47 protein-coding genes and 2 pseudogenes (1 of these 49 running past the window's edge) are annotated in these 57,338 nt (G+C 72.6%); 29 read left to right on the forward strand and 20 right to left on the reverse strand.

The window, feature by feature from the left end:
• The 6 genes and pseudogenes from LQ326_RS31075 to LQ326_RS31100 form a co-directional block, all read left to right on the forward strand.
• Positions 1 to 120: pseudogene (locus tag LQ326_RS31075) on the forward strand (alpha-glucosidase C-terminal domain-containing protein); the annotation flags it as partial.
• Positions 121 to 151: 31 nt separating this feature from the next.
• Positions 152 to 1,507 (forward strand): maltokinase N-terminal cap-like domain-containing protein, encoded by a 1,356-nt coding sequence (locus LQ326_RS31080; RefSeq protein ID WP_234542375.1) that lies wholly within the window; start codon positions 152 to 154, stop codon positions 1,505 to 1,507.
• Between the two features lie 4 nt (positions 1,508 to 1,511).
• Entirely contained in the window at positions 1,512 to 3,725 is a 2,214-nt protein-coding gene (gene glgB / locus LQ326_RS31085; protein ID WP_234542376.1) for a 1,4-alpha-glucan branching enzyme, read from the forward strand.
• A 106-nt stretch (positions 3,726 to 3,831) separates the two neighbouring features.
• Positions 3,832 to 4,920: a glutamate--cysteine ligase 2 gene (locus LQ326_RS31090; protein WP_234542467.1), complete on the forward strand. Its 1,089-nt coding sequence runs from the start codon at positions 3,832 to 3,834 to the stop codon at positions 4,918 to 4,920.
• Between the two features lie 128 nt (positions 4,921 to 5,048).
• The gene (locus LQ326_RS31095) at positions 5,049 to 6,950 is read left to right on the forward strand and encodes an AMP-dependent synthetase/ligase (RefSeq protein WP_234542377.1); all 1,902 of its coding nucleotides are present in this window, start codon (positions 5,049 to 5,051) and stop codon (positions 6,948 to 6,950) included.
• A gap of 96 nt (positions 6,951 to 7,046) precedes the next feature.
• A complete protein-coding gene (locus LQ326_RS31100) occupies positions 7,047 to 7,481 on the forward strand; it encodes an ATP-binding protein (protein WP_234542378.1) in 435 nt (144 codons plus the stop codon).
• A gap of 13 nt (positions 7,482 to 7,494) precedes the next feature.
• Here LQ326_RS31100 and LQ326_RS31105 read toward each other — a convergent pair whose 3' ends face one another.
• The gene (locus tag LQ326_RS31105; RefSeq protein WP_234542379.1) at positions 7,495 to 8,304 is read right to left on the reverse strand and encodes a methyltransferase domain-containing protein; all 810 of its coding nucleotides are present in this window, start codon (positions 8,302 to 8,304) and stop codon (positions 7,495 to 7,497) included.
• 250 nt (positions 8,305 to 8,554) lie between these two features.
• Between LQ326_RS31105 and LQ326_RS31110 the strand changes: the two genes are divergently transcribed.
• Both LQ326_RS31110 and LQ326_RS31115 read left to right on the forward strand, forming a co-directional pair.
• Positions 8,555 to 9,940 carry an NAD(P)/FAD-dependent oxidoreductase gene (locus tag LQ326_RS31110; protein ID WP_234542380.1) on the forward strand — a complete coding sequence of 462 codons (1,386 nt, stop codon included), beginning with the start codon at positions 8,555 to 8,557 and terminating at the stop codon, positions 9,938 to 9,940.
• A gap of 16 nt (positions 9,941 to 9,956) precedes the next feature.
• Positions 9,957 to 12,191 (forward strand): FUSC family protein, encoded by a 2,235-nt coding sequence (locus LQ326_RS31115; protein WP_234542381.1) that lies wholly within the window; start codon positions 9,957 to 9,959, stop codon positions 12,189 to 12,191.
• Between the two features lie 17 nt (positions 12,192 to 12,208).
• Here LQ326_RS31115 and LQ326_RS31120 read toward each other — a convergent pair whose 3' ends face one another.
• Complete coding sequence (locus LQ326_RS31120; RefSeq protein ID WP_234542382.1) at positions 12,209 to 13,039, reverse strand: SigB/SigF/SigG family RNA polymerase sigma factor; 831 nt, start codon at positions 13,037 to 13,039, stop codon at positions 12,209 to 12,211.
• 227 nt (positions 13,040 to 13,266) lie between these two features.
• Positions 13,267 to 13,707 (reverse strand): ATP-binding protein, encoded by a 441-nt coding sequence (locus LQ326_RS31125; RefSeq protein ID WP_234542383.1) that lies wholly within the window; start codon positions 13,705 to 13,707, stop codon positions 13,267 to 13,269.
• 397 nt (positions 13,708 to 14,104) lie between these two features.
• On the opposite strand from LQ326_RS31125, the gene LQ326_RS31130 reads away from it, so the two are divergent.
• Entirely contained in the window at positions 14,105 to 14,554 is a 450-nt protein-coding gene (locus LQ326_RS31130) for a cyclic nucleotide-binding domain-containing protein (protein ID WP_181809076.1), read from the forward strand.
• A gap of 4 nt (positions 14,555 to 14,558) precedes the next feature.
• On the opposite strand, the gene LQ326_RS31135 is transcribed toward LQ326_RS31130, so the two are convergent.
• Positions 14,559 to 15,869 carry an MFS transporter gene (locus LQ326_RS31135; RefSeq protein WP_372497003.1) on the reverse strand — a complete coding sequence of 437 codons (1,311 nt, stop codon included), beginning with the start codon at positions 15,867 to 15,869 and terminating at the stop codon, positions 14,559 to 14,561.
• Between the two features lie 128 nt (positions 15,870 to 15,997).
• A complete protein-coding gene (locus LQ326_RS31140; RefSeq protein ID WP_234542384.1) occupies positions 15,998 to 16,615 on the reverse strand; it encodes a LysE/ArgO family amino acid transporter in 618 nt (205 codons plus the stop codon).
• Positions 16,616 to 16,701: 86 nt separating this feature from the next.
• Here LQ326_RS31140 and LQ326_RS31145 point away from each other — a divergent pair, with 86 nt between their 5' ends.
• Entirely contained in the window at positions 16,702 to 17,586 is an 885-nt protein-coding gene (locus tag LQ326_RS31145; protein WP_234542385.1) for a LysR family transcriptional regulator ArgP, read from the forward strand.
• Positions 17,587 to 17,674: 88 nt separating this feature from the next.
• On the opposite strand, the gene LQ326_RS31150 is transcribed toward LQ326_RS31145, so the two are convergent.
• The gene (locus LQ326_RS31150) at positions 17,675 to 18,391 is read right to left on the reverse strand and encodes a TetR/AcrR family transcriptional regulator (protein WP_234542386.1); all 717 of its coding nucleotides are present in this window, start codon (positions 18,389 to 18,391) and stop codon (positions 17,675 to 17,677) included.
• A 123-nt stretch (positions 18,392 to 18,514) separates the two neighbouring features.
• Here LQ326_RS31150 and LQ326_RS31155 point away from each other — a divergent pair, with 123 nt between their 5' ends.
• Together LQ326_RS31155 and LQ326_RS31160 are read left to right on the forward strand one after the other, a co-directional pair.
• Entirely contained in the window at positions 18,515 to 19,729 is a 1,215-nt protein-coding gene (locus LQ326_RS31155; protein ID WP_234542387.1) for a saccharopine dehydrogenase family protein, read from the forward strand.
• A gap of 113 nt (positions 19,730 to 19,842) precedes the next feature.
• Entirely contained in the window at positions 19,843 to 20,097 is a 255-nt protein-coding gene (locus tag LQ326_RS31160; protein ID WP_234542388.1) for a WhiB family transcriptional regulator, read from the forward strand.
• On the opposite strand, the gene LQ326_RS31165 is transcribed toward LQ326_RS31160, so the two are convergent.
• The 4 genes from LQ326_RS31165 to LQ326_RS31180 all read right to left on the reverse strand — a co-directional run bounded on the left by LQ326_RS31165 (position 20,090) and on the right by LQ326_RS31180 (position 24,968).
• A complete protein-coding gene (locus LQ326_RS31165) occupies positions 20,090 to 21,946 on the reverse strand; it encodes a HAMP domain-containing sensor histidine kinase (RefSeq protein WP_234542389.1) in 1,857 nt (618 codons plus the stop codon). The two genes, LQ326_RS31160 and LQ326_RS31165, sit on opposite strands and share 8 nt — an antisense overlap.
• Positions 21,943 to 22,644 carry a response regulator transcription factor gene (locus LQ326_RS31170; protein WP_181808539.1) on the reverse strand — a complete coding sequence of 234 codons (702 nt, stop codon included), beginning with the start codon at positions 22,642 to 22,644 and terminating at the stop codon, positions 21,943 to 21,945. Before LQ326_RS31170 ends, LQ326_RS31165 begins: the two co-directional genes overlap by 4 nt.
• A gap of 31 nt (positions 22,645 to 22,675) precedes the next feature.
• Positions 22,676 to 23,416, reverse strand: coding sequence for a L,D-transpeptidase family protein (locus tag LQ326_RS31175; RefSeq protein WP_234542390.1), 741 nt, complete (start codon positions 23,414 to 23,416; stop codon positions 22,676 to 22,678).
• Between the two features lie 148 nt (positions 23,417 to 23,564).
• Positions 23,565 to 24,968, reverse strand: coding sequence for a M1 family metallopeptidase (locus LQ326_RS31180; RefSeq protein WP_234542391.1), 1,404 nt, complete (start codon positions 24,966 to 24,968; stop codon positions 23,565 to 23,567).
• Between the two features lie 167 nt (positions 24,969 to 25,135).
• Between LQ326_RS31180 and LQ326_RS31185 the strand changes: the two genes are divergently transcribed.
• Complete coding sequence (locus tag LQ326_RS31185; RefSeq protein WP_234542392.1) at positions 25,136 to 25,483, forward strand: DUF488 domain-containing protein; 348 nt, start codon at positions 25,136 to 25,138, stop codon at positions 25,481 to 25,483.
• Here the strand turns inward: LQ326_RS31185 and LQ326_RS31190 are convergent.
• The gene (locus LQ326_RS31190) at positions 25,480 to 27,153 is read right to left on the reverse strand and encodes an FAD-binding dehydrogenase (RefSeq protein WP_234542393.1); all 1,674 of its coding nucleotides are present in this window, start codon (positions 27,151 to 27,153) and stop codon (positions 25,480 to 25,482) included. The two genes, LQ326_RS31185 and LQ326_RS31190, sit on opposite strands and share 4 nt — an antisense overlap.
• A gap of 13 nt (positions 27,154 to 27,166) precedes the next feature.
• Positions 27,167 to 27,796: a TetR/AcrR family transcriptional regulator gene (locus tag LQ326_RS31195; protein ID WP_234542394.1), complete on the reverse strand. Its 630-nt coding sequence runs from the start codon at positions 27,794 to 27,796 to the stop codon at positions 27,167 to 27,169.
• A 134-nt stretch (positions 27,797 to 27,930) separates the two neighbouring features.
• Here LQ326_RS31195 and LQ326_RS31200 point away from each other — a divergent pair, with 134 nt between their 5' ends.
• From LQ326_RS31200 to LQ326_RS31210, 3 genes are all read left to right on the forward strand, one after another.
• The gene (locus LQ326_RS31200; RefSeq protein WP_234542395.1) at positions 27,931 to 28,557 is read left to right on the forward strand and encodes an alpha-ketoglutarate-dependent dioxygenase AlkB; all 627 of its coding nucleotides are present in this window, start codon (positions 27,931 to 27,933) and stop codon (positions 28,555 to 28,557) included.
• 85 nt (positions 28,558 to 28,642) lie between these two features.
• The gene (locus tag LQ326_RS31205; protein WP_234542396.1) at positions 28,643 to 29,392 is read left to right on the forward strand and encodes an MBL fold metallo-hydrolase; all 750 of its coding nucleotides are present in this window, start codon (positions 28,643 to 28,645) and stop codon (positions 29,390 to 29,392) included.
• Positions 29,393 to 29,416: 24 nt separating this feature from the next.
• Entirely contained in the window at positions 29,417 to 30,652 is a 1,236-nt protein-coding gene (locus LQ326_RS31210) for a DUF4032 domain-containing protein (RefSeq protein WP_234542397.1), read from the forward strand.
• A gap of 36 nt (positions 30,653 to 30,688) precedes the next feature.
• Here LQ326_RS31210 and LQ326_RS31215 read toward each other — a convergent pair whose 3' ends face one another.
• Complete coding sequence (locus tag LQ326_RS31215; protein ID WP_234542398.1) at positions 30,689 to 31,558, reverse strand: universal stress protein; 870 nt, start codon at positions 31,556 to 31,558, stop codon at positions 30,689 to 30,691.
• 190 nt (positions 31,559 to 31,748) lie between these two features.
• On the opposite strand from LQ326_RS31215, the gene LQ326_RS31220 reads away from it, so the two are divergent.
• The 4 genes from LQ326_RS31220 to LQ326_RS31235 all read left to right on the forward strand — a co-directional run bounded on the left by LQ326_RS31220 (position 31,749) and on the right by LQ326_RS31235 (position 38,248).
• Positions 31,749 to 33,425, forward strand: a complete 1,677-nt coding sequence (locus LQ326_RS31220; RefSeq protein WP_234542399.1) for an NAD(P)/FAD-dependent oxidoreductase — start codon at positions 31,749 to 31,751, stop codon at positions 33,423 to 33,425.
• The gene (locus tag LQ326_RS31225; protein WP_234542400.1) at positions 33,422 to 34,894 is read left to right on the forward strand and encodes an ATP-binding protein; all 1,473 of its coding nucleotides are present in this window, start codon (positions 33,422 to 33,424) and stop codon (positions 34,892 to 34,894) included. The genes LQ326_RS31220 and LQ326_RS31225 overlap by 4 nt, the downstream gene beginning before the upstream one ends.
• Entirely contained in the window at positions 34,891 to 35,244 is a 354-nt protein-coding gene (locus LQ326_RS31230; protein WP_234542401.1) for a UBP-type zinc finger domain-containing protein, read from the forward strand. Before LQ326_RS31225 ends, LQ326_RS31230 begins: the two co-directional genes overlap by 4 nt.
• 133 nt (positions 35,245 to 35,377) lie before the next feature.
• Positions 35,378 to 38,248 (forward strand): ATP-binding protein, encoded by a 2,871-nt coding sequence (locus tag LQ326_RS31235; protein WP_234542402.1) that lies wholly within the window; start codon positions 35,378 to 35,380, stop codon positions 38,246 to 38,248.
• Positions 38,249 to 38,263: 15 nt separating this feature from the next.
• Here the strand turns inward: LQ326_RS31235 and LQ326_RS31240 are convergent, their stop codons facing one another.
• From LQ326_RS31240 to LQ326_RS31260, 5 genes are all read right to left on the reverse strand, one after another.
• Entirely contained in the window at positions 38,264 to 39,496 is a 1,233-nt protein-coding gene (locus LQ326_RS31240; protein ID WP_234542403.1) for an SGNH/GDSL hydrolase family protein, read from the reverse strand.
• Entirely contained in the window at positions 39,493 to 41,835 is a 2,343-nt protein-coding gene (locus tag LQ326_RS31245) for a glycosyl hydrolase family 95 catalytic domain-containing protein (protein WP_234542404.1), read from the reverse strand. The genes LQ326_RS31240 and LQ326_RS31245 overlap by 4 nt, the downstream gene beginning before the upstream one ends.
• A 108-nt stretch (positions 41,836 to 41,943) precedes the next feature.
• On the reverse strand, positions 41,944 to 43,740 hold the full coding sequence (locus LQ326_RS31250) for an alpha-galactosidase D (protein WP_234542405.1): 1,797 nt from the start codon (positions 43,738 to 43,740) through the stop codon (positions 41,944 to 41,946).
• A gap of 31 nt (positions 43,741 to 43,771) precedes the next feature.
• Positions 43,772 to 44,962 carry an ROK family transcriptional regulator gene (locus tag LQ326_RS31255; protein ID WP_234542406.1) on the reverse strand — a complete coding sequence of 397 codons (1,191 nt, stop codon included), beginning with the start codon at positions 44,960 to 44,962 and terminating at the stop codon, positions 43,772 to 43,774.
• 185 nt (positions 44,963 to 45,147) lie between these two features.
• Positions 45,148 to 46,929, reverse strand: a complete 1,782-nt coding sequence (locus LQ326_RS31260; RefSeq protein ID WP_234542407.1) for a M4 family metallopeptidase — start codon at positions 46,927 to 46,929, stop codon at positions 45,148 to 45,150.
• 308 nt (positions 46,930 to 47,237) lie between these two features.
• On the opposite strand from LQ326_RS31260, the gene LQ326_RS31265 reads away from it, so the two are divergent.
• The 9 genes and pseudogenes from LQ326_RS31265 to LQ326_RS31305 all read left to right on the forward strand — a co-directional run bounded on the left by LQ326_RS31265 (position 47,238) and on the right by LQ326_RS31305 (position 56,690).
• Positions 47,238 to 48,464: a serine hydrolase domain-containing protein gene (locus LQ326_RS31265; RefSeq protein WP_234542408.1), complete on the forward strand. Its 1,227-nt coding sequence runs from the start codon at positions 47,238 to 47,240 to the stop codon at positions 48,462 to 48,464.
• A 102-nt stretch (positions 48,465 to 48,566) separates the two neighbouring features.
• Positions 48,567 to 49,910: a CAP domain-containing protein gene (locus LQ326_RS31270; RefSeq protein WP_234542409.1), complete on the forward strand. Its 1,344-nt coding sequence runs from the start codon at positions 48,567 to 48,569 to the stop codon at positions 49,908 to 49,910.
• Between the two features lie 56 nt (positions 49,911 to 49,966).
• Complete coding sequence (locus tag LQ326_RS31275) at positions 49,967 to 50,644, forward strand: AIM24 family protein (protein ID WP_234542410.1); 678 nt, start codon at positions 49,967 to 49,969, stop codon at positions 50,642 to 50,644.
• Positions 50,645 to 50,778: 134 nt separating this feature from the next.
• Positions 50,779 to 51,738, forward strand: coding sequence for a threonine/serine dehydratase family protein (locus tag LQ326_RS31280; RefSeq protein ID WP_234542469.1), 960 nt, complete (start codon positions 50,779 to 50,781; stop codon positions 51,736 to 51,738).
• A gap of 200 nt (positions 51,739 to 51,938) precedes the next feature.
• Positions 51,939 to 53,573 (forward strand): serine/threonine protein kinase, encoded by a 1,635-nt coding sequence (locus tag LQ326_RS31285; RefSeq protein WP_234542411.1) that lies wholly within the window; start codon positions 51,939 to 51,941, stop codon positions 53,571 to 53,573.
• 37 nt (positions 53,574 to 53,610) lie between these two features.
• A pseudogene (locus tag LQ326_RS31290) lies at positions 53,611 to 54,308 on the forward strand (TIGR03557 family F420-dependent LLM class oxidoreductase).
• A 91-nt stretch (positions 54,309 to 54,399) separates the two neighbouring features.
• Positions 54,400 to 55,467, forward strand: a complete 1,068-nt coding sequence (locus tag LQ326_RS31295; RefSeq protein WP_234542412.1) for a hypothetical protein — start codon at positions 54,400 to 54,402, stop codon at positions 55,465 to 55,467.
• 63 nt (positions 55,468 to 55,530) lie between these two features.
• Positions 55,531 to 55,956, forward strand: a complete 426-nt coding sequence (locus tag LQ326_RS31300; protein ID WP_234542413.1) for an SsgA family sporulation/cell division regulator — start codon at positions 55,531 to 55,533, stop codon at positions 55,954 to 55,956.
• Between the two features lie 68 nt (positions 55,957 to 56,024).
• Positions 56,025 to 56,690: a DUF2238 domain-containing protein gene (locus LQ326_RS31305; RefSeq protein WP_234542414.1), complete on the forward strand. Its 666-nt coding sequence runs from the start codon at positions 56,025 to 56,027 to the stop codon at positions 56,688 to 56,690.
• Positions 56,691 to 56,719: 29 nt separating this feature from the next.
• Here LQ326_RS31305 and LQ326_RS31310 read toward each other — a convergent pair whose 3' ends face one another.
• Complete coding sequence (locus LQ326_RS31310) at positions 56,720 to 57,205, reverse strand: DUF6328 family protein (RefSeq protein ID WP_234542415.1); 486 nt, start codon at positions 57,203 to 57,205, stop codon at positions 56,720 to 56,722.
• A gap of 82 nt (positions 57,206 to 57,287) precedes the next feature.
• On the reverse strand, positions 57,288 to 57,338 hold the 3' portion of the coding sequence (locus tag LQ326_RS31315) for an aldo/keto reductase (RefSeq protein ID WP_234542416.1). Its footprint extends 933 nt past the window's final position; the window shows 51 of its 984 coding nt (coding positions 934–984); its start codon lies off the right edge, out of view — the gene reads right to left on this strand; the stop codon is at positions 57,288 to 57,290.

Consider the following 57,338-nt stretch of genomic DNA (forward strand, 5'->3'; position numbering starts at 1 on the left):
ATCGGCGCGGTGCGCTTCCCCGCCATCGGCGAGCTGCCGTATCTGCTCACCCTCGCGGGGCACGGCTTCTACTGGTTCCGGCTCTCCCGAGTCGACTCCCGCACCGGCCGTAGGCGCTGAGCGTGCGGAGCCGAGGAAAGGACGCGTCACCATGACGAAGACCGTTGACCCGCCCCGGAGCACTACCGCGGGCCTGGACCGGGCGCTGGTCTCACTGGGCGGGCTGCTGCGCGACTGGCTGCCCCGGCAGCGCTGGTTCGCGGGCAAGGACCGGCCCGTCACGGAGCTGTCCGTGCTGTCCGTGACCGAACTCTTCCCCAGCTGCCTGCACCTGCTGGTCCACGCCGACCACTCCCCCGGCGGGGGCGCCGCCCCGTCCGGCGACTGCTACCAGCTGCTGCTCGGCGTCCGCGAACACCGCGCGCCCGCCCTGGAGCGGGCCTGCCTGGGCCGGGCCGTGAAGGGCCCGCTGGCCGGGCTCGCGGTCTACGACGCCCTGCAGGACCCGCACGCCGCCGAACTGCTCCTGGAGCGGCTGCGCATACCCGGCACGGCGGGCCCGCTGCGCTTCGAGACGGCCCCGCGGGCCCGGATACCCGGTGGACTTACCCCGCGGCTGCTGGACGCCGACCAGTCCAACTCCTCCCTGGTGTACGGCGACTCCTACATCCTGAAGGTGTTCCGGCGGATCCAGCCCGGCGTCAACCCGGACCTGGAGGTGCCCGGCGCGCTGGCCGCGCAGGGCTGCCCGCGGGTGCCTGCGCCGGTGGCCTGGTTCCGGACCACCGAGCCGAGCCCGGCGACGCTCGGGGTGCTGCAGCCCTTCCTGCCGAACGCGGCCGACGGCTGGACCCTCGCCCAGCGCGCGCTCGCCGCCGAGGACGACTTCACCACCGAGGCGCACGAGCTGGGCCGGGCCACCGCGGAGGTGCATCTCGCGCTCGCCGCCGCCCTCCCGTCCGCCGTCCACGACGAACACCGCCGCACCGCCGAGGCGATGTCGGCACGGCTGGACGCGGCCGCGCACGCGGTGCCGGCGCTGCGGCCGTTCGTACCCGGGCTGCGCGGCGCCTTCGACGCGCTGGCCACCTGTGACACTGGGCCGCTCGCCCAGCGGATCCACGGCGATCTCCATCTCGGGCAGGTGCTGCGAGCGGACCACGAATGGTTCGTCATCGACTTCGAGGGCGAGCCGTCCCGGCCGCTCGCCGAGCGGCGCGGCACCCAGTCGCCGGTGCGCGACGTCGCCGGGATGCTGCGGTCCTTCGACTACGCGGCCCGGCAGCGCCGCCCCTGGCGCCCGGAGTGGGCCCGCCGCTGCCGGGAGGCCTACTGCGCGGGTTACGCTGCCCGGGCCGGCTGGGACCCGCGCGAGACGCACGCCCTGCTGCGCGCCCATGAGACGGACCGCGCGGTGTACGAGGTGGTGTACGAGGCCAGGCACCGGCCGGCCTGGCTTCCGGTTCCGATGGCCGCGATCGAGCGGCTCGCCCGCTGGAGAGGCTGACGTCATGGCACTGCGCGACTCCTCGCTCCCGGAGCCCTCCGGCCCCTCCCGTCCCACGGCCCCGCCCCTGGACGCCGCCGACCGCGGGCGCCTGCTCGCGGGCGCCCACCACGATCCGCACGCCCTGCTCGGCGCCCGCCCGGTGGACGGCGGCACGCTGTTCCGCGCGCTGCGCCCGCACGCCCGCGCCGTGGCCGTGCTGGCCGACGGGGTCCGCAGCCCCCTGGCCCCGGAGGGCGACGGGCTCTTCGCGGCCGTGCTGCCCTACCCCGAGGTCCCGTCGTACACGCTCCTCGTCGAGTACGGGGACGGGGCGGACGGCGTGCACGAGGTCCACGACCCGTACCGCTTCCCGCCCGCGCTCGGCGAGTTCGACCTGCACCTGATCCGGGAGGGGCGGCACGAACAGCTGTGGAAGGCGCTCGGGGCCGAGCCGATGACCCATGAAGGGGTGGCCGGCACCCGGTTCACCGTATGGGCGCCGAACGCCCAGGGGGTGCGGGTCGCCGGGGACTTCACGTGCTGGGACGGCACGCAGTTCCCGATGCGTTCGCTCGGCGCGGCCGGGGTGTGGGAGGTGTTCTTGCCGGGGGTGGGCGACGGCGCCCGGTACAAGTTCGAGATCACCTCCCGGTACGGCGGCCGGTTCCTGAAGGCGGACCCGATGGCCCGGCGGACGGAGGTGCCGCCGGCGACCGCGTCGATCGTGACGGTGTCCCGGCACGAGTGGGCGGACGCCCGGTGGATGGCGCACCGCGGTGACGTGCCGGTGCACGAGGCGCCGTTCTCGGTGTACGAGGTGCACCTGCCGTCCTGGCGTCCCGGCCTGACCTACCGGGAACTCGCCGAGCGGCTGCCCGCCTACGTCGGCGACCTGGGCTTCACGCACGTCGAGTTCATGCCGGTCGCCGAGCACCCCTTCGGCGGCTCCTGGGGCTACCAGGTCACCGGCTTCTACGCGCCGACCTCCCGGCTCGGCACCCCCGACGACTTCAGGTACCTGGTCGACGCCCTGCACCGGGCGGGCATCGGCGTGATCATGGACTGGGTGCCGGCCCACTTCCCGAAGGACGACTGGGCGCTGGCCCGCTTCGACGGGGACCCGCTGTACGAGCCCGGGGACGAGCGGCGGGCCGAGCATCCGGACTGGGGGACCTACGAGTTCGATCTCGGCCGGGTGGAGGTGCGCAACTTCCTGGTCGCCAACGCCGTGTACTGGTGCGAGGAGTTCCACGTCGACGGGCTGCGGGTGGACGCGGTCGCCTCGATGCTCTACCTCGACTACTCGCGGGACTCCGGGCAGTGGACGCCCAACGTGTTCGGCGGGCGCGAGGACCTGGACGCGGTGGCGTTCCTCCAGGAGATGAACGCGACCGTGTACCGGCGGGCGCCGGGCGTGGTGACCATCGCCGAGGAGTCCACCGCGTGGGACGGGGTGACCCGGCCGACCGACAGCGGCGGGCTGGGCTTCGGGCTGAAGTGGAACATGGGCTGGATGCACGACTCGCTGGAGTACATCCGGCACGAGCCCGTCCACCGCAAGTACCACCACAACGAGATGACCTTCTCGATGGTCTACGCGTACAGCGAGAACTACGTCCTGCCGATATCCCATGACGAAGTGGTCCACGGCAAGCGGTCCCTGGTGTCGAAGATGCCCGGCGACTGGTGGCAGCAGCGTGCCAACCACCGCGCGTATCTGGCCTTCATGTGGGCCCATCCGGGCAAGCAACTGCTCTTCATGGGGCAGGAGTTCGCCCAGGGCGCGGAGTGGTCGCACGCCGACGGCCCCGACTGGTGGCTGCTCGACCCGGGGTACGGGGCCGAGGCCGATCACCGGGGTGTCCGGGATCTGGTCCGCGATCTCAACTCCGCCTACCGCGCGCGCCCCGCGCTGTGGCAGCGCGACACCGATCCGGCGGGCTTCCAGTGGGTCGTGGGGGACGCGGCCGAGGACAACGTCTTCGCCTTCCTGAGGTTCGATGCCGAGGCCCGGCCGCTGCTGGCGGTCTCCAACCTCTCCCCCGTGGTCCGCCCCGGCTACCGGCTGAGCGTGCCCAAGGGCCTCCCCGTCTGGCAGGAGATCCTCAACACCGACAGTGCCCGGTACGGCGGCGGGGACGTCGTCAGCCGGGGGCCGCTGCTCGCCGACGACGGGGCCGTGCGGCTCACGCTGCCCCCGCTCGGCACGGTGTGGCTGGAGCCTGTCGCCCCGTAGCCCGCCGAGGGCCCCGGCACGTGTTTCCGCGGCCGGGGCCGGGCAGTCCGGGGTGAAAGACCCCGCCGCGCCCGGTCGCGGCCCGGCCGGAGGGCGGTTCCAAGTGCTGCGTACCGTCGGAGTGGAGGAAGAACTCCTGCTGGTCCACCCGGACAGCGGGGAGCCCATGCCCTGGTCGGCCGCCGTCCTCGACCGCGCCGCCCGGGAAGATCCCGGACAGGCCGTGTTCCAGATGGAGCTGTTCGGGCAGATGCTGGAGCTCGCGACCAGTCCGCAGCGGGACATGGCCGAGCTCGGCGCCGAGATCGCGCGGTGCCGCAAGGAGGCGGGCCGGCTGGCGGGCGAGATCGGCTGCGCGGTGGCGGCGCTGGCCACCTGTCCCCTGCCGGTCGACCCGGCGCTCACCCGCCACGAGCGCTACCACTGGATGGCCGGGCGGTACGGCGCCGCCATGGCCGACTGGTTCGTCTGCGGCTGCCATGTACACGTGTCGGTCGAGTCCGACGAGGAAGGGGTCGCCGTCCTCGACCGGATCCGGCCCTGGCTTCCGGTGCTGCGCGCGCTCAGCGTCAACTCGCCGTACTGGCAGGGCCGGGACTCCGGTTACGCCAGCTTCCGCAGCCGGCTGTGGGCGCGCGGCCCGTCGGCTGGGCCGACCGAGCTGTTCGGCTCGGCCGAGCGCTACCGGCGGCGGGTCGCGGACATGGTGGCCAGCGGGGTCATCCTCGACACGGGGATGGTGTACTTCGACGCCCGCCTGTCCACGCGCTACCCGACGGTGGAGATCCGGGTGGCCGACGTGTGCCTGCGGGCGGACACCACCGTCCTCGTCGCCACGCTGATCCGCGCACTGGTGGAGACGGCCGCGCGCGACTGGCGGGCCGGGCGGCCGCCGCTCGACCCCGGCGTGAGCATGCTCCGGCTGGCCGCCTGGCTGGCCGCCCGCGACGGCCTGGACCGCGACCTTCTCGACCCCGTGACCCTGCGGCCCCGGCCCGCGGCCGACGTGGTGCGCGCGCTGCTGGCCCACACCGCGGACGCGCTCGCGGACAGCGGGGACACGGTGGGCGCCGAGGAGGCCGTCGCACAGCTGCTGTACCGGGGCACCGGCGCCCGCGAGCAGCGGTCGTTCCTGGAGCGCACCGGGAGCCTGCGGGACGTCGTCGTGGAGTGCGTGCGCCGCACCCAGGGCTGAGCTTCGTCATCAGGCGGAAACGAGTTGACCGTTCCCGACACGAGCCGCACTCCTCTGGGCTACATTCGACCCGCATCGACGACAGTACTGATCGGGAGGGTAACCCTCCGTACATCCAGGAGCAGCGCATGCGCGACTACGCCCTCGCTCCGACGGCCGCTTCGACCCTGACCGGCGGGCTCGCCGACATCGTTTTCGAGACGGCGGACCGGAACCCCGCACTGCCGGTACTGGCGCGCCGGCCCGAGGCCGCGGCGCGCTGGGAGCAGGTCACCGCGGCCGAGCTGCGGGACGAGGTCGTGGACCTGGCCAAGGGGCTGATCGCGTCGGGGATCTCACCCGGGCAGCGGGTGGCCGTGATGGCGCGGACGCGCTACGAGTGGACGGTGTTCGGCCTCGCGCTGTGGTCGGTGGGGGCGGAGATCGTCCCGATCCATCCGACGTCCTCGCGGGACCAGGTCGAGTGGATCCTGCGGGACGCCGGCTGTGTGGCCGTGGTGGTCGAGGACGAGCAGGCGGTGATGACCGTCGGCACCGTGTGCGAGGGGCTGCCCGGACTCAAGCACGTGTGGCAGCTGGACGCGGACGCGCTGCCCGAGCTGGTGCGCAAGGGCGTCTTCGTCCCGCTGACCACGGTGGAGTCGCTGCGCCGGATCGTGATGCCGGACTCCACGGCGGCCATCACCTACACCTCCGGCACCTCGGGCCGCCCGCTGGGCTGCGCGCTGAGCCACCGCGGGCTGGCCTACCCCTGCGACACGCTGCTGGCGGGCTGGGGGCACACCGCGGCGCGCCAGGGCGAACAGGCCTCCGTCCTGGCCTTCCTGCCGTTCTCGCACGTGTACGGACTGATGATCATGGTGATCTGTCTGCGCGGCGGGATCCTGATGGGGCACGAGCCGGAGATGACCGAGGCCGCGCTGGCCGAGGCGCTGCGCACGTTCCGGCCGACCTATCTCTACGCCGTGCCGTCGGTGCTGGAGAAGGTGTACAAGACGTTCCTGCGCACCTCACAGCAGCACGGCCGGGGGGCGCTGTTCGAGCGGGCCGCGCAGACCGCGCGGGACTTCGCGGCGGCCCTGGAGCGGCAGCGGCTGGGCACCGGCGCTGGCCCGGGCTTCGACCTGCGGCTGCAACACGCCCTGTACGAGCGGACGGTGTACCGCAAGCTGCGCGGGGCGCTCGGCGGACGGGTGCTGCGGGCCACGTCCGGCGGCTCCTCGCTCAGCCGGGAACTCACCCTGTTCTACGAGGGCATCGGACTGTACGTCCACGACGGCTACGGCCTGACCGAGTCCAGCGGCGGGATCACCATGCAGCCGCTGGGCCGGGAGAAGTCGGGCACGGTCGGCCAGGCCCTGCCGGGCACCCAGATCCAGGTGGCCGACGACGGTGAGATCCTGGTGCGCGGGCCGTCGGTGTTCCAGGGGTACGTCGGTGACGACTACGCGACCCGGGCCGCGCTGCGCGGCGGCTGGCTGGCCACCGGGGACATCGGGCGGCTGGACTCCGAGGGCTATCTGACCATCACCGGCCGCAAGAAGGACATCATCATCACCAGCAGCGGCAAGAGTGTGGCCCCGGCCCCGCTGGAGCAGCGGCTGCGGATGCACCCGCTGGTGCACCAGGCGGTGGTCGTCGGCGACGACCGGCCCTGTGTGGGCGCGCTGATCACCCTGGACCCCGACTTCCTCGCGCACTGGCGGGGGGCGCTGGCGGTGCCGGGCGACGCGCCCGGGCGCGAGGCACGCGAGGAGAACGCGCTGCGCGAGGAGATCGCCCGCGCCATCACGTCCGCCAACAGCGTGGTCTCGCGCTCCGAGTCGATCCGGGTCTACCGGGTGCTCCAGGAACCGTTCGCCCCGGGCAACGGCATGCTGACACCGTCGATGAAGCTGCGCCGGGACGCCATCGCGCGCCACTACGCGGCCGAGATCGACGCCATGTACCAGGCCCGCTCGCAGGCGGTACGCCGGGCCGGCCGGCCGGAGCCGGCCGACTGGGACGACTCGGACAACGTCTTCCGCTGAGCGGATCACGCGTATTCGCCGCCGGGGTGGGAACTCGCGGCGAAGAAGAGGAGACCAACGCGACGACGGCCCCCTCGCGGGGCTGAAAGAGACGAGATGGGGACCGGACCACGACGGGACGACAGACGATCCGCGGAGGAGACCGACGGCTGCACGGTCTCCTTCCCGGGGCGCCTGCGCGATGTGACCGGCGCCCGGCTCGCGGCCGACGGCTACCTCGCGGGCCTCGCCCGCACCTCACCGCCCACCGGACCCGACTGCTGGAACGACATCCTGCTGGTCGTGACGGAACTGGCCGCCAACGTCGTCCAGTACGCGCCGGGGCCCTTCGAGCTGCGGATGCGCCGTACGTACGACGGCGTCCACGTCACGATGCACGACTCCAGCCGGGTCCGGCCCGAGCCGCGGCCCTTCCTCCCGCAGGGGGGCGGGGGCGGCATCGGCTGGCATCTGCTGCACAGCCTGTGCGACCAGGTCAGCGTGGTCGTCACCGAAGACGGAAAGGACGTCCACGCCTTCCTGCCCTGGTGAGGGCCGGCCGCGGTCACTCGGGCCGGTGCGCGACCACTCCGAACATCGTGACGGACATGTGCACCGCGCCCCGCTCGGCGGCCTCGGCGAGATCGGCGTACAGGGTGTCCCGCTGCTCCTCCGTGACGGCGCCGGTGCGCACGGCGGACTCGCCGAGCATACGGATCAGCGGCCAGGCGACCGAGCGGTGGTCCTGGAGCAGGGCCTGCGAGCCGCGGTCGTCCACCACGAACCCGGCGGCGCTCAGCTGGCCGACCAGCCGGCGCCCGGAGTAGGGGTTGGCGCCGCCCAGGGCGGCCGACGTCAGCGCCCGCACCACCGCCGGGTCGCCGGGGTGCAGGAGGGTGGTCCCCCAGTCGGTGTCCAGCACGGCCACCCGGCCGCCGGGACGCAGCACCCGGGCCATCTCCGCGATCGCCCGGCCGGGCTCATGGAGGTGCTGCAGGACCCGCTCGCACCACACGACGTCCATCGAGCCGTCCGGCACCGGCAGGGCCTCCGCGTCGCCGTGCAGGAAGCGGGCCCGGCTGTGGGCGGAGCGCTCCTCGGCGACCGCGCGCAGACTCGGGTTGACCTCGACGCCGATGGCGACGCCGTCCGGAGCGGCCGCGTCGGCCAGGGCCCGGGTCTGCGAGCCGGTTCCGGAGCCCACGTCGAGGAGCCGTTCGCCGGGCCGCACCGCCAGTGCCTCCTCGGCCCAGGCGCGCAGCCGCCGTACGCCGGGGTTGGCGTCCTGACTGTCGAGGGCGGCCACCAGCGGGGAGACGCGGTCCGGGTCGATGTGCCGCTTCTGGAAGCCCGTTCCGGGCTGGGTCTGCGCCATGGCGGGCACTCTACTGGCGTACGTGATCGCCGTGGGACCGCCTCTGCCCGGACGGAGGTCCGCCGCATGTCTGTGCGACATCCGGTTTCCTGCGGCGGTCCAGGGGCATGCTGGAGCCCACGCGTTCGGCTCCCTGCCCCGCCCGGCTGGCACAACGGCGTCGGGCACGGTGGGATCGATGTGGTGCGAAGCAAGCGTTCCTGGGCACGCGAACGGCGTTGAGCCGGACGGCCCGGAACAGCGGAAAGGGATGGACACCGTGACACGACCCAGGATCCTGGTGGTGGGCGCAGGCTTCGCCGGAGTGGGATGCGTGCGCCGCCTGGAGCGGAAACTCTCCCCCGACGAAGCCGATGTCACCCTGGTGTCGCCGACTTCCTACCAGCTCTACCTGCCCCTGTTGCCGCAGGTCGCCTCGGGAGTGCTGACGCCCCAGTCGATCGCCGTCTCACTGCGGCGCAGCAAGAGGTACCGCACCCGGATCATCCCCGGCGGCGCGATCGGGGTGGACCTGAAGTCCAAGGTGTGCGTCGTGCGCACCATCACCGACCGGCTCGTCGACGAGCGGTACGACTACATCGTGCTGGCCCCGGGAAGTGTCACCCGCACCTTCGACATTCCCGGCCTGACCGAGCACGCGTTCGGGATGAAGACCCTCGCCGAGGCCGCCTACATCCGCGACCACGTCATCTCCCAGCTCGACCTGGCCGACGCCAGCGACAACCCGGCCGAGCGCGCGGCGCGGCTGCAGTTCGTGGTGGTCGGCGGCGGTTACGCGGGCACCGAGACCGCGGCCTGTCTGCAGAAGCTCACGCACGCGGCGCTGCACCGCTACCCGAACCTGGACCCGAAGCTGATCAGGTGGCACCTGATCGACATCGCGCCGAAGCTGATGCCGGAGCTCGGCGACAAGCTCGGCCGCAGTGCCCAGGAAGTGCTGCGCCGCCGCGGCATCGAGGTCTCCCTGGGGGTGTCGATCGCGAAGGCGGGCCCCGAGGAGGTCACCTTCACCGACGGCCGTGTGGTGCCCACCCACACACTGATCTGGACGGCCGGGGTGGCCGCCAGCCCGTTGATCGCCACCCTGGGCGCGGAGACGGTCCGCGGACGTCTGGCGGTCACCGCCGAGATGACCCTGCCCGGCCACGACGGGGTGTTCGCGCTCGGTGACGCGGCGGCCGTACCGGACAAGGCGAAGGACGAGGCGGGCGCGGTCTGCCCGCCGACCGCGCAGCACGCCATGCGGCAGGGCGGTGCGGTCGCCGACAACGTCATCGCGGCCCTGCGGGGCCGGCCGCTCCACCCGTACGCGCACAGGGACCTGGGGCTGGTGGTGGATCTCGGCGGCAAGGACGCGGTCTCCAAGCCGCTGGGCATCGAACTGCGCGGCCTGCCCGCCCAGGCGGTGGCCCGCGGCTACCACTGGTCGGCGCTGCGCACCAACGTGGCCAAGACCCGGGTCGCGACCAACTGGCTGCTGAACGCGCTGGCCGGTGACGACTTCGTACGCACCGGCTTCCAGTCCCGCAAGCCCGCCCGGCTCAAGGACTTCGAGTACACGGACACCTATCTGACGCCGGAGCAGGTCCGGGCGCGCGCCGAGGGGCCCGAAGCCCCCGGTGCCGCCCAGGCGTGACGCGGAGCGCGGCTCGGTGAGAGCGGCGGGACGGCCGGGGTGGGCGGAGGTCCGGGGGCGGCTCGCGGCGGCCGACCCCGGTCTGCTCCGGTTCACCGCCGGTCTGCGCACGGTCGTCTCGGTCGCGCTCACGCTCGCCGTGCTGGCGGCGCTGCGGTTCGACGTGACCCATCTGGTGGCCGGAGCCATCGCGGCGATGGTCGCCACCTTCGCGATCCGGGAGAAGGGGCGGCCGCAGCAGGCCGTCACGCTCGCCCTGGGCCTGCCGGTGGCACTCGCCTCGATGTCGCTGGGCGCGCTGCTCGACTCGCGGGTGGTGATCGGCGACCTGTTCTTCGTGGCGCTCATCTTCTGCGCGGTCTACAGCCGCCGTTTCGGCGACCGGGGAACGGCGCTCGGGCTGATCGGCTTCCAGATCTACTTCGCCTCGCTGTTCGTGCACGCGACCGTGCCCGCGCTGCCGGGCCTCTATGTCACGATCACGGTCGCGTTCGGCTGCGCGGCCCTGGCACGGTTCGTGCTGGTGCGGCAGACGGCCGCGGGCATCCTGGACCGGCTGCGGCGCGCCTTCCGGGCCCGCTTCGCCCAACTGGTCTCCGCGCAGGCCGAGTTGCTCGATGCGGGACCGGACGGTCTGGACCGCGCGGTGGAGGAGGTCCGGGTCAGGACCGCCCGGCTGCACGAGACGGCGCTGCTGATCCAGGGGCGGCTCACGGACGGCACCTCGGACGAGGCGGTGGCCAGGCTGGTGCAGCGCCGGATAGCGGACGCCGAGATCGCGGCCGAACGGCTCGGGCTGCTGCTGCTCACCGCCCGCAGCGCCGAGCGGGCGAACACGCTCACCCTCCATCTGCCGGGTGCCCCGCTGCCGTCGGCCGCCGTGGAGCCGGTGCGGGACGAGGCGATGGAGCGGCTGCGACTCGATCTGGAGGCGCTGCGGCTGCTGGTGCTGCGGCCGGCCGGACCCGAGCGGGGGACCGCGCTGGCCCGGCTGCGCAACCGGCTGCTCGGCTACCGCGAGGGGGAGGACCTGCCGGCCGCGCCGGCCGCCGTCCAGGACGTGTTCCGGGGCATCGGCGAGGCCGCGCGGTCGGTGCTGGGGCTGCGGATCGCGCTGGACGGGCCGCAGGACGAGTCGGACGACACCCCGGCCACCTCCCGGTCCCGGGAGGAACTGGACGCCGAGGACGCGGCCATCGAGGGCGCCGGGGAGGCGACCGGACTGCGCCGGCCGACCACGCGGGCGGCGGTGCAGGTGGCGGTCGGCTCCTCGCTGGCCATCGTGGGCGGCGAGTTCCTGTCCGCCCAGCGCTGGTACTGGGCGGTGCTGACCTGCTGGATCGTGTTCATCAACACCGCGTCCACCGGCGAGATCCTGGTCAAGGGCTACCGGCGGCTGCTGGGCACGGTCCTTGGCGTGGTGGCCGGCATCGTGCTCGCGGGACTGGTCGGGCACCACACCTGGACCGCGTTCGGGCTGGTGCTGCTGTTCATCTTCGCGATGTTCTACTCGGCACCGCTGTCGTACACCCTGATGTCGTTCTTCGTCACGGCGATGCTGGGCCTGCTGTACACGCTGCTGAACACCTACAGCCTGCACGTGCTGGTCCTGCGGGTGGCGGAGACGGCGCTCGGCGCGGTGTGCGGGGTGATCGCGGCCGCGGTGGTGCTGCCGGTGCGCACGGACCGCCGTACCGACGAACTGCTCGCGGGGACGCTGGACCGGCTGGCCGACGTCACCCGGGCCGCCGCCGACCAGTTGAGCGGGGCGCCGCCGGCCGACCTGGTGGAGAAGGCCCGTGCCCTGGACCAGGCGCTGGCCGATCTGGCGGCGGCCGTGCAGCCGCTGACACATCCGATCACCCCGCTGCGCGCCCGCCGGGACACCGCGCGCTATGTGGTCGCGCTCCTGGAGACGTGCGCCTATCACGCGCGGTCCCTCGCGGCGACGGCGGAGCTGCTGCCCGCGCACCCGTCGATCGCGGCGGATCCCCGGCTGCGCGGGGCGGCGCAGCGGATCGTGCACAACATCGAGACGATCGCCGCCCAGGTCGCCGGCCGGCCGCCCGTCCTCCCCGGGATCGAGACCGGCCCCAGCATCACGGCGATGCTGGAGCCGGGCACGCTGGGCGCCCCGCGCTACGGCCGGGTGACCGACCGGGTGCTGCGCCATCTGCAGCGCCTCGACGAGGCGGTGGTGGGCCTGGCCCGGCCGCTGGGGGTGCCGGTGCGGCCGCCCGCGGCCGCCTGACCGGGCAGGCCGGGGCGTCAGACGGACCGCCCCATGGCCTCGGCCCTGACCCGGGCGCAACTGCGGCTGATGAGCCGGGAGACGTGCATCTGGGAGATGCCGAGCCGGTCGGCGATCCGGCTCTGCGTCATGTCCTCGAAGAACCGCATGTAGAGGATGGCCCGTTCGCGCTCGGGAAGCCGCCGCAGCCCCTCCTTGGCCGCCTCCCGGTCGATGACGACGTCGTAGGAGCCGTCGGACTGCCCCAGGGTGTCGGCGAGGCTGTAACCGTCCTCGCCCGTGGCGAGTTCGGCGTCCAGGGACAGGGTGCTGAAGCTCTCCAGCGCCTCCAGGCCGGCGGCGACCTCGTCCTCGGTCAGCCCGGTGTGGGCGGCGATGGCCGCGGGGGTGGGTTCCGGGGATCCGGGGTGCTCGGTGAGTTCGCGCCGGGCCACCCGCACCCGGTTGCGCAGTTCCTGCACCCGGCGCGGTACGCGCAGCGCCCACATGCGGTCGCGGAAGTGCCGCTTGACCTCGCCGGTGATGGTGGGCACCGCGTAACTCTCGAAGGCGCCGCGGGAGGGGTCGTAGCGGTCGACGGCCTTGACCAGGCCGAGCGCGGCGACCTGGCGCAGGTCCTCCACGGACTCGCCCCGGTCTCGGAAGCGGCCGGCGATCCGGTGGGCCATGGGCAGCCAGGCCGCGACCAGCTCGTCGCGCAGGGCGTCCCGCTCGGGTCCGTCGTCGAGCCCGGCGAGGCGGGCGAAGAGGACCGCGGTGTCGGGGGCGTCGTCGTGGGTGCGGCGGGGGGTCGTGCGGGTGGTGTGGTCGGGCGTGCGGGGAGGGCTGGTCGGCAAGTCGGTGGGCATGCGGAATCGCTCCTGAACTGGGGGTTCCAGGGCGTCACCGGGACGTGGTCCCGGGACTCGGCCCGAACTGCGGTGTCAGGGTCGCCGCGGAAGCACCGCCCGGACCGCTCTACGGGCCCGGGGGCTGTCGTACGACCGCTCCCGTCGGCGCGCGCCTCCGGTCCGAAGCACGACACTCCGCCTGCCCCTTTGATCCGGGCGCAAACACCGTCCGTCCGGAAGTCCGCTCACCGGGTTCGGTTCAGCGGTACGACAGCGGTGATCCGCTTGCCTCCGCGGGGCAGTCCGGCGACCTCCACGTCACGGGCCAGCCGGCAGACGATGGGCCAGCCCCGGCCGCCGGCCCGCCACCGGTTTCGTTCGTCCACGGTCCGTTCGGCCACGGGCACCTCGTCGCTGCGGTCGCTGACCGACACCCGTACCGCGCAGCCCTCGACGTCGACGTCGAAGCCGGTGACCCCGCCGCCGTGCAGGATCGCGTTGGTGGTCAGTTCCGAGGTGACGAGCAGGGCGTCGTCCAGGGCGTCGTCGAGGGCGTCGGCGGCGCACGGCTGGACCCGTCGGGCCACGGCGCAACGGACCTCTCTGCGGGCGTCGGCCGGCCGCAGCGGCGGCCGACGGGCCTCACTTGGTGCGACTGTTGACTCTGTCCAATACTTTTCCTGCATCCTTTCGCTCCCTGGGTGGTGGAACGGCCGGCCGGCTGTGTCCCGTCCGTACCGGGCTCTTCCTTTCGGCTCACCGGTCGGGGCACCCCCAAACCAGTTCGGGGGCCGCGAGGGCTCCCCAAAGTGAAACAGGTCACGTAGCCTGTTCCCAGTTGCGCGAAATGGGTCTGGATGGTTTACCGTTCACTCATAAGTGGTCGAGGAGTCGACATCAGGTCCTCCCGCGCCACCTCTGACGGCCCTGGCTGGTCTCCCCCGTCCAGCCAGGGCTTTTTCATGTCCGGACGTTTTCCCGACGGCGATTCTCACCTTCTTCGAGGTGCCCGGCGAGGCGGCAGCGGCTGAAATGGGCGTAGGGAAAGCACCCCGTACCCTCGCCGGCGAGGAGCCCCGAGCCATGACCAAAGCCATCAAACTGCTGACCGCCCTGCCGCAGGCGCAGCGCGAGCGCCTCATGGAACTGGCTCACGAGGTGTCCTTCCCCGAGGACACCAGGATCTTCGAGGCCGGCGGCACCGCGGACCGCTTCTGGGTGATCCGCTCGGGAGCCGTCAACCTGGACCAGGAGGTGACGCCCCGCAAACGGGTCACCGTCGCCAGCCTGGGCGCCGGCGACCTGCTCGGCTGGTCCTGGCTGTTCCCGCCGTACACCTGGGACTTCGGGGCGGTGGCCTTCAGCCAGGTACGGGCCTACGAGTACGACGCCTCGGCCGTGCTCGCACTGTGCGTGGAGGACCCGCTGCTCGGCCTGTCGCTGGTGCGCACCGTCGCCGAGATCCTCGCCAGCCGCCTGGAGGTCACCCGGGGCAAGCTCCTCGACGCCTACATCGGGCGGCGGCCCGTGTAGGCGGTCAGACGCGGTAGCGGCGCAGGGCCGGAACCGCGGCGGCCAGGGCCAGCATCACGGCCACCACCAGCACTCCGCCGCCCGCGACCGCCGCCCGCGGCCCGAAGACCGATCCCGCGGTGCCGTGCAGCACGTCGGCCAGGCGCGGGCCGCCCGCGACCACCACGGTGAACACGCCCTGCATCCGCCCCCGCATCTCGTCGGTCGCGGCGGACAGCAGGATCGCGCCGCGGAAGACCATCGAGACCATGTCGGCGACCCCGGCGGCGGCCAGGAAGGCCACGGCGATCCAGAGGTTGCGGCTCAGCCCGAAGCCGGCGACGGCCGCGCCCCAGCCGACGACCGCGCCGATCACCATCAGGCCGTGCCGGCGCGCCCGCGAGAAGGTGCCGGAGAAGAGCCCGCCGAGGACCGCCCCGACGGGGATCGCGGCGAACAGCAGGCCGAGCGCGAGCCCTTCGCCGTAGGGAGCGTAGGTCTGGGCGGCGAGCTGCGGGAACAGGGCGCGTGGCATGCCGAGGACCATCGCGATGATGTCCGCGAGGAACGACAGCAGCAGCACCTTGTGCATGGAGATGTACCGGAAGCCCTCCGCGATCTCGCGCACCCCGGCGCGCCGCGGTCTCGTGTCCCCGAGCGGCGGCAGCGCGGGCAGCCGGTAGACCGCCCACACCGTCACGCACAGCGCCAGCGCGTCGATCAGGTACAGCTCGGGCAGCCCGATCACGGGAATCAGGGCGCCGGCGAGCAGCGGTCCGACCACCTGCCCGGTCTGCATGACCGTCGAGCCGAGCGCGTTGGCGGCGGGCAGCTGCACCTCGGGGACCAGCCGGGCGATGGAGGCGGTACGGGCGGGCGCGTTCAGCCCCCAGAAGGCCTGCTGCAGCGCGAGCAGCACCATCAGCACCGCCACGGACTTCATCCCGGTGGCCGCCTGCACGAAGAACAGCAGCGAGGTCACGCCGATACCGATGTTGGTGATCAGCAGCAGTCTGCGGCGGTCCATCGTGTCGGCCACCGCGCCGCCCCACAGCGCGAACACGATCAGCGGCAGCAGCCCGGCGAGGCTCGCCGCGCCGACCCAGGCGGACGACCCGGTGATGTCGAAGATCTGCTTGGGCACGGCGACGGCGGTCAGCTGGCTGCCGACCGAGGTGACGATGGTCGACGTCCACAGCCGGCGGTAGGCCGGGATGCGCAGCGGGCGGGTGTCCATCGCCCAGCGGCGCCAGCCGCTCCGGGGCGGGGCCGCCGTGGTGTCGTCGGGGGTCTGGGTCCGTATGCCGGACTGGGTGCCGCTCTCGCTGGTGTCCACGGAGTTCCTGGTGTCCTGGTCTTCTCGATGCCCGCTACATCTTTCGGTTGCCGGTTCACTATCGCAGCAACTTCCGCGGCCGCCGAACCGGTTGTCTCAGGATGCGGCCGTCCGGGGATCCGGGCGCCTCAGGGCCGCGCCACGAGCAACAGGCCGAGCCCGATCATGGTCAGCGCCACCAGCCCGTCCAGCACCCGCCAGGCGCCCGGACCGGCGAGGTACCGGCCGAGCAGCCGGGCGCCGAAGCCCAGCGCGGTGAACCAGCAGAGGCTGGCCAGGGCGGCGCCGAGCCCGAAGGTCCAGCGCAGGTCGCCGCGGTGGGCGGCGAGGGAGCCCAGCAGGAACACGGTGTCCAGGTAGACGTGCGGGTTGAGCCAGGTCATGGCCAGGCAGGTGAGCACCGCCCGCCGCCGGGAGCCCGCCGCCTCGCCCTCGGTGCGCAGGCCGCCGGTGCCGGGGCGCAGCACCCGGCGGGCGGCCAGGGCGCCGTAGCAGAGCAGGAAGGCGCCGCCGGTCAGCCCGACCGCCCGCACCGCCCCCGGCCAGGCCGCCACGAGGGCGCCCACCCCGCCGACCCCGAGCGAGATGAGGACGGCGTCGGAGAGCGCGCAGATGCCGACGACCACGAGGACCGCCTCCCGGCGGATGCCCTGGCGCAGTACGAAGGCGTTCTGGGCGCCGATGGCGACGATGAGCGAGAGGCCGCTGCCGAAGCCCGCGGCAGCGGCGGCGAGAGGGCTGGACATGTCCTCGACGCTACGGAGGCGATCACTGGGCGTACAGCTAAAGATTTTTACGTACCCTTAGCATCGCTGAAGGAAGGAGCGGGCCCGTGGAGCTGCCCCTCGACCAGGTGCGGACGCTGCTGGCGGTGGTGGACGAGGGCACCTTCGACGCGGCGGCCGCGGCCCTGCACGTGACGCCGTCGGCGGTCAGCCAGCGGGTGAAGGCCCTGGAGCAGCGCACGGGCCGGGTGCTGCTCCAGCGCACCAAGCCGGTACGGCCGACGGAGTCGGGCGAGGTGCTGGTCCGGTTCGCCCGGCAGCTGGCCCGGCTGGAGCGGGACGCGCGCGGCGAGCTCGGCATGAGCGGCGCCGGGGAGCCGACCCGGGTGTCGGTCGCGGTCAACGCGGACTCGCTGGCGACGTGGTTCCTGGGGGCGCTGGCCGGGCTGCCGGACGTCTACGTCGAACTGCGGCGCGAGGACGAGGACCACACGGCGGCGCTCCTGCGGGAGGGGCTGGTGATGGCCGCAGTGACCTCGGCACCGGATGCGGTGCCGGGGTGTTCGGTGCGGGCGCTGGGGCGGATGCGGTACCTGCCGGTGGCGGCGCCGGAATTCGCGGCGGCGCATCTGACGGGCGGGCTGGCCGGCGCGCTCGCCGAGGCGCCGGTGATCGTGTTCGACCGGCGGGACGATTTCCAGGACGGGTTCGTACGGCGGCTGGGCGGTGCGGGCGCGAGCGCGCTGCGGCACTTCGTGCCGACGTCGGAGGGGTTCGTGGACGCGGTGACGGCCGGGCTGGGGTGGGGGATGGTGCCGCAGGCGCAGGCGGAGCCCCGGTTGCGGGAGGGGCGGCTGGTCCGCCTCGGCGGGCGTGAGCTGCGGGTCGACGTGCCCTTGTACTGGCAGCAGTGGAAGCTGGATTCGCCGGCTCTGGGGGCTGTCGCCGAGGCGGTGGCGAGGACGGCGGAGAGTGCGTTGAGCCGGCCGTAGGGGCTGACCGGTGGGGGCGCGACCGCGGGTGGGGGCCGGTCGCGACCGCGCGGCGCCTCCGCGCATCGGGCACAGCCCCGCGCTCCTTTCAGGTGCGTCCGGTGGAAGACGCTCGCAACAACCGTTCCGCGCTGTCCAGGAGCATCTCCAGGGCCGTCGGATAGGCGCTCGTCACCATGCGCTTCGCCAGCAGCCGCGACGCCTCCGCGATACGGGGGTGGGTGGCGGCCGGCAGGCGGGCGTAGGTCGAGTGCCACTTGTCCTCGTCGGCTCTCTGGGAGTCCTTCGGGAGGGTGAGGGAGGCCGCGTCCAGGGCGGCGAAGGCGAGGGTCTGGTCGATGAAGGCGTGGTAGACGCGGACGGTGTCGGCCAGTGCGAAACCCGCGGTGCGCAGGACGTCCAGGACCGCCTCGTCGGCGGCCAGTTCGTGCGCGCGTCCCGTCACGCGGTTCGTGGTCAGCAGGGCCGCCTGCGGGTGAGCCACGTACTGCGCGTGGACGCGCAGGCCGATCGTCCGCAGGTCCGTCCGCCACTCCCCCGTCGGCGTCCAGCCGGCCAGCGCCTGGCCGATGAGCGCGTCGCCGATCGCCAGGGTCAGGTCGTCCATGCCCCGGAAGTAGCGGTACAGGGTGCTGGGGTCGCAGTCGAGGGCGAGGCCCAGGCGGCGGGCGGTCAGGCCCGCGCTGCCGTGCTCGCGCAGCAGGCGCAGGGCGGTCTCCACGATCAGCCGCTCCGAGAGCACGGTGCCGCCGCGGGTGGGGCGGCGCCGGCGGCGCTTCTCCTCCGGTACGACCGGTTTGGGCATCGCGCACACTCCCTGCCGTTCTTATGCCAACGCCATTGACCTTACGTGACGGCCGGGCGTTTCATTCCGGCCAGGGCGCCCCGTACTCGACCTCGCTCTCTGCTGTGAGAAGGAGATTCCCGCATGCGTGTACTGCTCGTGGGTGCCGGTGGTGTGGGCACCGCCGTCACCCGGATCGCGGTCCGGCGGCCGTTCTTCGACCTGATGGTGGTCGCCGACTACGACCCGGACCGCGCCGAGGCGGCGGTGGCGGCCGTCGGCGACGACCGGTTCCGCGCCGAGCGCGTCGACGCCGGTGACGAGGCGGCCGTGGCCGCGCTGCTGGCCCGGCACGGCTGCGACGTGCTGCTCAACGCCACCGACCCGCGCTTCGTGATGCCCCTGTTCCGGGCCGCCCGTACGGCCGGGGCGAGCTACCTCGACATGGCGATGTCGCTGTCCCGGCCGCACCCCGAGCGACCGTACGAGGAGTGCGGGGTCAAGCTGGGCGACGAGCAGTTCGCGCTGGCCGCGGAGTGGGAGAAGGCGGGGGCGCTGGCCCTGGTCGGGGTGGGCGTGGAACCCGGGCTGTCGGACGTGTTCGCGCGGTACGCGGCCGACGAACTCTTCGACGAGATCGAGGAGATCGGCATTCGCGACGGCGCGAACCTGACCGTGGACGGCTACGACTTCGCACCCTCGTTCAGCATCTGGACCACCATCGAGGAGTGTCTCAACCCGCCCGTCGTCTACGAGCGGGAGCGCGGCTGGTACACCACCGCGCCGTTCAGCGAGCCCGAGGCGTTCGACTTTCCCGAGGGCATCGGGCCGGTGGAGTGCGTGAACGTCGAGCACGAGGAGGTCCTGCTCGTGCCCCGCTGGGTGGACGCGCGGCGGGTCACCTTCAAGTACGGGCTGGGCCGCGAGTTCATCGAGACGCTGAAGACGCTGCACCTGCTGGGACTGGACCGCACCGCGCCGGTGGCCGTGCCGGGCCCCGACGGGCCGGTCCCGGTCTCACCCAGGGACGTGGTCGCCGCGTCGCTGCCCGACCCGGCGACACTGGGCGAGCGCATGCGCGGCAAGACGTGCGCGGGCACCTGGGTGCGCGGGACCAGGGACGGGAAGCCGCGCGAGGTGTACCTGTACCACGTGGTCGACAACGAGTGGTCCATGGCGGAGTACGGTTGTCAGGCCGTGGTGTGGCAGACGGCCCTCAACCCGGTGGTCGCCCTCGAACTCCTCGCCACCGGCGCGTGGTCGGGCTCGGGCGTCCTCGGCCCGGAGGCGTTCCCGGCCCGCCCGTTCCTCGGCCTGCTGACCGAGTACGGCTCCCCCTGGGGACTGCGCGAGCAGTGACCGTCCAGGAATCCTCCGGGACTTGGCCGTTTCAGCCGTGCCCGGACCGGTGACCCGGTCCCGGACGACGTACCCGCCCACGGCAGAATCGACTTGGATCGCAGGTGACTTCGATGGACGACTGGCGAGACCACGCCGAGTGCCGCCACGAGGACCCGGACCTCTTCTTCCCGGTCGGCACCACCGGCCCGTCGCTGCATCAGACGCGGCGGGCGAAGGCGGTCTGCGAGCGCTGTCCCGTGCGGGAGCCGTGCCTGCGCTGGGCGATGGAGACGGGGCAGGCCGTCGGCGTCTGGGGCGGTACCACCGAGGCGGAACGGCGGCTGCTGGCCCGGCGCCGGCAGCGGGCGGAGCGCCGCCTCAGCTGACGTCGGCCGGGGGCTGGGCGGCCGGCAGCCGCAGAATGAACTCGGCGCCCTTGCCGGTTTCGCTGCGGGCCTCGGCGGTGCCGCCGTGGGCGGCGAGCAGATGGCGCACGATCGGCAGGCCGAGGCCGCTGCCTCCGGTTCGGCGGCTGCGGGACTTCTCGGCGCGCCAGAACCGCTCGAAGACGTGCGGGAGATCGTCGGCGGCGATGCCCTGGCCGGTGTCCGTGACGGTGAGGACGACGTCGTCGCCGTCCCGGCGGGCGGCCAGCGTCACCGTGCCGTCGGCGGGGGTGTGCCGGATGGCGTTGGAGACCAGGTTGCCGAGGGCCTGCCGCATCCGCACCGGGTCGGCGTCCAGCCAGGCGGTGCCGTCGGCGTCGGTCAGCAGGGTGACCCCGGCCGTGTCGGCGGCCACCCGGTAGGCGGCGGCGACCTGTTCGGCCAGGTCGGCGGCGCGTACCGGTTCGCGGTGCACGCGCAGGGTGCCGGCGTCGGCGGCGGCCAGGTCCTGGAGGTCGTCGATGATCCGCTGCAGGACCAGCGCCTCCTCGTGCAGGGAGGCCAGCAGCGCCGGGTCGGGGTCGACGAGGCCGTCCCGGGTGACCTCCAGCCAGCCGCGGATGTTGGTGAGGGGGCTGCGCAGTTCGTGGGCGATGTCGCTGACCATCGCCTTGCGCTGCTCCTCAAGGCGTTCCCGGCGTTCGGTGAGGTCGTTGAACGCCTCGGCCAGCAGCCCGGTCTCGTCCCGCGTGCGCACCGGCGCCCGGACGTGCAGTTCGGGAGGCTGCCGCACGGCGGCGGTGAGCGCGCGCAGCGGTCGTACCAGACGCAGGGCGACCACGGCGGTGACGGCGACGGTGACGGCGAGGACCAGACCGGCCGCGCCGACGATCCTGGCCTTGTTGGCGGTGGACATGTCGAAGCGGGGCGCGGTCTGGTCGCCGATGCCGAGGAAGAGTTCGGCGGCCGGGGCGACGTACGGTTCGAGCTGGGTGCGCCGCGCGTTGGTGACGCAGTTCATCGCCTGGTCCGTCTCCCGCTTCTCCCCCTGCTCGGTGACGAGGAACCCGCCCGAGACGGGGTTGCGTCCCGTCGGGTCGTAGGTGAGGGAGAGCGGGCCGCCGAGGTCCATGCCCTTGGCCTGGAGACAGGGGCGGGCCAGGTCCGCGAGCGCGTCGAGGGCCTTGGTCTCGGTGGTGGTCGGGAAGTCGAGCGGGTCGCCCGTGTCGACGGCCGGCTCGCCGTAGACGGTGCCGCACCTGGCCTTGAGTTGCAGAGGGGTGTCCCGCGCGTCGTCGACGACGACGTACGGCCGTCCATTCGGGGTGTGCTGGACGGTGGTCTGGACACCCATGTGGTCGAAGCACAGCTGCTCCTTCGTCGCGACCAGGTCCAGCTTCTCGCGCTCCACCGCGGTCAGTCCGAACGGGCCCACCGCGCGCGGGTCGATGCCGCTGAGCTGAGCGCCGGACTCGGTGTACGTGTCGGTGTGCAGGGGATCCACGGCGGCGGCCGGCCGCGGGGGCAGCGGGGTGTCGTGCGGGGCCGAGTCGGCGATCAGCGTGCGGTCCGCGGTGGTCAGCGCGATCCTTCGGCCGGTCTTCGCGGCCAGCACCCGCACGGTGTGCCCGACCCCGCTCCAGTCGGGGTGGTCCGCGGCGTACCCGCTGAGCTGGGCGAGGATCTTGTTGTCGGCGGCCAGGTCCTGTCCCTGCTCCTCCTCCAGCGCGCTGGTGGTGGTCGTCACGGCGAGCCAGGCGGTGGCGGCCACGGAGCAGACGGCGATCAGCACCGAGGCGAACATCAGCCGGACCAGCAGCCGTCTGCGCCACGGTATCCGGGGCTTCACGGCCGTCCGCCGCTCAGCTTGTAGCCGACGCCGAACACGGTCACCAGCCGCACCGGCCGCCGTGGATCGGCCTCGATCTTGCGGCGCAGGTTCATCACATGGACGTCGACGGCCCGTTCGGTGGAGGCCCGGTCGAAGCCGCGGGTGCACTGCAGCAACTGCCGCCGGGTGAACACCCGGTCCGGCTCCCCGGCCATGGCGAGCAGGATCTGGAACTCGGCCGGGGTCACCTCCACCGGCTCCCCGTCGCAGTGCACCGTGTGCCGCACGGGATCGACACTGATCCCGGCGGCGGCGACGGCCGGCTCCTCCTCCCGGACGGCGGCGGCCCGTCCGCTGCGCCGCAGGATCGTGCGGATCCGGGCCATCAGCTCACGCGGGCTGTACGGCTTGGTCATGTAGTCGTCGGCGCCCAGCTCCAGGCCGAGCAGCACGTCGTCCTCGTCGGACCGGGCCGTGAGCATCAGCACCGGGATCTCCGGGTCGCCGCCGCGCAGCACCCGGCAGACGCCGAAGCCGTCGATCACCGGGAGCATCAGGTCGAGGACGACCAGGTCGGGCCCGAGCCGCCGGGCCGCGTCCAGCGCCGCGGCCCCGTCATGGACCACGATCGCGGTATGCCCCTCGGCGAGCAGTGATCTGCGGATCAGCTCGGCCTGCATCTCGTCGTCCTCGGCAACCAGCACATGTGCGCACACAGGTTCGGATCCTAAGCGGAGTTCCGGCGCTCTACCGGGCGAGCCAGCCGGCGTACCCCATCACGACGACCGGATGCCGATCCGGGTCGAGGGTGCGCAGCAGTTCCTTCATGTGCGCCTTGGCGACGCTCACACAGGCGTGTGTAGGGCCCCCGTGGTCGACGTGCAGCCACACGCCGCCTCCCCGCTTCGCCCCCATCGGCCGGGTCCAGTCGAGCGGTGAAGTACCCGGCAGGCGGTTGTAGTTGATGGCGACGACATAGTCGAAGGAACCTTCCAGCGACTCGCCCTCGAACCCGGTGCCGGGCGAGGTGAACCCGTAGGAGTGGTGGTACGGCAGCCTGCTCCCGGGGTCGGCGAGCAGGCCCCCGGCGTCGGTCAGCCCGTACACCCCGACGGGCGAGCGCAGATCCCCGACGACGTGGTGCTCGCTCCAGCCGTCCTTGCCGTTGTGCGCGGGCCAACTGGCGCCGGGCCGCCAGACGTCGTCGTCACGTTCGTACAGGACGACGGTGGACAGCGGCGAGTTCCTGCCCCGTCCGCTGGCGACGACGACCTGCTCCGCCCGCTCGGGTATCGCGGCCGTCGTCCTGGGGCCGATGCCTGGTATGCCCGCGGGCCGTGGGCTGTTCACGGGTGCGGGGGAAGCCGGCGCCGGCGCCGGCCTGTCGTCTCCCGGCCGGCTCGGCGCGGCCTCGGCGCCGCCCCCGCACCCGGAGAGCAGGAGGGGGGAGGCGGAGAGGAGGGCGACGGCAGCTCTGCGATGGATCATGAGATCGACTCTTGCGCAGAATTATAAGGAAGTGGTCAGCTTCAGATCCCCGTTGACCGGAGCGCCCCGTCAGGGGCGCGGGCCCTGTCGATGCACGGCTGCCGCCGCCCGGGTGCGACGAGCCCGACCGCCCGCACCCGGACCACTGCTACGGCTTGCCCTTCTCGTACAACCACGTCTGGAACAACGGACCGAGGTCCATCCCCGACTGCCCTTCCGCGAGTTTCACAAACTCCGCGGTGGTCCCATGCCCGTACCGGTGCTGCGAAACCCACGCCCGCAGGATCCGGAAGAACACCGGATCCCCGACCGCCTTGCGCAGTTCGTGCAGAGCCATCGCGCCCCGCGCGTAGACCGGCGTTCCGAAGATGTACTTCCCGCTGCCCGGGTCCCCCGGCGGGTACGCCCACAACTCGTCGCTCGCGGGCTTGGCGTAGAGCGCGTCGAAGGTCTTCTGCGCGCTGTCGCCCCCGTGCTGCTCGCTGTACAGCCACTCGGCGTACGTGGCGAAGCCCTCGTTGAGCCAGATGTCCTTCCAGGCGGTGAGGGAGACGGAGTCGCCGAACCACTGGTGGGCGTTCTCGTGCACGAGTGTGCTGAGATCCGGCGCCGAGTCGTAGAGCGGCCGGCCCTGCGTCTCCAGCGCGTACCCGACGTTCGGCGCGTGGTCGACGATCGACCCGGCGGAGCGGAACGGATACGGCCCGAACAGCTTGCTCTCCCACTCCAGCACCGACGGCAGCTTCTTCAGCACCGCCGCCGACCCGCTCGCCTCGCGTGGATCGACCGCGTTGTACACCTTGATCCCGTCGCGGGTGGTGTACTGCTGCACCGTGAACTTGCCGACGGTGGCGGTGGCGAGGTACGCGGCCATGGGCTCGGTCTGCCGCCACCGGAAGGTGGTACGGCCACCGGACGTGTGCTGTCCGAGGAGGACGCCGTTGGCGACGGCGGTGCGGCCCTTGGGAACGGTGATCGTGAAGTCGTACGACGACTTGTCCTTGGGGTGGCTGTTCGCCGGGAACCAGGTCATCGCGCCCTGCGGCTCCCCGGCGACGAACGCGCCGTCGTCGGTGCGGATCCAGCCGTCGGGCGAACCGTCGGGGTCGGTGACCTGTTTGGGCGTGCCGTTGTACGCCACGGTCACCCGGAAGTCCTGGCCCTTCGCCAGCGCACGTGCCGGCGTGACGACGAGTTCCTGTCCGCTGCGGCTGAAACGTGCGCTCCGGCCGTCGACGCTCACCCGGGTGACCTTCAGGCCGCTGAGGTCGAGGTCGAAGCGGGTGAGCCGCTGGATGGCGCGGGCGGTGAGGACCGCCTCGCCGTCGAGGTGCCGGGAGGAGATGTCGTAGCGCAGCGTCAGGTCGTAGTGGCTGACGTGGAAGCCGCCGTTGCCGCTGAGCGGGAAGTAGGGGTCGCCCGCGCCCGCGGCGCCGATCGTGCTCGCCGAGGCCGGGCCGGCTGCGGCGAGCAGGGCCGCCACGGCGATGGGGACGGTGGCGAGGACGGCCTCGCGGCGGAGGACTGCGGTACGTCTGCTTGCGCCCTGCACATGAGCTCCTTGGGGGGGGTGGCTGATGATCAATGGCCCACAGACTAGGCGCGCGGTGTCCGCGTTTCCCCCTCATTCTGGTCAAGCCGCGCCGCGTCGGCAGCCCGTGGGACGCGGCCGCGGCATACGCTCGTGAAACCGTCAGCGAGTCGTGAGGTGCGTCGATCGTGAGCGTGCGCGTCCGCAGAATCCATGAGTCGCCCGAGCCGGAGGACGGGGTGCGCGTCCTGGTGGACCGGCTGTGGCCGCGCGGGGTGTCCAAGGAGGACGCGCACGTGGACCAGTGGCCGAAGGAGCTGACGCCGTCGGACGAGCTGCGCCGGTGGTTCCACGGCGGCGGGTCGTACGAGGAGTTCACCCGTCGTTACGAGGCGGAGCCGGCCGCTCCCGAGGCCGCCGAACTCCTCGACGGCCTGCGCAAGTCGGTGCACAGGGGCCGGGTGACCCTGCTCACCGCGTCCAAGAACCCGGACGAGAGCAACGCCGGCGTACTGGCGCGGCTCCTCGCCGACTAGGCGGTCTGCTTCGCCGCGGCCCGGCCCGCCGCCCGGCCGGAGAACAGGCAGCCGCCGAGGAAGGTGCCCTCCAGCGCGTTGTAGCCGTGCACGCCACCGCCGCCGAAACCGGCCACCTCGCCGGCCGCGTAGAGCCCGCCGACCGGCTGCCCGTCGGCGCCGAGGGCGCGGGAGTCCAGGTCGGTCTGGATGCCGCCGAGGGTCTTGCGGGTCAGGACGTGCAGCTTGACTCCGATCAGCGGGCCGGCGGCGGGGTCGAGGATGCGGTGCGGGGCGGCGACCCGGCCCAGCCGGTCGCCGATGTAGCGGCGGGCGTTGTGGATGCCCTGGACCTGGGAGTCCTTGCTGTAGGAGTTGTTGATCTGCAGGTCGCGGGCGACGATCTGGCGGCGCACCTCGGCGGCGTCCAGGAGCGCCTTGTCGGTGAGGCCGTTCATCTTCTCGACGAGCTGCTCCAGGGACTTCGCGGTGACGAAGTCCGCGCCGTGGTCGAGGAAGGCCTGCACCGGGCCGGGCGCGCCCTTGCCGAGCAGCCGGTCGCGCAGCACGGCCTTGCGGTCCTTGGCGGTGATGTCGGGGTTCTGCTCGGAGCCGGAGAGCGCGAACTCCTTCTCGACTATCTTCCGGGTGAGGACGAACCAGGAGTGGCCGTATCCCGCGATGTCCTCGGTGGTGCGCAGGTACTTGAGGGTGTTGAGGGTGTCGTAGCCCGGCAGGCAGGGGTCGGGCAGGCGGCGGCCGAGGGCGTCGAGCCAGATCGAGGACGGGCCGGGCAGGATGCGGATGCCGTGGCCGGGCCAGATGGAGTTCCAGTTCTGGATGCCTTCGGTGTAGTGCCACATGCGGTCGCGGTTGACCAGGCGGACACCGGCCCGCGCGCTGATGTCGAGCATCCGGCCGTCCACGTAGGCGGGGACGCCGGTGACCATCTCGGCGGGGGGCGTGCCGAGGCGTTCGGGCCAGTAGCGGCGGACGATGTCGTGGTTGGCGCCGATGCCACCGGTGGTGACGACGACGGCCTGGGCGGTGAGTTCGAAGTCGCCGGCGCGGTCGCGGTTCGAGGCGACCCCGCGCGGCGCGTCGTCGGGGGCGAGGACGGTGCCGCGTACGCCCCGCACCTCGCCGTCCGTGACGACGAGTTCGTCGACCTGGTGGCGGTGGTGGAAGGTCAGCAGTCCGTCGCGGGCGGCCTGCTTGGCGTACCGGGCGAAGGGTTCGACCACGCCGGTGCCGGTGCCCCAGGCCACGTGGAAGCGGGGAACGGAGTTGCCGTGACCGTGTGCCCGCAGGTCGCCGCGCTCGGCCCAGCCGACGGTCGGCAGCAGGCTGATGCCGTGGCTCTGCAGCCAGGGCCGCTTCTCCCCCGCCGCGAACTCGACATAGGCCCGCGCCCAGCGCACCGCCCAGGAGTCCTCGTCCTGCTCGCGGTCGAACTGGGCGCTGCCCTGCCAGTCGCTCCAGGCCAGATCGAGGGAGTCCTTGATGCCGAGGCGGCGCTGCTCGGGCGAATCGACGAGGAAGAGCCCGCCGAAGGACCAGAACGCCTGGCCGCCGAGGTTGGCCGCGTTCTCCTGGTCGACCAGGGCGACGCGCCTGCCCCTGCTGGTGAGTTCGTGCGCCGCGACCAGGCCGGCGAGACCGGCTCCGACGACGATGACGTCCGCGTCCATGGCGACGCCTTTCTTATCCGGATCGGGTGCTGCTGTCGGTCAGCAGCGCGGTGAGCAGTTGCCCCAGCCAGGCACGGGCCCGGTGGACGTCCTTGTCGAGCAGCAGTTGGACCGTGACCCCGTCGTACGCGGCGACCACCGCGTGGGCCGCGCCCTCGGCATCGCCGAGCACGGCGGGGATCGGGGTGTGGCCGCGGGCCCTGACGAGCCGGTCGGCGATGGCCTGGCGCAGCCGGGTGCGGTGGTCGAGGAGGAGTTCGGCGACGGCCGGGTCCCGGGCCGCGTGCACCAGGAAGTCGGTCTTCACCAGCAGCCAGTCCACGTCCAGGAGCAGCACGTCGGTGACGCGGTCCACGGAGGCCGGCACGTCGAGGCCGGGTCCGTCGCCGGCGAGCGCGTCGGCGACCTGCTGGGCGATGAGGTCGGCGCGCTCCCGGTAGAGGGCGAAGAACAGCTCGTCGAGGGTGGCGAAGTTGGAGTAGAAGGCGCCCCGGCTGAACCCGGCGGCCTCGCAGACCTCCTCGATGGAGGCCCTCCCGAAGCCCTTGGCGGCGAACACGGTGAACGCGGCGTCCAGCAGCCGGGCGCGGGTCCGCACCCGCCGCCGGGTCACACGCTGGGGCGCGCCGCCGTTCACCGCCATGGGCCGACCTCCGTTCGATACAGGAATGTATCGGATGCATTGATGTATCGAAAGGGGCCGCCGCCGTCCTGCCCGAGCCGTCCTGCCCGAGATCAAATAGGAACAGATTTTCGATTACGGAGTACGCTGGAACCATGGCCACGCACCTCCAGGGCTCCCTGTTCGACCAGACCGACGAGCTGCGGCTCGGCACCCTCGACGGCATCGGCCGGACCGTCCTCGGCTCCGGCGCCTGGATCGACGTGCTGCCGGGCTGGCTGAGCGGTGCCGACGCGCTGTTCGAACAGCTGGCGGCGGACGTCCCCTGGCACGCCGAACGCCGCACGATGTACGACCACGTCGTGGACGTGCCGCGCCTGCTCCCCTTCTACGGCGCGAGCGACCCGCTCCCCCACCCCGTCCTCGTCGAGGCCCGCGAGGCGCTCACCCGGCACTACGCCGCCGAGCTGGGCGAGCCGTTCGCCACGGCCGGGCTCTGCTACTACCGCGACGGCCGGGACAGCGTCGCCTGGCACGGCGACCGGATCGGCCGGGGCGCGCGGGAGGACACCATGGTCGCGATCCTCTCCGTGGGCACGCCCCGCGACCTGCTGCTGCGCCCGCTGCGCGGCGGTCCCTCGGTCCGGCGCCCGCTCGGCCACGGCGACCTCATCGTGATGGGCGGTTCCTGCCAGCGGACCTGGGAGCACTGCGTACCGAAGACCACCCGGGCCGCCGGGCCGCGGATCAGCATCCAGTTCCGGCCGCACGGGGTGCGCTGACCTGGACCGCGGCAACGGATGGCCCGCCGCGTGTGGTTGGCTGTTCTCCGTTTCGATCTGTACGAACGGGCTAGCCGGAGTGATCATGCGGGCAGCGGTACACGAAGTCGGCAAGGGTGCCTATCTGGTGCACGGGCACCACACCAACTGGGTGATCCTGAAGGACGGCGACGCCGTCACGCTGGTGGACACCGGCTACCCGGGCGACCGGGAGGGCCTGCTCGGCTCCCTCGCCGAGGTGGGCAGTTCACCGGAGGCGGTCGCGGCCGTGCTGATCACGCACGCGCACAACGACCACCTCGGCTCGGCGGAGTACCTGCGCGAGACCCACGGCACGCCGGTCTACCTGCACGAGGCCGAGGTCCCGCACGCGCGGCGGGACTTCCTCCAGCAGGTGTCCGTGGGCCAGGTGGTGAAGAACGCCTGGCGGCCGGGGGTGGTGCCGTGGCTGGTGCACGTGCTGCGGGTCGGCGGCACCGAGCAGCACCCGGTCAAGGCCCCCGAGGCCTTCCCGGTCGCCGACGGCCCCCTCGACCTGCCGGGCCGCCCGGTCCCGGTGCACACGCCCGGACACACCGACGGCCACACCGCCTACCACGTGCCCGACGCCGGGATCGTGATCTCCGGGGACGCGCTGGTCAGCGGCCACCGCGCCTCGCGGATCCAGGGCCCGCAGCTGCTGCCCGACATGTTCCACCACGAGCGGGACCGGGCGCTGGCCTCACTGGCAGTGGTCGGCGCGCTCGACGGTGACGCGCTGCTGCCGGGACACGGCCCGCTGCACCGCGGTCCGGTGCGGGCGGCCGCCGAGCGGGCCCGGGAGCTGGCCTCCTGACCCGCCGGCCTTAAGGTTCGTCCCATGGCCTTGCAGATCAGCGCCACCAACCCGGAGCACCCCGCGCTCCTGCTCGAACTCCCCTGGGACGTCCCGCTCGAGGAGTGGCCCGAGGACTACCTCGTGCCGCTCCCCCGGGGCATCTCCCGGCACGTGGTGCGCTACGCCCGGGCCGGCGACGAGGTCCTCGCGGTGAAGGAGCTGGCGGAGCGCCCGGCGCTGCGCGAGTACGAGCTGCTGCGCGACCTGGACCGGCTCGGCATCCCCGCCGTCGACCCGCTCGCCGTGATCACCGGCCGCCTCGACGCGGACGGCGAACCGCTGGAGCCGGTGCTGGTCACCCGGCACCTCGGCGGCTCGATGCCGTACCGCTCGATGTTCGAGACGACCATGCGCCCGGCCACCATGCACCGCCTCATGGACGCCCTGGCGGTGCTGCTGGTGCGCCTGCACCTGGCCGGGTTCGCGTGGGGCGACTGCTCGCTGTCCAACACCCTGTTCCGGCGGGACGCGGGCGCGTACGCGGCGTACCTGGTGGACGCCGAGACCGGCGACCTGCACCCGCAGCTGAGCAACGGGCAGCGGGAGTACGACCTCGACCTGGCCCGGGTGAACATCAGCGGGGAGCTGCTCGACCTGGAGGCCTCGGGGGCGCTGCACCCGTCGCTGGACCCGGTCGAGTTCGGGTTGGAGATCTGCACCCGGTACGGCGAGCTCTGGAAGGAGCTGACCCGGACCTCGGTGTACCCGGCGGGCAAGTACCAGTACATCGAGCGCCGGATCCGGCGGCTCAACGACCTCGGTTTCGACGTGGCCGAGATGCAGATCGAGCACTCCTCCAACGGCGACACGGTGACCTTCGTGCCGAAGGTCGTCGACGCCGGCCACCACCAGCGCCAGCTGCTGCGGCTGACCGGCCTGGACGCCGAGGAGAACCAGGCGCGCCGGCTGCTGAACGACCTGGAGAGCTGGATGGCCACCCAGGACGACTACGCCCCGGGCGACCCCCTGGCCGCCCGCCCCGAGGTGCTGGCCCACCGGTGGGTGCGGGACGTCTTCCGCCCCACCGTGCGGGCCGTCCCGCTGGAGCTGCGCGGTTCCATGGACCCGGCGGAGATCTACCACGAGCTGCTGGAGCACCGCTGGTACCTGTCCGAGCACGCGCAGCACGACATAGGCCTGGACAAGGCGGTCGAGGACTACATCGAGAACGTGCTGCCCAAGGCCCGGGAGACACTGGAGCCGGTCACCCCGGAGTGAGCCCGCGGTGAGCCCCGGTGCGAACCCCGGAGCGGGTCACTCGTGCGGGACGACGGCCACCGGGCAGTCGGCGTGGTGCAGCACCCCGTACGCGACCGAGCCGATACGGGCCCCGACCGCCGTGCGGTGGGCGCGCCGTCCGACGACCATCAGCTGGGCGTTTCCGGCCGCCGAGAGCAGCACCTGCCCCGCGCTGCCCATCTCCACGTGCTCGGCGACCGGCACGGCCGGGTACCGCTCGCGCAGTGGCCGTACCGCCTCGGCCAGCGCCTTCTTCTCGAAGGGCTCCATGCCTCCGGACTCGTCCAGCAGTTTCAGGGAGCCCGGGCTGTAGGCGAAGACCGGCGGCAGGGTCCAGGCCCGCACCACCCGGACCGTCGCGCCACGCGCCGCCGCCGTCTCGAACGCGAACTCCAGCGCGGCCGCGCTGTCCTCGGCGCCGCCCTGCTGGCCCACGACGACCTCCCGCCCGGCGGCCTCGGCCGCGGGCCGGTCCCCGGCACGCACCAGGACGACGGGCCGGACGGCCTCGGCGAGCACCTGCTGGCCGACGGAACCCAGCAGGAACCCGACGACCCGCCCGTGCCCGCGCGAACCGAGCGCCAGCAGTTCGGCCCCGGCCGCCGCGTCGGCCAGCACCTCGACCGAGCCGCCCTCCACCACGTCGACGCTCACCGCGAGCCGCGGATACCGCCCGGTGACGGTCCGCACCGACTCGGTGACCCCGCCGGACACCCACCCTCGCTGGGTCTCCCGGTCACCGCCGGCCGCCTCGTGCGCCTCGTACCGCCAGGCGTGCACCACCCGCAGCGGAAGTCCCCGGCGCACCGCCTCCCGGGCCGCCCAGTCGAGAGCGGCGAGGCTTTCCTCCGTACCGTCGACCCCTGCCGTGATCGGACGTGTCATGCACCGGCCTCCTCGTCGGTTCCGCGTTCTGCGTGATCAGTCTCGCGCACTCCCGGGTGCCCGCTGTGCACCGCTGTACAAGAGCGGACGCACGGGATGGAACATACGATGGGCGGGAACCGGTTCGGTGACCGCGCTCCTCCCGGAGGGCCCGCCGTCCCGTGGAACAACGGCTCGGGGTGGGAGACGTATGGCACAGGCTGCCGACGCGGCACGGACGGTCATCATGACCGTGGACGACGACCCGGGGGTCTCCCGTGCCGTGGCCCGGGACCTGCGGCGCCGCTACGGCGCGTCGTACCGGATCGTGCGCGCGGAGTCCGGTGAGTCGGCGCTGGACGCGCTGCGGGAGCTGAAGCTGCGCGGCGACCTGGTGGCCGTGATCCTGGCCGACTACCGGATGCCGCAGATGAACGGCATCGAGTTCCTGGAGCAGGCGCTGGACGTGTACCCGGGCGCGCGGCGGGTGCTGCTGACCGCGTACGCGGACACCAACGCGGCGATCGACGCGATCAACGTCGTCGACCTGGACCACTATCTGCTCAAGCCCTGGGATCCGCCGGAGGAGAAGCTCTACCCGGTCCTCGACGACCTGCTCGACGCCTGGCGGGCCAGCGACTACAAACCGGTGCCGGCCACCAAGGTCGTCGGGCACCGCTGGTCGGCCCGCTCCTCGGACGTGCGCGAGTTCCTGGCCCGCAACCAGGTGCCGTACCGCTGGTACTCGGTCGAGGAGCCGGAGGGCCGGCGGCTGCTGGCCGCGGCCGAGGCGGACGGGGAGCGGCTGCCGCTGGTGATCACACCGGACGGCACGCCGCTGGTGGAGCCGGAGGCCCCGGAGCTGGCCGCGCACGTGGGGCTCACGACCACGCCCACGGCGGACTTCTACGACCTGGTGGTGATCGGCGGCGGCCCGGCCGGACTCGGCGCGGCCGTGTACGGGGCGTCGGAGGGGCTGCGGACCGTGCTCGTGGAGCGGTCGGCGACCGGCGGGCAGGCCGGGCAGAGCTCGCGGATCGAGAACTACCTGGGCTTCCCCGACGGCGTGTCGGGCGCCCAGCTCACCGACCGGGCCCGGCGGCAGGCCGCCAAGTTCGGCGCGGAGATCCTGACCGCCCGCGAGGTCACGGCGCTCGAGGTCAACGGGGCCGCGCGGGTGGTGCGGTTCACGGACGGCTCGGCGGTCGCGGCGCACAGCGTGATCCTGGCCACCGGTGTGCAGTACCGGCAGCTCGACGCCGCCGGCTGTCTCGACCTGACCGGCTGCGGGGTGTTCTACGGCTCCGCGCTCACCGAGGCGACCTCCTGCCAGGGCCAGGACGTGTACATCGTCGGCGGCGCCAACTCGGCGGGCCAGGCGGCGATGTACCTGTCCCGGTTCGCCAAGTCGGTGACCCTGCTGGTGCGCGGCGCCGACCTGGCGGCCTCGATGTCGTACTACCTGATCCAGCAGATCAACGAGGCCCCGAACATCACCGTGCGCAGTCACACGGTGGTGGAGGCGGCGCACGGCGCCGGGCGGCTGGAGCAGCTGACCCTGCGCCATGTGGGAAGCGGGGACCTGGAACAGGTCGACGCCCAGTGGATGTTCGTGTTCATCGGGGCGGCACCGCTGACCGACTGGCTCGGCGAGACGGTGCTGCGCGACGAGCGCGGGTTCATCCTGGCCGGGCCCGACCTGACCGTCGACGGACGGCCGCCGGCCGGCTGGGAGCTGGACCGGCCGCCGTATCACCTGGAGACCAGCATTCCCGGCGTGTTCGTGGCGGGCGACGCCCGCGCCGAGTCCGCCAAGCGTGTCGCGTCCGCCGTCGGAGAGGGAGCCATGGCAGTGATGCTCGTCCACCGGTACCTGGAGCAGTCATGAGCGGACAGCTGATGCCGTGCAGCCCGAGCGAGGTCGGCGCGCTGTTCCTGTTCGAGAAGCTGGAACCGGAGCAGCTCGGGCGGCTGTGCGCGGCAGGCCGGGTGGAGCTGTTCCAGCCGGGTCCCGTCTACACCGAGGGTGACCCGGCCACCTGCTTCTACGTGATGATCGAGGGCACGGTGGTGGTCTCCCGGCGGGTCGCCGGGGACGACGTCGAGGTCATCCGGACCTCGCAGGCGGGGGTGTACGGGGGCGCCATGCAGGCCTACCTCGGGGACCGGGTGCGGCAGGCGTACAACAACTCGATGCGGGTGACCGAGCCGACGCGGTTCTTCGTGCTGCCGGCGGACACGTTCGCGGACATCATGCGCGAGTGGTTCCCGATGGCCGTGCACCTGCTCGAGGGCCTGTTCTTCGGTTCGAAGAACACCCAGGCGGCGATCGGGCAGCGCGAGCGGCTGCTGGCGCTGGGCTCGTTGTCCGCCGGACTCACCCACGAGCTCAACAACCCGGCCGCGGCGGCCGTGCGGGCCACGTCCACGCTGCGCGAGCGGGTGGCGAAGATGCGGCACAAGCTCGGGGTGATCGCCTCGGGGCCGTTCTCCCGCGAGCAGCTGGCGGGTCTGATCGAGATCCAGGAGCGCACCGCGGAACGGGTCGGCAAGGCGTCGCCGCTCAGCCCGCTGGAGACCTCCGACCGCGAGGACGCGCTCACCGACTGGCTGGACGACCACGGCATCGACCACGGCTGGGAGCTCGCGCCGACCTTCGTGCAGGCCGGACTCGACGTCGACTGGCTGGAGCAGGTCGCCGCCGCCGTCGACGAGGAGATCCTGCCGAACGCGGTCGGCTGGCTCAACTACACCATCGAGACCGAGCTGTTGATGAACGAGATCGAGGACTCGACCAGCCGCATCTCGCACCTCGTCGACGCGGCCAAGCAGTACAGCCAGCTGGACCGGGCGCCGTACCGGGTGGTGGACGTGCACGAGCTCCTCGACAGCACGCTGCTGATGCTGTCCGGGAAGATGGGGCAGGGCATCCAGGTGGTCAAGGAGTACGACCGCACGGTCCCGCCCGTCCCCGCCTACCCCGCCGAGCTCAACCAGGTGTGGACCAACCTCATCGACAACGCGGTCTGCGCGATGAAGGACGGCGACGGCGGCGGACAGGGCACGCTGACCGTGCGGACCGCGCTCGACCACGAGCAGCTGCTGGTCGAGTTCGGGGACACCGGGACCGGGATCGCGCCGGAGATCAAGGACCGGATCTTCGACCCCTTCTTCACGACGAAGCCCGTGGGGCAGGGCACAGGCCTGGGCCTGGACATCTCGTGGCGGATCATCGTGAACAAGCACCACGGCAGCATGCGGGTGGAGTCGGAGCCCGGCGACACCCGGTTCCAGGTACTGCTTCCGCTGACCGCCGAGGCACCTGAGGAATCCGAGACAGCAGTGGAGGCAGTATGAGCGGCGACACCGCGATCGACCCGGAGGTTCCGCCGAGCGGAGCCGGGTGTGTGGAGTGCGACGCGGCGGGGGGCTGGTGGTTCCATCTGCGGCGGTGTGCGCAGTGCGGGCACATCGGGTGCTGCGACGACTCGCCTTCGAAGCACGCGACGGCGCACTTCCGTTCCACCGGGCATCCGGTGATCCGCAGTTACGAGCCGGGCGAGAGGTGGTTCTGGAACTTCGAGACGGAGGAATTGTTCGAGGCCGGGCCGGAGTTGGCGCCGCCGGTCAGTCACCCCGCGGATCAGTCGGTGCCGGGTCCCGCGGAGCGGGTGCCGCAGGACTGGGCTCGGGTACTGCGGGGCTGAGCCGAGTGCCTACGGGGGTGGGTGACGGCGGCCGCGGGTTCCTCGTGGCGTGCCGTGCCCACGCGGCGGAGCCGCACCTCGCAACAGCCCCGTCCCCCTGGTTTCTTGAGTCGTCCCTTGTCAGGATGTGGGCGTGCCACAGAGATCGTTCACCACTGTCCTGATCGGGCGGGACGACGAGCTGGCCCGCCTCGCGGGGATCCTTGAGCGCGCCCGGAACGGCAGCGGACAGGCAGTGCTGGTCGCCGGGGACGCCGGGGTCGGCAAGACCCGGCTGCTCGGCGAAGTCGCGGCTCGGGCGGCCGAGGGCGGGGCCACCGTCGTCGTCGGGCACTGCGTCGATCTCGGGGATGTGGGGCTGCCGTACCTGCCGTTCACCGAGATCCTCGGAGTGCTGGCGGGTGATGAGCGGTTCGCGGGGATTCTCGGCGCTCATCCGGCCGTGGAACGTCTTCTCGGCGCCGCCTCGGACTCCTCCCGCGACGCGGACGCGCGACTTCGGCTCTTCGAAGGAGTCGCCGCGCTGCTGGCCGAACTGGCGGCTGCCGCGCCCCTGGTGCTGATCCTGGAGGACCTGCACTGGGCCGACCAGTCGTCCCGGGACCTGCTGCGGTTCCTGCTGAGCCGGGGGGTGCTGCCGCGGCGGCTCGCCGTGCTGGCCTCCTATCGTGCCGACGATCTGCATCGGCGGCATCCGCTGCGGGCGCTGCTCGCCGAGTTGGTGCGGCTGCCCGGGGTGGAGCGGCTGGAGGTGCGGCCGCTGGCCGACGCCGAGGTGGCGCGGCTGGTGCGGGTGCTGGAGGAACGGCCGCTGTCCGAGGCGACCGTGCGGGACATCGTCGCGCGGGCCGAGGGCAACGCCTTCTACACGGAGGAGCTGGTGGCCGCCGCCGACGCGGACGGGATGCCGGCCGGGCTCGCCGATCTGCTGCTCATCCGGGTCGAACAGGTGTCGCAGACGGCCCAGCAGGTGCTGCGGACGGCGGCGGTGGCCGGGCGCCGGGTCGGGCACGATCTGCTGCGGGACGCCGTCGGACTGCCGGAGGAGGAGCTGGAGGCCGCCGTGCGGGAGGCCGTCGGGCGGCAGTTGCTCGTCGCCGGGGACGGGGACACGTACGCCTTCCGGCACGCCCTCGCGCGCGAGGCCGTCTACGGCGACCTGCTGCCCGGGCAGCGGGCACGGCTGCACGGCACGTACGCCAGGCTGCTCGCCGCCCGCGGAGGCGGGGCCGAGACGGCTGCCGAGCGGGCGCACCACTACCGGGAGAGCCATGACCTGCCCGAGGCGCTGGCCGCGTCCGTGGAGGCCGCCGGTCACGCCCGGCGGATGGGTGCCCCGGCGGAGGAGCTGCGGCATCTGGAGACGGCCCTGGACCTGTGGCCGGCCGTGCCGGGCGAGGCGCGGCCCTCGGGCGAGGGGCTGGACCCGGTGTCCTTGACCCTGCGGGCGTCGGCGGCGGCCGCGCACTCCGGCGACGCCCACCGGGCGGTGGCCCTGACCCGGGCCGCGCTGGCCGGCGCCGGCCAGGACGCTGATCCCGAACTCGCCGCCCGGGTGCGCTACACGCTCGCCGGGAACCTCATGACCGTCGACAACCTCGCCGCCGCGTTCGCCTACAGCAGCGAGGCGCTCGCGATGATCCCCGCCGAACCGCCGTCCCGGACCTGGGTGTGGGCGGCGGCCACCCATGTCATGGCGGCCCGTCAGGTCGGTGACGATGCCACCGCGCTGCGGGTGGCGCGGCAGGCCCTGCGGGCCGCCGAGCGGATCGGCGCCACCGCCGCCCGGGCCGACCTGCTGATCTCCCTGGCCAGGCTGGAAGGCGGTGGCCGCCGTACCCGGGAGGGGCGGGAACGGCTCCGGGAGGCGCGGGAGCTGGCCCGCTCGGCCGGGGACACGCCGGTGGAGATGCGGGCGCTGTTCAGCCTGGCCGTCGGCTGCTTCGAGTCGGGCGAGCTGCGGGAGTGCCTGCCGTGGCTCACCGAGGGGCTCGACCGGGCCCGGCGGTCCGGGCTGCTGTCCTCGCCGTACGCCCTGGAGATGCGGTATCTGCGACTGCTGGTGCTCTACACGCTGGGGCAGTGGGACGAGTGCCTGCGGGTGGCCGGCGCGGAGGAGCCCGCGCCCGGATACACCGTGGGACCCGCCCTGTACGTCGCGCTGGCCCGGGGCGAGCCGGACGTGGTGACGCGGGCCCGGGCACTGCTCGGGGAGCGGTTCGACTGGATGGGCCGGCTCGTCGGCGGGATCGTGCTGACCGACGCGGCCGCGTCGCGGGGTGACCCGGAGGAGGCCGTGGCACGGGCCCGGGACACGGTCACGGCGCTCACCGACGAGTCGGGGCGGGCGCCGGACGTGTCGGTCCGGCTGGCCGCGCTGGCGCTGGCGGCGGTCGCGGACCGGGCGGCCGAAGGGCTCGGCGACCAGGACGCGGACCACTGGAGCGTGGTCGCCGGTGAACTGGTGCGGCTGGCCCGGACGACGGCCGCGCGGCAGGGCCCCGAGGGTCAGGCCTGGCTGGCACGTGCCGAGGCCGAGTGGACGCGCGCCGTGTCCGGGCCGGACCCGGCGGCCTGGGAGCGGGCGGTGGCCGCGTTCGCGTACGGCGATGTGTACGAGGCGGCCCGGGTACGGCTGCGGTACGCGCAGGCGCTGGCGGCCGGCGGGCGGCGTGCGGAGGCCGAGGAGCAGGCGCGGGCGGTCCGGGAGACGGCGCTGGCGCTGGGGGCCGCGCCGCTGCTGGAGCGCTCGGACGCGCTGCTGCGCCGGCCGGCGCAGCGGTCGGTCCCACCGCTGACCGCGCGCGAGCAGGACGTGCTGCGGCTGCTGGCGCTGGGCCGCAGCAACCGGCAGATCGGCGAGGAGCTGTTCATCACCGGCAAGACGGCGAGCGTGCACGTCTCCAACATCCTCGCCAAGCTGGGCGCGGCGAGCCGCACGGAGGCGGTGGCGATCGCCTACCGGGAAGGGCTGATCACCCCCGCGCCGACGGCGCGGGGGTGATCGGACGGGGCTGGTTCAGCGGTCGCAGTCGAGGCTCGCCAGGTCGACGGAGTCGGCCATGGCCTGCATTCCCTTGTCGTTGGGGTGGATGTGGTCGCCGCCGTCGAGGAACGGCAGCATCCGCGCCTGGTCGTAGGGGCTGCGCAGGATCCGGTCGAAGTCGGCGATGTGGTCGAACTCCCCGCTGGTGCGGATGTACTGGTTGACCTGCTGGCGTACGGCCTCACCCGCCGGATCCCACTCCGGCCAGCCCTCGAACGGCCCGACGGTCGAGGCGACCACGCACTTCCCGGCCGCGTGCGCCCGCCGGACGATCTCCTGGTAGCCGGCGATCAGGCCGGCCGCGGTGACCCCGGAGTGGGCCTTGATGTCGTTGACCCCCTCGAAGAGGAAGACGGTACGCAGGCCCGGCTGGCTGAGGACGTCGCGGTCCAGCCGGTTGAGGGCGGCCTGCCCGGCGCCGTCGGCGAGGACCTTGTTGCCGGAGATCCCCTCGTCGGCCACGCCCTTGACCTCGGTGTCCGCCTTCTGCAGCCGGCGGGCGAGGTAGTCGGGCCAGCGGCGGTTCTGGTCGCTGGTGGACGCCCAGCCGTCGGTGATGGAGTCGCCGAGCGCCACCACCGCCCCGGTGTCCGGGTTCTTCGGCCGTACGGAGACCGAGTCCAGGTACCACCAGGATCCGGTGGTGCCGGTCCAGTTGGCGGCGCTCTCCTCGGCGGTGTGGTCGCCCTGGGTGATGTAGGAGGTCTGCATGGCCATCCCGTGGCCGGTGGCGGGGCCGGCCGCGTCGGGGCTGTGCAGGCTGACGGCCAGGTTGCTGCCGGCCGGCAGGTTGCCGGGCAGCGGGTCGCTCCACGCGGTGGCGCCGGCCGGCACGGTGACCGAGCGGGCGCCGCCGAAGGTGAGCCGCCTGTTGCTGCCCGGTTTCAGGGCGGCGCCCTGGCCCTGCAGGCCGGCGTAGACGCTGTCCAGGGTCAGCGGCCGGTCGCCGAAGGCGTTGGAGACGCGTACCCGCAGACCGCTGCCGGCGGTACTGGTGTGCACGACCAGCCGGTAGCCGCGGTCGGTGGTGCCCTGTCCCAGCTGGTCGGCGGCGGCCCCCCAGGTGACGACGTCGTGCCGGGCGGCGGCGCCGGGCCCGGAGGAGGGCTCCCAGGCGGGTGCCGCGTCGGCCGGGCCGGTCTGGCAGGCGACCGTCGTCAGCAGCACCGCGGTGAGACTCAGGACCCGTGCGAACCGGCCGGTCACCGTGCGAAGTCCTTCAGTGTGACGGACTGGCCGGGTTTCAGTGTGACCGTCCGTGACGTACCGCCGTAGGCGACCGTCGTGGTGCGGCCGCCGACGCTGCGGATCCGGGCCTCGGTGGGCCTGCCGTCGCGCCAGCGCAGGTCGACGACGAAGCCGCCGCGCGCGCCGGCCCCGGTGACCGAGCCGGAGGCGGCCCAGGCGCCGGGCAGGGCGGGCAGGAGTTCCAGGTGGCCGGGGCGGGAGTACAGCAGCATCTCCAGGACGGCGGTCGGGGTGCCGAAGTTCGCGTCGATCTGGAAGATCCCGCGGCCCCCTCCCATGTCCATGATGTCGAAGAGGTTCGACGCGCTGCCGTTGCTGCCGTTCGCCGACGGCTTCAGGTTGTTGACGACGAGCTGGTAGGCGTTCTCCGCGTTCTTCAGCCGGGCCCAGCACAGGCTGCGCCAGGCGTTGGACCAGCCGTAGCTGTCCATGCCGCGGGCGGTCAGGAGGGCCGTCGCGCCGGCGAGGACGTCCTTCGGCGTGGAGTCGTCCGGGCGGATCCGGTCGCCGGGGAAGAGGTTGATCAGCGGCGAGAGGTGGCGGTGGGTGGTCTCGCCGAGGTTGTCCGGGGACATCCACTCCTCCAGCCAGCCGGTCTTGGGGCTCACCACCGGCAGGTAGAGGCGGTCACGGAGTTTGCCGACGGTGCCCGCGTATCCAGCATCCCTCTTCAGCTCGGCGGCCGCAGTGCGGAAGTTGCCGAACAGGAGCCAGACCAGTTCCTGGGAGTAGGTGTTGCCCCTGGCGTCCTGCGGCCCGTGCTCCGGCGACCAGTCGTGGTCGGCGATCAGCACCTCCCTCCCGTCGTCGAGGGTGGTGGTGAGCAGCCGCGCCTCCCAGAACTCGACGGCGCCCTTGAGGAGGGGGTAGATCTTCTCCAGGTGGGCGCGGGAGCGCGTGAACTCGTAGTGCTCCCAGAGGCTCTGGCACAGCCAGGCGTTGCCCGTCGGGTGCCACCACCAGCCGAGTCCGCCGTTGGGGTTGGTGGAGTAGGCGACGGTCCAGCCGGCGACCTTCCCGGTGGAGTTGCGGTAGCGGTTGCGGGAGTCCTGGAAGAGCCGCTGGGTGAGGTCCGTCCAGGCCGGGAGCTGGTCGACGCAGTAGTCGGTGAAGGCGTCGAAGCACTGGGACAGGCCCAGCCGGTCGGACATCCAGTAGTTCATCTGGACGTTGATGTCGGTGTGGTAGTCGCCCATCCAGTCGGGGTCGTTGCCGTCCAGCCAGAGGCCCTGGAGGCCCATCGGCAGGCCGTCCCGCGATCCGGCGATCATCAGATAGCGGCCGAACTGGGCGTAGGCGGCCTCGAGTTCGGGGTCGGGGTCGCCGGTGTCGGCGCGGGCCCGGAGGCGCGCCCAGGTGTCCAGTTCACGCTGGTCGGCCGTCGAGGTGCCGAGGGAGAGGTCGAACTGGCCGAACAGCGCCCGGTGGTCGGCCGCGTGGGTGCGCAGCAGCGAGTCCGCGGAGTGCCGGGCGGCGGCCTTGACCTTGGTGCGGGCCAGCGCCACCGGGTCGACGGAGGGGTCGCGGTAGTGGGCGGCGGCGTCCGGCGCGTAGTCGGTGCCGCCGCTGAGTACCACGGTCAGTTCGCGGCAGTCGGTGAAGGTGATGTGCGAGCCGGTCACCCGTACGCTGCCGCCGCTGCCGTACGCACGGACGGCGGCCCCGTACTTCAGCCCGTTGGCGAAGGACCCGGCGAACGACTCGGCGGTGCCGGTCTCCCCGTGGGTGCCCTCCAGGGTGACGGTGCCGGTGTAGCGCCCGCCGCCGTCCTGGCTGAAGTGCAGCACGATCACGTCGTCGGGGCGGCTCGCGAACACCTCGCGCCGGTAGGTCACTCCGGAACGGACGTACGAGGCGGTCACCACGCCGTTGCCGAGGTCGAGGGTGCGGCGGTAGTCGGAGACGGCGCCCAGGTCGTGGTCGGGTATCTCGACGGCGAGCCGGGCGAGCAGGGTCAGGGAGCCGAAGTCGGCCCGGCCGTAGGGGAACTGGCCGTCGGAGTCGAGGGTGTCGTTGAGCCCGCCGGTCCACAACGTGGCGTCGGTGACCAGGAGAAGCTCACGGCCCGAGTCGTTGCTCGCGAGGGCGCCGATCCGGCCGTTGCCGACGGGCAGGCCCTGCGTGATCATCGACCTCTCGTCGGCGGGCGCCTGCCACCACAGCTGGTGCCGGGAGGCGACGAGCGGCTCGGTGGACCGCACCGGCGCGGCGGAGGCGGTGAAGGAGGGCAGCGAGGCAAGGGCCCCGGTAGCGGCGGCGAGGGCGAGGAAACCGCGTCTGCTGGGGTGGTTGTCCATGGTGTTCCAATCCGACGTCCGTAAGGAAGGCGCCCCGTCAGGGGCGCGGGGAACTGCCGGCCGGCCCCACCGGCCGGCAGTTCCCGGACTACGCACTCACCGAGGCGGCTACCGGGGCGACTTGGGAACGTCGATCCGGTCGATGTCAGGCGCGTACCCCGACCCGCTGTCGAAGCTGATCGTGTTGGCACCGGCCTTCAGGGTGACCGGCACGCTCACCGTCGCCACGGTCCCCCAGTCCCCGGTCGAGGGGAACTTGTGGCTGGTCCCGCCCCCGGAGTTGGCCGCGACGGTGGCCGGCCGCGAGTCACCGCTGACGTACGCGACCTTCACCAGGTACGTACCCGCCTTGTCGACGACGACGTTGTTGAAGGTCAGCTTGCCGCCCTGGTACAGGTTCCCGACCTTCTGCTGCCCGGAGCACGCGTCGCACCCGGCGACGGAGGCGTTTCCGCTCAGTGTGTTGCCGCTCGCCTCGGCCTCGTACCCGGTGTATGCCGGCGCGCTGCCCTTCGGCGTCACGGTGAACAGCCGCGAGCCGTGGGCCGGCAGCGCCTCGGTGATCTTGTTCTGGTGGCTGCCGAGGTTCTCGTGGTTCCACAGGTCCCGCACCGACGCCTTGCCGGTGAATCCCAGCGCCGTCCAGTCGGCCGTGACCGCCGAGGGCGAGTCGGCGAGGTTGAACAGCGCGACCGTGTAGGTCCCGTCGGCGTTCTTCGCGGCCCAGACCTGCTGCGGGTCGGACGGGGTGACCGGCCGGGCCGGCGGGTTGTCGCTCTGGTCGACGGCGATGACCTCGCGGTTGGTCAGCAGGGAGACGCCGTAGTCGTCGAGCTTGGTGATGTCGTCGCCGGTGAACAGGGGCGACTTGGCGACGGCCCAGAGCGTGGCGTAGCTCTGCCGTTCGGCCTTGGTGAGACCGTCCATCGCGCCGTTGCCGACGTCGAGGGAGTCGAGGTCGTTCCAGCCGCCGGGGCCCGCCTTGCCGGTCCAGGCCGGGGTGTCGTCCCAGCGGTCGTCGACGGAGTTCTCCCAGCTGACGAGGGTGTTGCAGTAGCACTCGACGTCGGTGTCGATGCGCCAGCCGTTGGTGTACTTCTGCCAGTCGGCGGCGTGCCCGAAGTCCAGGGACCAGGAGGCCTCCAGGTGGATCGGGCGGCCGGTGGCGCTGATCGCCTTGTGCCATGCGGCGACGTCGGCGACGTTGTCGTACTGGTCACCGCTCTTGCCCGAGCCGGGGCCGACGCCGTCGAGCTTCAGGAAGTCGTAGCCCCATCCGGCGATCAACTGGGCCTGGGAGTCTATGTACTTCTGCGCGCACGGCTTGTCGAAGTCGAGCTTGTACGAGCTGTCCCAGCCGTTGGTGGTGCGCAGGTCGGGATAGACGATGTCGGCGGTGGTGCAGCCCTCGGCGTTCCAGACCGGGGTCGTGCCGTCGCCGTACGCGCCCTTCTCCAGGCCGGCCGGGAGGTAGATGCCGGCCTTGAGGCCCTTGGCGTGGATGTGGTCGGCGACGGCCTTCATTCCGCTGGGGAAGCGGGCGGGGTCGGCCTTCTGGCGGCCGTACTGGTCGTAGCCCTGTTTCCAGTTCCAGTCCATCCACCAGCCGGCGTCGATGTTGACGTAGTCGTAGCCGTACTTCTTCAGCTTGCTCGCCAGGGCGTCGGTCTGCTTGAGGACGTTCGCCTCGGTGAGGTAGCTGTAGTCGCCCTTGTCGTTGAGACCCGGGTACTTGGACGACTGCATGCTCCAGCTCGACCACCCCATGTACGGCTTGGCGGCGATCTGCTCGGGCGTCTGGGCCTGCGCGGCGGGGACGGCGGCCGCGAAGGCGGCCGTCATCGCCAGCACGAGGACGGTTCTCAGCCCGCGTACGGGCAGGGCGGATGTCGAAGGTGACCGCATGGGCCCTCCAGGGTTCGGGGTCTTGGGCGGCTCAGCCCTTGCCCGTCGGTGTGGGAGAAGAGGTGATGAAGGACTGGATCGCGGCGGCCGCGGCCCCGCGCGCCCACTCCTCGAAGGCGAGTGGGCGGGTCTGTACGTCGCACCGCGCGGCGGAGCCGAAGGCGGCCGCGGTGAACGAGTCGAGGATGTGCTCGGCGAAGAGGTCGTAGGCGGCGAGCCCCTCGCCGGAGATGATCACGCGTTCGGGACCGAAGAGGTTGGCCACGGTCGCGATGCCCCGGCCGATGGCCTCGCCGGCGCGGGCGAACACCTCACGCGCGCCGGGCACCTGCTCGTGGGCGAGGGCCACCGCCGCGGCGGAGTCGGTGACCTGGCGGCCCGTCACCTCGCGCATGCGGGTGAGGATCGCGGCGTCCCCGGCGATCGCCTCCACGCAGCCGTGGTTGCCGCAGTGGCAGAGGGGCCCGGCCGGGTCGATGGCCACGTGTCCGATCTCCCCCGCCACCCCGTGCGCGCCGGACACCACCTGACCGTGGATCACCAGTCCGCAGCCGATGCCGGCGCCGACGGTGACGACGGCGAAGTCGGACAGCCCGACCCCGGCGCCGAACCACTGCTCGGCGACGGTCAGCGCGCGTACGTCGTTGTCGACGACGACCGGCAGTCCGGTGGTCATCGCGGCGAGTTCGGCGAGGGCCACGTCCCGCCAGTCGAGGAAGGGCGAGTAGCGCACGACCCCTTCGGCGCGGTCCACGTCGCCGGAGACGGCGATGCCGAGGCCGAGGACCGGGGCGCCGAAGTCCTCGGCGGCGGTGCGCAGTTCGTGGGTCAGGTCGGCGACGGTGGTCAGGACGGCCCGGGCGGCACGGTCCGTGAGGGGCGTCCGGCGGGCCAGCAGGATCCGGCAGCACAGGTCGGTGAGGACCGCGATGACCTCGTCGCCGGTGACCTTGACCCCGATGAACAGTGCGCGTCCGCCGTCGACCCGTACCAGGTTGGCGGGGCGTCCGAGCGCGGCCCGGGCCTCGCCGTCGGCGTCCTCCGCCAGGTATCCGGCCGCCAGCAGCGGCCGGACGGCCTTGGTCACGGCCGCCGGCGACAGTCCGGCCCGGCGGGCCACCTCCAGTCGGGTGAGGGGGCCGTGGGACAGGACCGTGGTGAAGATCTGCGCGACGGCCGGCGTGTGGGCCGGGAACGTCTCGGCACGGGAGGTGGAGCGCATGGCCCGGAACTTAGGTGGCTTATTTTCCGCTGTCAATAAAAGAAGCAGGAATCACCTGAAGGTTGACTGTGAGGCCGCGGTGGCCTTCAAATGGCGGGTGAGGCGGGGGTGTTGACTCGTCTTCCACGAGCACGGCTGATCCGGGGCCCCGGTGGGACACCCGGATCAGCGGTGGGGCGCGCCCGTCAGGGGCGGGCGGCCGGCGTGTTGGCCTCGGTGACGTCGACCGCGGCCCAGGCCTGGTCGACCGTGCGGTACTCGACGCCGCTCGCGCCGTAGAGGTCCTTGGCCGCCTGCAGCGTCGCGATCCGCGCGTCGTGGAAGTCGGTCGAGGAGACCATGTACCGGGTCAGGGCACGGTAGAAGATCGCCGTGGCCCTGGCGCGGCCGATGCCGGTGACGGTGGACCCGTCGTAGGTCGGCGAGTCGTAGGCGGTGGCGCCGATCGTCTTGCGGCCGCTGCCCTCGGCGAGCAGGTAGAAGGCGTGCGAGGAGACGCCGGAGCCGGCGTGCACCTCGGCGTCCGCCACTTCGGGGGACCAGTAGTCGACAGCGCCTTCGAGGCGGTCGAGGGAGGGGTGGTCGAGGCGGCGCAGGAACTTCTGGCGCAGGCCCAGCTTCTCGCCCAGCAGATAGTTCGGCGGGTTCTTCTGGTTGCCGGCGAAGAACTCCACGCCGGAGCCGAAGATGTCGGCCAGCGACTCGTTCAGCGCGCCCGGTTCGCCGAACTGGTTGCCGTCGTTGTCGACGCGCGTCGGTTCGAGCCCGGCGGTGGCGTCCACCACGCCGTGGGTCAGCTCGTGGCCGGTGACGTCGAGGACGACCAGCGGCTTCTTGATCTCGTCGCCGTCCCCGTCGCCGTAGAGCATGCAGCCGCAGTCCGGGTCCCAGAAGGCGTTGCCGATCTTGTGGCCCCAGTGGACCAGGGCGCGCGCGGGCTTGGAGTTGTTCGCGATGCCCTTGCGGTTGAAGGTCTTCCGGTAGAAGTCCAGGGTCTCGGTGATGCCGTACTGGGCGTCGGCGGCGGCGCTGCCCCGGCTGGCGGTGGTGCCGTCGCCCCAGCTGTCGGCGCTGCTGGTGAACTTGGCGCCCTGGCCGAAGCTCTCGGTCTCCTTGCCCTTGGCGTCCCGGGTCTCGGTGCCGTAGCGGGTGGGGTCCTTGAGCAGGAAGCTCTTGCGGGCGGTCTGCGTGGTGGTGAGCGGGACCTTGCCGACGAAGAGGGACCTGCCAGTGCCGTGGGCGGTCACCGGGTAGCGGGCGGCCGCGGATACGGACGCCCCGGCGAGGGCCTGGGCCCGCGCGCCGAGGCCGGCGGCCGGGTCGAGGGTCTCGCCGCGGCCGCGCAGGGTGTCCAGCAGCTTGGGCGAGAGGAACTCGTCGCTGTCCGGCGTGTTGCTGCGTACGTTTCCGGTCAGAGCGTCGACGACGACCGTGCTGGAGCCGTTCGCGCCGTCGACCGTCACCTGGTAGGCGAGGGCGGCGGCGCCGTCCCGGGCGTCCACCACCAGCCGGGCGGTGCCGGCGTCGCCGCCGGCCGCCGCGGCGGCCTTCTCCTCGGCCTGCCCGGCGGTCAGCTTCGCCTCGGTGGCCGCGGGCCGGACGGCGTGGTCGGCCGCGCGGGTGACGCCGGTGTAGGCCAACCGGCGGGAAAGATGGACGACGAGGTCGCCGCCGAGGACCGGCATCCCCTGGTGGGTGCGGACGAAGCGGACATGGCGTGCCCCTTCGGGGTCGATCATCACGTCCTGCGGCCGGAGTTCGTCGCCCGCGCCGACACCGGTCGCCGCGGCATGGGCGAAGGCGGCTGCCCGGGCCGCCGCCACCACCTGCGCGGTCGTCGCGGCGGAGGCCGCGGCCGGCTGTCGTACCCCCGTCGCGGGACCGGCGAAGGCCGTACCGGCCAGGCCGGTGGCGGCCGTCGTCACGGCGACGGCGAGCGCCAGGCTGCGTATGTGCGCGCTACGCACTGATCAGGGTTCCTTCGTTCGAAGACGGCCGTGGTCACCAACCGCCTTGCGGCAGAGCGCCGTTGGGCGCCAAGGGGGCTGGTCGGGCCCCGGGCCGCAACCCTTCCGGATGAATCATGTCCATGTAAAGCACAGTTCATCGCTTTTGTTGCGTTTCATGGCAATACTTGGCGAATCCCCGCCGCACGGTGATCAGGGAGTGACCAACTGTGCGTCGGCTGTGGAGATGTGACGGAATGCGAGAGGGTTCCACGAACGGCATGTGACTCATCTCGCATCGAAGACAGCACGGAGAGGAGCAGGTCCGAATGGTCTCGGCAATGGTGTGCAGGAGCGCGGTGCTCGGGGCGGTGACGCTGTCGCTGCTCGCGGTCCCGGCCCAGGCGGCGCCCCTGAAGACGGCGGGGAAGCCGCGGGCGGCCGCCGCCCTGCCCGCGCCCGACACGGCGGGGCTGGCCGCGGTCCTGCGCTCGGTCGTGGCGAAGGGCGCGCCCGGCGCGATGGCCCGCGTCGACGACGGCACGCGGGTCTACCGGTCCGCGCAGGGCATCGCCGACCGCACGAGCGGGCGGGCCCTCACCACCACCGACCGTTTCCGGGTGGGCAGTGTCACCAAGACGTTCTCGGCGGTGGTCCTGCTGCAGCTGGTGGACGAGCGCAGGCTCGCCCTGGACGCGCCGGTCAACCGCTACCTGCCGGGCCTGCTGCCCGACGACCGCATCACCGTGCGGCACCTGCTGAGCCACCGCAGCGGCCTGTACGACTACACCGACGACATGTTCGCCGACAGCGTGGCCGGCTTCGAGGCCGTGCGCGACAAGGTCTTCACCTACCGCCAGTTGGTGGACATGAGCCTGAAGAAGCCGCGCACCAACGCGCCGGGCGCCGCCTACTCGTACTCCAACACCAACTTCGTGGTCGCCGGCCTGCTGATCGAGAAGCTCACCGGGCACAGCGTGCGCACGGAGTACGAGAACCGCATCTTCAAGCCGCTGAAGCTCAGCGACACCTTCTACGTGCACCCCGACACGAAGATCCCGGGACAGCACGCCAACGGCTACCTCACCGCGGACCAGGCCGGTGCCCGGCCCGTCGACGCCACGGACCAGACGGTCTCCTGGGCGCAGAGCGCGGGCGCGATCATCTCCAGCGCCCGCGACCTCGACACCTTCTACTCGGCGCTGGTGCGCGGCAAGCTGACATCGGCCGCCCGCCTCGCGGAGATGGAACGCTTCACCCGCGTCAGCTCCACCACCTCCTACGGCCTCGGGCTGCGCCGCCGCGACCTGTCCTGCGGGATCTCGGTGTACGGCCACACGGGCGCCGTCCAGGGGTACTACACGTACGCCTTCACCACCAAGGACGGCAGGCGCAGCCTCACCGCGCTCGCCAACACCTCCAACAGCTCCGACGTCCTCAACGCGCTGGCGGCCACCCTGGAGCCGGCGTTCTGCGGCGAGCAGAAGTCCACGCACGGCGCGGCCGCGCCGATCGAACAGGAGGACGTGGCCCCGGCCGCGCCTCGAAAGCAGTAGCGCCCTGTCTCCCGGGGGAACCTCGCGCCCGGGCCGGACGTTCAACCGGCGACTCCCCCACCGGGCGCGGCGTTCGGCCCCTGACCTCGTAGAGGCGGCGCGATGAGCGAGCTGGTCCCCGGGGGCAATCTGCCCCTTCCGGGCGGCGCGCTGACGCTGCGGGTGCCCGGCCCCTTCGACGTGTCGGCGCTGATCACCGACGAGAGCGGCAAGGTCGGAGGGGACGCCGACTTCGTGTTCTACAACCAGCCGGACGCACCCGGCGTCCGGCTGCGCGGTGACACCCTGACCGTCGAGCCGGCGCTGCTGCGGGCGGGCGCCCGGCGTGTCACCCTCTCGGTCACCGCCGCCGAGCCCGGCACCCCGCTCGGCCGGCTGCCCGCGGCCACCCTGCACGTGACCGACCCCCTCGGCCGTACCGTGGCCCGCTTCGCACCGCCACGCCCGCAGACGGAGACCCTGCTGCTGCTCTCCGAGATATACCGCAGGGGCACCGGCTGGAAGCTGCGCGCGATCGGCCAGGGATACGCGGACGGGCTGGCCGGACTCGCCCGGGACTTCGGTGTCGACGTGGTCGAGGACCGGCAGCCGTCCCCCGGTTTCCGCGCCACGATCCCGGCCCAGCGCACGGCCGCCTCTCCGGCCCGCCCCTCGCTGGCCTCGTTCCCCGATCCGGACGGTCTGCTGGGGCTGGTCAACACCGCCCGCGCCCGGGCCGGACGCCCGCCGGTGGCCCCGGACGCCCGGCTCGCCTCCGCCGCTCTCGCCCACGCCGCCGCGATGGCCGACGCCGGCCGGCTGTCCGGCGAGAGCCGCGACGGCGTCTTCGTCCACCAGCGGATCACCGGTACCGGATTCGCCTATGTGACGGTGGGCGAACACCTCGTCTCGGGCCCCCGCACCCCGTCCGAGTTCGTCGACTACTGCCTGCGCACCGAGGACGCCCGGCGCACCCTGCTCGATACGGCGTTCACGCACGCCGGCCTGGCCCACGCCCTCAGCCCGCGGGACGGGGACACCTACTGGACCGCCCTGTGGGCCAGGCCCCTCACCCAGGCCGGACTGGCCCGGACCCAGGCCGAAGTCCTCGACCTCACCAACAGGGAGCGCACCCGGGCCGGGCTGCGGCCGCTCGCGGTGGATCCGCAGCTGGCGGCCGCCGCGCAGGCGTACAGCACCGACATGGCGGCCCGCGACTTCTACTCGCACACCTCCCCCGAGGGCACCCAGCCCTGGGACCGGGCGGCCGCCGCGGGCTCGCGGCGGCGCACCATCGGCGAGAACATCGCCTGTGGCCAGCGCTCCGCGGCCGAGGTGGTGGACGGCTGGATGAACAGCCCGGGCCACCGGGCCAACATCCTCAGACCGGACTTCACCCACCTGGGCACCGGCTTCGCAGGGGGCGGCCGGGCCGGCACCTACTGGACCCAGTTGTTCGGTGCCTGAACCGGTACGGTGCGTGATCTTGGCGGAACGGGTCCTTCCGGGACACCATGCCCAGCATGAAGGGTGATCTCTTTTCAAGTCAGCACATGGTGGCGCCGGCGGTCGAGCCGGGCATGACGGCCGAGAACGCGAAGTGCGTCAAGTACGCGGTCAACGGCGAGATGTACGCCCGCCAGGGCGCGATGATCGCGCACCGCGGCGCTCTGAAGTTCGAACGCAAGGGCCAGGGTGTGGGCGGGATGCTCAAGCGCGCGGTCACCGGCGAAGGGCTGCCGCTGATGTCCGTGCAGGGCCAGGGCGAGGCCTGGTTCGCGCACGAGGCGCAGAACTGTTTCATAGTGGAGCTGGAGCCGGGTGACCAGTTCACGGTGAACGGCCGCAACGTCCTGTGTTTCGACGCCACTCTGGCGTACGAGATCAAGACGGTGAAGGGGTCCGGCATCGCCGGCGGCGGCCTGTTCAACAGCGTGTTCTCCGGGCACGGCAAACTCGGGCTGATCTGCGACGGCAACCCGCTGGTGATCCCGGTCTCGCCGCAGGCCCCGGTGTACGTCGACACGGACGCCGTGGTGGGCTGGACCGCACACCTGCAGACCTCGCTGCACCGCTCGCAGTCCATCGGGTCGATGCTGCGCGGCGGTTCGGGCGAAGCGGTCCAGCTGATGCTCCAGGGCGAGGGGTACGTCGTGGTCCGGCCGAGCGAACTGACCCCGCAGAAGGCACAGCAGCACTGACCCGCGGCAGCCCTGGTCCATGTGGCCCGTCCGTCTCGGCCGGGGCGGGTTGACCAGGGCGCTGCGGCCGGGTCAGGGTGCGAACGGCGCGGACTTCCGCCCCCGCGCCGGAAAGGTGAACCGCCTTGAACGGCATCATCGGCATCTCGGACATCGAGGCCGCGGCCCGGATCGTCGCCGGGCACGTCGTACGCACCCCCACCGTGCCCAGCCCCGGCCTGTCGGAGCTGCTCGGCGCGCCGGTCACGGTCAAGCTGGAACTGCTCCAGCGCACCGGCTCCTTCAAGGCGCGCGGTGCCACGGCGAAACTGCTGTCGCTGAGCGAGGCCGAGCGCGCGGCCGGCGTGGTGGCGGTCAGCGGCGGCAACCACGGCATCGCCCTCGCGGTGATGGCCGCGGCCCTCGACGTGAAGGCGACGGTGGTGATGCCACGGACGGCGCCCGCGCGCTCGATCGGGCTGGTCGAGGCGGCCGGCGCGTCGGTGCGGCTCACCGACGGCATGGACTCCGCGTTCGAGCTGGTGATGCGGCTGCGGGACGAGGGGCTCACGCTGGTCCACCCCTTCGACGACCCGGTGGTGATCGCCGGACAGGGCACGGTGGGCCTGGAGCTCGCTGAGGACGCGGACGACCTCACCGACGTGATCGTCAGCATCGGCGGCGGGGGGCTGATCGCGGGCGTCGCGGCCGCCCTGCGGGCCCGCCGCCCCGAGGTACGGGTGTGGGGCGTGGAGACGGCGGGCGCCCAGGCCATGTCCGAGGCGCTGGCGGCGGGCGGTCCGCTGCCGGTCGCGGTGTCGTCGATCGTGACGACGCTCAGCGCGCCGTCCGTGTCCCGGCTGACGTACGACCACGTGGCGGCGCTGGTGGAAGAGGTGCTGGTGGTGCCGGACCGGGAGGCCGTGCGGGGCAGTCTGGAGTTCGCCGAGCACGCCAAGGTGTGGACCGAGCCGGCCGCCGGCTGTCTGCTGCCCGCGGCCCGGCAGGTGCGCGAGCGGGCCGGCGCCGGGGCCCGGATCGGGCTCGTGGTGTGCGGGGGCAATGTGACCCGCCAGGAGATCGCGGAGTGGACCGAGCGCTTCGGGCTGGGCTGACCGGCGGACCGCAGCCGGGCCTTTACCGTCGGTTACCCACAGGTCGAGGCCCGGCCATTCGCTGTTTTCCCCAAGTTACCGGCCAGTGCGGCCAGTTGAATATAAGGCAAGAACGGCCGCGGAGTTGCAGATTCTTTGAACAATCCCGGGCACGTCCCGCGTACCTCTGGTTAATGACGAGGCAGGGGTTTCAGCGAGGGATGACGATGGTCAAGGCGCATGTCTCCGCACAAGAGTTGGTCGCCGGACGGTACCGGCTCATCGAAGTCGCCGACCGCGAGCCGAACCGGATCAGCTGGTACGCGGAGGACGTGCAGGCCGAGCGACCGCGCCTGGTGACCCAGATCGCGTTTCCCGAGCCGCCCACCGAGGACACCGTGCGCCGGACCACGGCCCGTATTCTGCGCTCCTCCGAGGTGATGAGCGCGCTCCGGCCCGGCCGCGTCGCCATGGTGATCGACGCCTTCGAGGAGGCGGGCTCGCTGTGGACGGTCACGGAGCTGATCGACGGCACGCCGCTCAGTGAGCTGCTCGCCGGGCAGTCCACGTTCAGCTACGTACGGGCCGCGCGCATCGGTCTCGAGGTGCTCGACGTGCTGGAGGCCGCTCATGCCGACGGCTACACGCACGGCGAGCTCAGCCCCGGCCAGATCTTCGTCCGGGACCGGGGGCCGGTGGTCGTCACCGGGTTCGGCCTGGCCGGTGCGACGCTGGCGCCCCGGGTGACCGCGCCGTCGTACGCCTCGCCGGAGCAGGCGCGGGACGAGCGCATCGGGCCCGCCGCCGACCTGTGGGCGCTCGGCGCGATCCTCTACACGATGGTGGAGGGGCGGCCGCCGTTCCGGGACCGCGGCAGGACGGAGGCCACCCTGAAGGGCGTGGACCGGCTGCCGTTGCGCACCCCGCTGCGGGCCGGCCCACTGACCCCGGCGGTGCAGGGACTGCTGCGGAAGAACTCCCGGGAGCGGCTGAGCCGGCCGGTGGCGCGTCAGGCGCTGGCCCGGGTCCTGGACGAGGATCCCGACACGGTCACCGAGCGCGTCCCCGTCTCCCGGCTGCGCGGTGCCTATGTGGCCGCCCGGGCCTCCGGGTGGAGCAGAACCACCATGATCGGCGGGACCGCGCTGGCCGTGGTGACCGTGTCGGTCGCGGTGCTGGCCGCGACGCAGGGTCTGCCGGGCGCCTCCTCGGCGGGCTCGGCCCCGACCGCCTCCGCCACCGCCGGCGACCCGGCCAACCGGACGGACGGCAACGGGGCCGGCCCGTCCTCCTCGCGGACGGTGCCCTCCTCCCCCGTCCTGACGTCCTCCGCCTCCCCCTCCCCGTCCGCCTCCGCCTCGCCTTCGGCCGTCGCCTCGGGGAGCGCCCTGCCGGCCGGTTTCCACCGCTACACCGCCCCGGAGGGGTTCTCCGTGGCACTCCCGAAGGGCTGGAAGCGCCTCGACACCCAGCGGGACGACGTCGCCTATCGCGTCACCTTCGGCCCGGGCGGCGACGACCCGCGCACCCTGGCCGTCACCTACAGCACCAAGGCGGGTCCGGACCCGGTGGTGATCTGGCGGGACGACGTGGAGCCCAGCCTGGAGAAGCTGGACGGCTACCGGCGGATCGGCGAAATCAAGGCGACCACCTACCAGGGCCACAGGGCGGCGGACATGGAGTGGCTCTCCGGAACCGGTGCCGGCCGGGTGCGCACCTTCGGCCGGGGCTTCCTGCTCGGCGGCGGCCGCAGCTTCTCGCTGCGCATCACGGCACCCGCGGCAGCCTGGTACGACGCCGCCGACCAACTCGCCATGAGGACCTTCCTGGCGACGTTCCGCGGTTCCGCCGGCTGATCCGTTTTTCCCCCGCCCACCGGGGGACCCGGCGCCCATGGTGCACATCGGATACACGATGACGACCGAGCAGGCCGGTCCGTGTGATCTCGTGGACCATCTGGTGGGAGCCGAGGAGGCGGGCTTCGACTTCTCGGTGGCCTCGGACCACTACGTTCCGTGGCTGCGCGCGCAGGGCCACTCGCCGTACGTGTGGAGTGTGCTCGGTGCGGCCGCCCGCGCCACTGATGACCTACGTGACCTGCCCGGTGTTCCGCCACCACCCGGCGATCGTGGCCCAGAAGGCCGCGACCGTGCAGCTGCTGTCCGGGGGCCGGTTCCGGCTCGGCCTCGGCTCGGGAGAGAATCCCAACGAGCACGTGGTGGGCGGCGGCTGGCCCTCGGTGGACGTATGCCACAAGATGCTGGAAGAGGCGGTGGAGATCATCAGGGCGCTGTTCGCGGGCGGCCGTGCAAACCGCCGCGGCCCCCACTTCGACGTGGAGTCCGCCCGGCCGTGGGACCTGCCCGCCGAGCCGCCGCCGATCCCGCGACCCGGTTCGTCACCCAGGACGACGTGGCCGCCTCCATCCCCTGCGGGGACGACCCGGACGACGTCGTCGAGGCCGTACGGCCGTACGCCGAGGCCGGGTTCGACGAGATCGCCCTGGTCCAGATCGGCGGCGAGTCGCAGCCGGACTACCTGGCTGGTCCCGCAAGACCCTGCTGCCGGCGCTGCGCCACGCGCTCGGCTGATCTTCGACGGTGCGGCAAACCCCGGCCAATGGGTCGATATAGGCTGCCGGTCGTTACCTACACAGTTCGGCAGCCTTCAGGAGTGTCCTCCGTGACCCTAGCGATCGACCCGGCCGAGACGTCCGGCGCGGCCCCGGCCCCCCTCTCCGACCTGGTGGCCCGGGACGCCCGCGAGTTCGGCGCCTACGTGCGGACCGGAGGCTGGACGTTCGGGCTGATGGTGGCCCGCAGCGTCCGGCCGGGCGGACAGGGCGCGGACGAGACCCCGAAGGTCTCGGCGAAGGAGTTCGCCGAGCTGGCCGGCTGCTCCGCGGAGCGCGTCATGCGCTACTACAAGGCCTGGGACAAGGCCGCCGACGACGGTCTGGTCCCGCACTTCGAGGCCCTCGCGCCGGGGCAGGAGGTGGAACTCCCCGATTCCGACGCCTGGTTGAGCTACTACGTCGCACGCAGCAGCGCCGGCTCCGAGCGCGGCACCGCCATCGCGGCGGCCGCCGAGGCCGAGGGCATCCGGCCCACCAAGGCCCTGGAAGTCGCCGAGAACCCCACCGCGCTGCGCGCCGCGATCCTCGCCGACCCCTCCACCGCCCGCGCAGCCCGCTCGGCCCTCCTCGACCGCGTCAAGGAGGACCCGGACCTGCAGACCGTGCTGGCCCGGGACGTGGTCCGCACCGCGGACCTCAAGAAGGCCGTCGCCACCGAGAGCCGTTCGGCCGACCGTATCGGCTACGTCCGGCAGATCGCCGAGTCCGGCCAGATCAAGACCCCGGCCGGGCAGACCGTGGACGCCCCGGCCGAGCTGCGCCAGGAGGCCGAGCGCCATCTCTCGCTCCTCGACGAACTGGACGAGGACGAGGACACCGGCGAGTGGGCGAGCGAGGCCTACGACACCATGAAGAACCTGGTCGTGGAGGCGGTGGAGGCCGACCCCGAACTGCGGGTCCAGGAGAAGCGCACCAGGTTCTACAGCAGCCTCCAGAAGGCGACCAGGGCGTTCGAGGAGCTGACCTTCGACGACGCCCAGGACTTCTACGAGGACGACATGGTCCAGCGCCTGGTGGACCTCCAGCAGGCCATCGGCTCCTGCCTGGCCGCGCTGCGCGGCGCGAAGGGCACCGAGCAGGCGCAGGTCTCGCACGGCAATTCCGCTCGGGATTGAGCGTTTTTCCCGTGAGAGGGGTACTAGAGGGCACCAAGCCGGTCGTTCTCGGAGGCCACTCACGTGAACCCCATCGTGCACAGGACCCTGGTCGTACAGCTCCGCGCGGAAGGGACGGGCCGCTGCCCCGTCCTGGCCCATCTGTCGTACGACGCCGGTGACCCGTTCGCCATCACCGCGGTGTTCACCCTGGACGGCAGGGTGCTCGCCCGGTGGCGGCTGGACCGCGAGATGCTGAACGACGGGCTGAGAGAACCGGTCGGGGTCGGGGACGTCCGGCTGCGTCCCGTGCGGCAGGGGCGCTGGAGGGAAGTGCGCATGGATTTCCTCGGCGACCCCCTGCCCGGCGGCGGCCGCCACCACGCGGTGGTGTTCGCCTGGGCGCCCGCACTGGCCTCCTTCCTGAGCGACACGTACCTGGCCGTGCCGCCCGGCCGGGAAGAGTTCCCGGTGGACGACGTACTCGCGGAGATCCTCGCCACCGGGTGAGTAGCCGTACTCATGCCGGTGTCCGGACGCCGCGGCCACGATGGGGCTCCCACGACAAGGAGTCCGCCATGACCGCAGTCCCCGCCCCGCGCCCCGTTCCGCACCGAGTGCCCCGCCGTGTCCCGCCGGCCCTGCTCGCCGGGGTGGTGGTGGCCGGCCTGGCGCTCTCGGCCTGGGGTGCGCGGGACCGTACCACCTGGTTCCTGGAGACCGTGTGGGTGCTGGCCGGGCTGCCGCTGGTCGTGCTGACCTGGCGGCGGTTCCCGCTGACGGGGCTGCTGGCCGGCCTCCTCGCGGCTCATGCGCTGGTGCTCGCCGCCGGCGGCCACTACACCTACGCCGAGGTACCGGTGGGCGACTGGGTGCGCGACGCCTTCCATCTGTCCCGCAACCCGTACGACCGGTTCGGCCACCTCATGCAGGGCTTCGTGCCGGCGATCCTGGTCCGCGAGCTGCTCGTGCGCACGTCCCCGCTGCGCGGCAGCCGCTGGCTGGCCCCGCTGACGGTGTGCGCCTGCCTCGCCTTCAGCGCCTTCTTCGAGCTGCTGGAGTGGCTGGCGGCCGAGATCGGCGGCCACGGCGCGGACGCGTTCCTGGCCACGCAGGGCGACGTGTGGGACACCCAGTGGGACATGTTCTGCGCGCTGATCGGGGCGACGGTGTCCCTGCTGGTGCTGAGCAGGGTGCACGACCGGCAGCTGCGGACGCTGGAGGCGGCGCGGCGGGCCGTGTGAGACGGCCGCGGCGGGCCGTGTGAGGCGGCTCAGTGGGTGGTGTGGCGGTGCCGGGACCACAGCGGCAGGCCGTACCAGCACACCAGGTACCAGGCGACGACGGCCGCCACCACCCAGGTCACGGCGCTCCCTTCGGTGGCCACCCGGAGGATCAGCACCAGCGAGGCGGTCATGGTGGCCAGCAGCAGGAACAGGCCGATCAAGGTCAGCCGGGACGCCAGCCGCACCGCCTCCGGCTTCACCTTGCGGCCGGAGACCAGCCGGTGCAGGGAGACGGGCCCGATGAGGGCACCCGTGGCGGACGCGCCCAGGAGGACGGTGACGATGTAGATCGTCTTGTCCACGTGGGACAGCTCGGCGTACTTCTGCTGGAAGACCACGGTCAGCAGGAAGCCGAACAGGATCTGCACACCGGTCTGGGCGACACGCACTTCCTGGATGAGTTCCGTCCACATCCGGTCGGCGCGCTCTTCCGGCGTCTCGTCCCGGCCGGTCCGCCGCTCCTGGTCGGTCATGGGGTGCGGGTAACCCCCGGACCGGTCCTTCAAACGGCGCGGACCGGGAGCGGCAGGGCTCCGCTCCCGGCCCGTACCGGTGCTACCAGCGGCTCTCCACCTGGTCCTTGATCCGGCGGTCGTACAGCTCGCG

Origin of the sequence: Streptomyces shenzhenensis (assembly GCF_021462265.1) — a bacterium.
Taxonomy (GTDB): domain Bacteria; phylum Actinomycetota; class Actinomycetes; order Streptomycetales; family Streptomycetaceae; genus Streptomyces; species Streptomyces shenzhenensis.

Coding starts and splice junctions, on each gene's coding strand:
- LQ326_RS31080 (WP_234542375.1), top strand. CDS start 152: ATGACGAAGACCGTTGACCCGCCCCGGAGCACTACCGCGGGCCTGGAC.
- LQ326_RS31230 (WP_234542401.1), top strand. CDS start 34,891: ATGAGCGGCGACACCGCGATCGACCCGGAGGTTCCGCCGAGCGGAGCC.
- LQ326_RS31265 (WP_234542408.1), top strand. CDS start 47,238: ATGGTCTCGGCAATGGTGTGCAGGAGCGCGGTGCTCGGGGCGGTGACG.
- LQ326_RS31130 (WP_181809076.1), top strand. CDS start 14,105: ATGACCAAAGCCATCAAACTGCTGACCGCCCTGCCGCAGGCGCAGCGC.
- LQ326_RS31250 (WP_234542405.1), bottom strand. CDS start 43,740: ATGCGGTCACCTTCGACATCCGCCCTGCCCGTACGCGGGCTGAGAACC.
- LQ326_RS31255 (WP_234542406.1), bottom strand. CDS start 44,962: ATGCGCTCCACCTCCCGTGCCGAGACGTTCCCGGCCCACACGCCGGCC.
- LQ326_RS31270 (WP_234542409.1), top strand. CDS start 48,567: ATGAGCGAGCTGGTCCCCGGGGGCAATCTGCCCCTTCCGGGCGGCGCG.
- LQ326_RS31205 (WP_234542396.1), top strand. CDS start 28,643: ATGCGGGCAGCGGTACACGAAGTCGGCAAGGGTGCCTATCTGGTGCAC.
- LQ326_RS31215 (WP_234542398.1), bottom strand. CDS start 31,558: ATGACACGTCCGATCACGGCAGGGGTCGACGGTACGGAGGAAAGCCTC.
- LQ326_RS31305 (WP_234542414.1), top strand. CDS start 56,025: ATGACCGCAGTCCCCGCCCCGCGCCCCGTTCCGCACCGAGTGCCCCGC.
- LQ326_RS31125 (WP_234542383.1), bottom strand. CDS start 13,707: ATGCAGGAAAAGTATTGGACAGAGTCAACAGTCGCACCAAGTGAGGCC.
- LQ326_RS31110 (WP_234542380.1), top strand. CDS start 8,555: ATGGACACCGTGACACGACCCAGGATCCTGGTGGTGGGCGCAGGCTTC.
- LQ326_RS31200 (WP_234542395.1), top strand. CDS start 27,931: ATGGCCACGCACCTCCAGGGCTCCCTGTTCGACCAGACCGACGAGCTG.
- LQ326_RS31095 (WP_234542377.1), top strand. CDS start 5,049: ATGCGCGACTACGCCCTCGCTCCGACGGCCGCTTCGACCCTGACCGGC.
- LQ326_RS31275 (WP_234542410.1), top strand. CDS start 49,967: ATGAAGGGTGATCTCTTTTCAAGTCAGCACATGGTGGCGCCGGCGGTC.
- LQ326_RS31190 (WP_234542393.1), bottom strand. CDS start 27,153: ATGGACGCGGACGTCATCGTCGTCGGAGCCGGTCTCGCCGGCCTGGTC.
- LQ326_RS31285 (WP_234542411.1), top strand. CDS start 51,939: ATGACGATGGTCAAGGCGCATGTCTCCGCACAAGAGTTGGTCGCCGGA.
- LQ326_RS31155 (WP_234542387.1), top strand. CDS start 18,515: ATGCGTGTACTGCTCGTGGGTGCCGGTGGTGTGGGCACCGCCGTCACC.
- LQ326_RS31175 (WP_234542390.1), bottom strand. CDS start 23,416: ATGATCCATCGCAGAGCTGCCGTCGCCCTCCTCTCCGCCTCCCCCCTC.
- LQ326_RS31160 (WP_234542388.1), top strand. CDS start 19,843: ATGGACGACTGGCGAGACCACGCCGAGTGCCGCCACGAGGACCCGGAC.
- LQ326_RS31245 (WP_234542404.1), bottom strand. CDS start 41,835: ATGGACAACCACCCCAGCAGACGCGGTTTCCTCGCCCTCGCCGCCGCT.
- LQ326_RS31100 (WP_234542378.1), top strand. CDS start 7,047: ATGGGGACCGGACCACGACGGGACGACAGACGATCCGCGGAGGAGACC.
- LQ326_RS31150 (WP_234542386.1), bottom strand. CDS start 18,391: ATGCCCAAACCGGTCGTACCGGAGGAGAAGCGCCGCCGGCGCCGCCCC.
- glgB (WP_234542376.1), top strand. CDS start 1,512: ATGGCACTGCGCGACTCCTCGCTCCCGGAGCCCTCCGGCCCCTCCCGT.
- LQ326_RS31220 (WP_234542399.1), top strand. CDS start 31,749: ATGGCACAGGCTGCCGACGCGGCACGGACGGTCATCATGACCGTGGAC.
- LQ326_RS31120 (WP_234542382.1), bottom strand. CDS start 13,039: ATGCCCACCGACTTGCCGACCAGCCCTCCCCGCACGCCCGACCACACC.
- LQ326_RS31310 (WP_234542415.1), bottom strand. CDS start 57,205: ATGACCGACCAGGAGCGGCGGACCGGCCGGGACGAGACGCCGGAAGAG.
- LQ326_RS31210 (WP_234542397.1), top strand. CDS start 29,417: ATGGCCTTGCAGATCAGCGCCACCAACCCGGAGCACCCCGCGCTCCTG.
- LQ326_RS31105 (WP_234542379.1), bottom strand. CDS start 8,304: ATGGCGCAGACCCAGCCCGGAACGGGCTTCCAGAAGCGGCACATCGAC.
- LQ326_RS31225 (WP_234542400.1), top strand. CDS start 33,422: ATGAGCGGACAGCTGATGCCGTGCAGCCCGAGCGAGGTCGGCGCGCTG.
- LQ326_RS31195 (WP_234542394.1), bottom strand. CDS start 27,796: ATGGCGGTGAACGGCGGCGCGCCCCAGCGTGTGACCCGGCGGCGGGTG.
- LQ326_RS31140 (WP_234542384.1), bottom strand. CDS start 16,615: ATGTCCAGCCCTCTCGCCGCCGCTGCCGCGGGCTTCGGCAGCGGCCTC.